Source organism: Streptomyces sp. NPDC087422 (assembly GCF_044744145.1).
GTDB lineage: Bacteria > Actinomycetota > Actinomycetes > Streptomycetales > Streptomycetaceae > Actinacidiphila.
On the sequence record NZ_JBIUXT010000012.1, the window covers coordinates 1 to 57,671 of the forward strand.

General features: G+C 70.4%; 40 protein-coding genes and 1 riboswitch (1 of these 41 running past the window's edge). Of the genes, 27 read left to right on the forward strand and 13 right to left on the reverse strand.

Annotated features, from left to right (window positions below; all coding sequences use genetic code 11):
* From ACIO6U_RS29760 to ACIO6U_RS29780, 5 genes are all read left to right on the forward strand, one after another.
* Window positions 1–398: DUF3631 domain-containing protein (locus tag ACIO6U_RS29760; protein WP_401723795.1), on the forward strand; the 398-nt coding region annotated here is incomplete at its 5' end.
* A gap of 396 nt (window positions 399–794) precedes the next feature.
* A complete protein-coding gene (locus ACIO6U_RS29765) occupies window positions 795–1,148 on the forward strand; it encodes a DUF2637 domain-containing protein (RefSeq protein ID WP_401723797.1) in 354 nt (117 codons plus the stop codon).
* Window positions 1,149–1,467: 319 nt separating this feature from the next.
* A complete protein-coding gene (gene mobC / locus ACIO6U_RS29770) occupies window positions 1,468–2,313 on the forward strand; it encodes a plasmid mobilization relaxosome protein MobC (RefSeq protein ID WP_401723800.1) in 846 nt (281 codons plus the stop codon).
* Window positions 2,310–4,040 carry a mobilization protein gene (locus ACIO6U_RS29775; RefSeq protein ID WP_401723803.1) on the forward strand — a complete coding sequence of 577 codons (1,731 nt, stop codon included), beginning with the start codon at window positions 2,310–2,312 and terminating at the stop codon, window positions 4,038–4,040. Before mobC ends, ACIO6U_RS29775 begins: the two co-directional genes overlap by 4 nt.
* A gap of 162 nt (window positions 4,041–4,202) precedes the next feature.
* A complete protein-coding gene (locus tag ACIO6U_RS29780) occupies window positions 4,203–5,123 on the forward strand; it encodes a phosphotransferase enzyme family protein (RefSeq protein WP_401723805.1) in 921 nt (306 codons plus the stop codon).
* Between the two features lie 8 nt (window positions 5,124–5,131).
* On the opposite strand, the gene ACIO6U_RS29785 is transcribed toward ACIO6U_RS29780, so the two are convergent.
* Both ACIO6U_RS29785 and ACIO6U_RS29790 read right to left on the reverse strand, forming a co-directional pair.
* On the reverse strand, window positions 5,132–6,322 hold the full coding sequence (locus tag ACIO6U_RS29785) for a sporulation protein (RefSeq protein ID WP_401723808.1): 1,191 nt from the start codon (window positions 6,320–6,322) through the stop codon (window positions 5,132–5,134).
* Between the two features lie 45 nt (window positions 6,323–6,367).
* Window positions 6,368–6,505, reverse strand: coding sequence for a hypothetical protein (locus tag ACIO6U_RS29790; RefSeq protein WP_401723810.1), 138 nt, complete (start codon window positions 6,503–6,505; stop codon window positions 6,368–6,370).
* Between the two features lie 233 nt (window positions 6,506–6,738).
* Here ACIO6U_RS29790 and ACIO6U_RS29795 point away from each other — a divergent pair, with 233 nt between their 5' ends.
* From ACIO6U_RS29795 to ACIO6U_RS29810, 4 genes are all read left to right on the forward strand, one after another.
* Window positions 6,739–7,266 (forward strand): ATP-binding protein, encoded by a 528-nt coding sequence (locus ACIO6U_RS29795; protein WP_355338322.1) that lies wholly within the window; start codon window positions 6,739–6,741, stop codon window positions 7,264–7,266.
* Between the two features lie 116 nt (window positions 7,267–7,382).
* Complete coding sequence (locus ACIO6U_RS29800) at window positions 7,383–7,763, forward strand: hypothetical protein (RefSeq protein WP_355338325.1); 381 nt, start codon at window positions 7,383–7,385, stop codon at window positions 7,761–7,763.
* A gap of 65 nt (window positions 7,764–7,828) precedes the next feature.
* Window positions 7,829–8,380 carry a DUF6907 domain-containing protein gene (locus ACIO6U_RS29805; RefSeq protein WP_401311952.1) on the forward strand — a complete coding sequence of 184 codons (552 nt, stop codon included), beginning with the start codon at window positions 7,829–7,831 and terminating at the stop codon, window positions 8,378–8,380.
* Window positions 8,381–8,399: 19 nt separating this feature from the next.
* On the forward strand, window positions 8,400–8,744 hold the full coding sequence (locus ACIO6U_RS29810) for a hypothetical protein (protein WP_401723815.1): 345 nt from the start codon (window positions 8,400–8,402) through the stop codon (window positions 8,742–8,744).
* Here ACIO6U_RS29810 and ACIO6U_RS29815 read toward each other — a convergent pair.
* Together ACIO6U_RS29815 and ACIO6U_RS29820 are read right to left on the reverse strand one after the other, a co-directional pair.
* Complete coding sequence (locus ACIO6U_RS29815) at window positions 8,728–9,549, reverse strand: hypothetical protein (RefSeq protein ID WP_401723818.1); 822 nt, start codon at window positions 9,547–9,549, stop codon at window positions 8,728–8,730. The two genes, ACIO6U_RS29810 and ACIO6U_RS29815, sit on opposite strands and share 17 nt — an antisense overlap.
* 190 nt (window positions 9,550–9,739) lie before the next feature.
* On the reverse strand, window positions 9,740–12,949 hold the full coding sequence (locus ACIO6U_RS29820; protein ID WP_401311961.1) for a hypothetical protein: 3,210 nt from the start codon (window positions 12,947–12,949) through the stop codon (window positions 9,740–9,742).
* 413 nt (window positions 12,950–13,362) lie between these two features.
* Between ACIO6U_RS29820 and ACIO6U_RS29825 the strand changes: the two genes are divergently transcribed.
* Both ACIO6U_RS29825 and ACIO6U_RS29830 read left to right on the forward strand, forming a co-directional pair.
* Window positions 13,363–20,373 (forward strand): polymorphic toxin-type HINT domain-containing protein, encoded by a 7,011-nt coding sequence (locus ACIO6U_RS29825; protein WP_401723821.1) that lies wholly within the window; start codon window positions 13,363–13,365, stop codon window positions 20,371–20,373.
* Window positions 20,363–20,734, forward strand: coding sequence for a hypothetical protein (locus ACIO6U_RS29830; RefSeq protein WP_401723824.1), 372 nt, complete (start codon window positions 20,363–20,365; stop codon window positions 20,732–20,734). Before ACIO6U_RS29825 ends, ACIO6U_RS29830 begins: the two co-directional genes overlap by 11 nt.
* Before the next feature lie 487 nt (window positions 20,735–21,221).
* Here the strand turns inward: ACIO6U_RS29830 and ACIO6U_RS29835 are convergent, their stop codons facing one another.
* Window positions 21,222–24,011, reverse strand: coding sequence for a hypothetical protein (locus tag ACIO6U_RS29835; protein ID WP_401723827.1), 2,790 nt, complete (start codon window positions 24,009–24,011; stop codon window positions 21,222–21,224).
* 358 nt (window positions 24,012–24,369) lie between these two features.
* Here ACIO6U_RS29835 and ACIO6U_RS29840 point away from each other — a divergent pair, with 358 nt between their 5' ends.
* The 5 genes from ACIO6U_RS29840 to ACIO6U_RS29860 all read left to right on the forward strand — a co-directional run bounded on the left by ACIO6U_RS29840 (window position 24,370) and on the right by ACIO6U_RS29860 (window position 29,009).
* Window positions 24,370–24,849 (forward strand): DUF1453 domain-containing protein, encoded by a 480-nt coding sequence (locus tag ACIO6U_RS29840; protein WP_391048978.1) that lies wholly within the window; start codon window positions 24,370–24,372, stop codon window positions 24,847–24,849.
* The gene (locus ACIO6U_RS29845) at window positions 24,846–26,000 is read left to right on the forward strand and encodes a sensor histidine kinase (RefSeq protein ID WP_401723830.1); all 1,155 of its coding nucleotides are present in this window, start codon (window positions 24,846–24,848) and stop codon (window positions 25,998–26,000) included. The genes ACIO6U_RS29840 and ACIO6U_RS29845 overlap by 4 nt, the downstream gene beginning before the upstream one ends.
* A gap of 50 nt (window positions 26,001–26,050) precedes the next feature.
* The gene (locus ACIO6U_RS29850; protein WP_401724033.1) at window positions 26,051–26,698 is read left to right on the forward strand and encodes a response regulator; all 648 of its coding nucleotides are present in this window, start codon (window positions 26,051–26,053) and stop codon (window positions 26,696–26,698) included.
* Window positions 26,699–26,793: 95 nt separating this feature from the next.
* Complete coding sequence (locus tag ACIO6U_RS29855) at window positions 26,794–27,291, forward strand: DUF485 domain-containing protein (RefSeq protein ID WP_355338358.1); 498 nt, start codon at window positions 26,794–26,796, stop codon at window positions 27,289–27,291.
* On the forward strand, window positions 27,288–29,009 hold the full coding sequence (locus ACIO6U_RS29860; protein ID WP_401723834.1) for a cation acetate symporter: 1,722 nt from the start codon (window positions 27,288–27,290) through the stop codon (window positions 29,007–29,009). Before ACIO6U_RS29855 ends, ACIO6U_RS29860 begins: the two co-directional genes overlap by 4 nt.
* Before the next feature lie 7 nt (window positions 29,010–29,016).
* On the opposite strand, the gene ACIO6U_RS29865 is transcribed toward ACIO6U_RS29860, so the two are convergent.
* Window positions 29,017–29,709, reverse strand: a complete 693-nt coding sequence (locus ACIO6U_RS29865) for a response regulator (RefSeq protein ID WP_355338364.1) — start codon at window positions 29,707–29,709, stop codon at window positions 29,017–29,019.
* Complete coding sequence (locus tag ACIO6U_RS29870; protein ID WP_355338367.1) at window positions 29,706–31,388, reverse strand: sensor histidine kinase; 1,683 nt, start codon at window positions 31,386–31,388, stop codon at window positions 29,706–29,708. Before ACIO6U_RS29870 ends, ACIO6U_RS29865 begins: the two co-directional genes overlap by 4 nt.
* A 252-nt stretch (window positions 31,389–31,640) precedes the next feature.
* Between ACIO6U_RS29870 and ACIO6U_RS29875 the strand changes: the two genes are divergently transcribed.
* The 3 genes from ACIO6U_RS29875 (at window position 31,641) to ACIO6U_RS29885 (ending at window position 34,505) form a co-directional block, all read left to right on the forward strand.
* Window positions 31,641–32,456 (forward strand): ABC transporter ATP-binding protein, encoded by an 816-nt coding sequence (locus tag ACIO6U_RS29875; protein WP_355338370.1) that lies wholly within the window; start codon window positions 31,641–31,643, stop codon window positions 32,454–32,456.
* Window positions 32,446–33,351 (forward strand): ABC transporter permease, encoded by a 906-nt coding sequence (locus tag ACIO6U_RS29880; RefSeq protein WP_401723839.1) that lies wholly within the window; start codon window positions 32,446–32,448, stop codon window positions 33,349–33,351. The genes ACIO6U_RS29875 and ACIO6U_RS29880 overlap by 11 nt, the downstream gene beginning before the upstream one ends.
* Before the next feature lie 71 nt (window positions 33,352–33,422).
* On the forward strand, window positions 33,423–34,505 hold the full coding sequence (locus tag ACIO6U_RS29885) for an ABC transporter substrate-binding protein (RefSeq protein WP_355338375.1): 1,083 nt from the start codon (window positions 33,423–33,425) through the stop codon (window positions 34,503–34,505).
* Between the two features lie 105 nt (window positions 34,506–34,610).
* Here the strand turns inward: ACIO6U_RS29885 and ACIO6U_RS29890 are convergent, their stop codons facing one another.
* Both ACIO6U_RS29890 and ACIO6U_RS29895 read right to left on the reverse strand, forming a co-directional pair.
* The gene (locus ACIO6U_RS29890; RefSeq protein ID WP_401723843.1) at window positions 34,611–35,555 is read right to left on the reverse strand and encodes a sucrase ferredoxin; all 945 of its coding nucleotides are present in this window, start codon (window positions 35,553–35,555) and stop codon (window positions 34,611–34,613) included.
* Between the two features lie 168 nt (window positions 35,556–35,723).
* Window positions 35,724–38,168 (reverse strand): DNA topoisomerase IV subunit A, encoded by a 2,445-nt coding sequence (locus tag ACIO6U_RS29895; protein WP_355338381.1) that lies wholly within the window; start codon window positions 38,166–38,168, stop codon window positions 35,724–35,726.
* A 383-nt stretch (window positions 38,169–38,551) separates the two neighbouring features.
* Here ACIO6U_RS29895 and ACIO6U_RS29900 point away from each other — a divergent pair, with 383 nt between their 5' ends.
* The 4 genes from ACIO6U_RS29900 to ACIO6U_RS29915 all read left to right on the forward strand — a co-directional run bounded on the left by ACIO6U_RS29900 (window position 38,552) and on the right by ACIO6U_RS29915 (window position 43,605).
* Entirely contained in the window at window positions 38,552–39,928 is a 1,377-nt protein-coding gene (locus ACIO6U_RS29900) for a M16 family metallopeptidase (RefSeq protein ID WP_401311989.1), read from the forward strand.
* A complete protein-coding gene (locus ACIO6U_RS29905) occupies window positions 39,925–41,310 on the forward strand; it encodes a pitrilysin family protein (protein WP_355338387.1) in 1,386 nt (461 codons plus the stop codon). Before ACIO6U_RS29900 ends, ACIO6U_RS29905 begins: the two co-directional genes overlap by 4 nt.
* Window positions 41,311–41,611: 301 nt before the next feature.
* Window positions 41,612–41,779: riboswitch (cyclic di-AMP (ydaO/yuaA leader) on the forward strand.
* A gap of 15 nt (window positions 41,780–41,794) precedes the next feature.
* Window positions 41,795–42,658: a M23 family metallopeptidase gene (locus ACIO6U_RS29910; RefSeq protein ID WP_355338389.1), complete on the forward strand. Its 864-nt coding sequence runs from the start codon at window positions 41,795–41,797 to the stop codon at window positions 42,656–42,658.
* A 245-nt stretch (window positions 42,659–42,903) separates the two neighbouring features.
* Complete coding sequence (locus ACIO6U_RS29915) at window positions 42,904–43,605, forward strand: GntR family transcriptional regulator (protein WP_355338392.1); 702 nt, start codon at window positions 42,904–42,906, stop codon at window positions 43,603–43,605.
* Between the two features lie 236 nt (window positions 43,606–43,841).
* Here ACIO6U_RS29915 and ACIO6U_RS29920 read toward each other — a convergent pair whose 3' ends face one another.
* On the reverse strand, window positions 43,842–44,123 hold the full coding sequence (locus ACIO6U_RS29920; protein WP_355338395.1) for an HPr family phosphocarrier protein: 282 nt from the start codon (window positions 44,121–44,123) through the stop codon (window positions 43,842–43,844).
* A 161-nt stretch (window positions 44,124–44,284) separates the two neighbouring features.
* Here ACIO6U_RS29920 and ACIO6U_RS29925 point away from each other — a divergent pair, with 161 nt between their 5' ends.
* From ACIO6U_RS29925 to ACIO6U_RS29940, 4 genes are all read left to right on the forward strand, one after another.
* Window positions 44,285–47,044 carry a GNAT family N-acetyltransferase gene (locus tag ACIO6U_RS29925; protein WP_401723850.1) on the forward strand — a complete coding sequence of 920 codons (2,760 nt, stop codon included), beginning with the start codon at window positions 44,285–44,287 and terminating at the stop codon, window positions 47,042–47,044.
* Window positions 47,045–47,120: 76 nt separating this feature from the next.
* Window positions 47,121–47,714 (forward strand): DUF5998 family protein, encoded by a 594-nt coding sequence (locus ACIO6U_RS29930; protein WP_188286046.1) that lies wholly within the window; start codon window positions 47,121–47,123, stop codon window positions 47,712–47,714.
* Entirely contained in the window at window positions 47,714–48,907 is a 1,194-nt protein-coding gene (locus ACIO6U_RS29935) for an alkaline phosphatase family protein (RefSeq protein ID WP_391048945.1), read from the forward strand. The genes ACIO6U_RS29930 and ACIO6U_RS29935 overlap by 1 nt, the downstream gene beginning before the upstream one ends.
* Before the next feature lie 102 nt (window positions 48,908–49,009).
* Window positions 49,010–49,657, forward strand: coding sequence for a thymidine kinase (locus ACIO6U_RS29940; RefSeq protein WP_355338403.1), 648 nt, complete (start codon window positions 49,010–49,012; stop codon window positions 49,655–49,657).
* A gap of 74 nt (window positions 49,658–49,731) precedes the next feature.
* Here the strand turns inward: ACIO6U_RS29940 and ACIO6U_RS29945 are convergent, their stop codons facing one another.
* The 3 genes from ACIO6U_RS29945 to ACIO6U_RS29955 all read right to left on the reverse strand — a co-directional run.
* Window positions 49,732–53,652, reverse strand: a complete 3,921-nt coding sequence (locus ACIO6U_RS29945; protein WP_401723855.1) for a discoidin domain-containing protein — start codon at window positions 53,650–53,652, stop codon at window positions 49,732–49,734.
* Between the two features lie 127 nt (window positions 53,653–53,779).
* Window positions 53,780–56,962: an alpha-mannosidase gene (locus ACIO6U_RS29950; protein WP_401723858.1), complete on the reverse strand. Its 3,183-nt coding sequence runs from the start codon at window positions 56,960–56,962 to the stop codon at window positions 53,780–53,782.
* Between the two features lie 102 nt (window positions 56,963–57,064).
* Window positions 57,065–57,671, reverse strand: the 3' portion of a protein-coding gene (locus ACIO6U_RS29955) for an NAD(P)-dependent oxidoreductase (protein ID WP_355338412.1). Its footprint extends 251 nt past the window's final position; the window shows 607 of its 858 coding nt (coding positions 252–858); its start codon lies beyond the right edge, outside the window; the stop codon is at window positions 57,065–57,067.

The window sequence follows — 57,671 nt, forward strand, 5'->3', positions numbered from 1 at the left end:
AACGGGCCTATCCAGGAGGGCTCCGACGCCGTGATCACACCAGCCACGACAAGATCATCTCACCCCTGACCAGCAGTTACGGGACAGCCTCTAGGGTCCTGTCGGACATCCGGCGGATCTTCGCCCGCCGCGAGCCGGACAGCCTGACCACCACCGACCTCCTCGCCGAACTCCGCGCGGATCCAGAGGCGCCGTGGGGGGAGTGGGGCCGAGCCGGGCTCTCTGCCCGCGACCTGGGCTCGCTTCTGCGGGAGTTCGGGATCATCTCGGGCAACGTCCGCATCGCCGACAGCACCCAGCGCAAGGGCTACACCCGCAGCAAGTTCCTGGACCCGTGGCGCCGCTACTGCCCCACTGTCCACCCCACCGCTGGCATCCCAGCACCCCGTGAGGGCTGACCCCAGCCGCCACCCCCGGTTGCCGCCCTTGCCGTCCCTGCCGTAACACCGCAGGCCAACAACGGTCTTTGCAAGACGGCAACCGGACCCAAGACGGCAACGCGATCATCACCCGGTCGCGTTGCCGCCCTGGGTCGGCGCCCGTACCCGTTCCGTGCCGTCTTGACCGTCCCCGCCGTACCGCCGCAGGTCACACATGGTGCGGCTGGGACGGCAGCCCTGCACCCCCCGTCCCAGCACGCCGTGCTCGCAGCTGGCAGCCCCGTGACGGCAGCACGGCTGCCCAAGACGGCACCCTCGGCCCACTGCCGTGACCGGCCTGACCTGCGACTGCAACGGCCAAGACGCCAAGACGGATCTTCCAGCAAACCCACGTCCGTAAGGATGTTCTCCCGCATGCCCACCACACCACCGAACGCCGACCCGGCCGCCACGGGAGCGTTCGCCCGCACGACGATCACCGTCGTGATGGCGGTCATCGCCTCACTCGCCTTCGTCTTCTCCTTCGGCAACGTCTGGACCCTCGCACTCCGGCTCGGCATACCGCGCCCGATCGCCCCGCTGATCGCGCCGATGGTCGACCTGTCCGTCGTCGGCCTGCTCGTCGCCTTGCACCACCTGGCTGCCCACGGCACCGACCCCGCCCACCTGCGCTCGGCCACGAGGCTGATGCACCTGTGCGGCCTCCTGACGCCCGTCCCGCTGTCGCCGAGCACGGCCTCAGTCTGGCCGTGGTCAATCATGCGATAAGCGACACCGGTCGCCAGCTCCCGGCTGACCCAGCTGATGAAGCACCTCAAGGACGAACACGCCCCCGCCGCCGAAGCGATGGAACCGGCGCGGACGCATCCTGCGAACGCCTGACCAAAGCTCCGCCGAGCAGCGCTCGCGCATGTCCGCGATCCGGACGTGCGGAACTCCCGCATGGGACTTCCGCACATCCGGGCGCCGCTCTTCTACACCCCGAATCCGGCTCGGCCAAACCGCCACCCGCCCGGACCGTGACCCGTGCAACGAGAGGACCCGCACCGTCATCCGTCATACCGAAAACGCCCCGCTGGAGATCACCGTGAAGCCCACCTCCGATACCGACACGGACGCCGAGGAAAGCCCCGGACCCGCCGCCAAGGGCCGTAAACTGGCTGGTCTGTGGCGGCGAGCCTTCGACAACCCGGCCCCGGGCGGAGCCAGTTGTACCCAGTCTCCGACTGTTGGCCGGAGTCTGGGATCCTCCGCCCCGGGGGTGGCGGAGGAGGCCCGGCGCGAGGGCGCGCCGGGCGGAGAAGCAGGCGCCGCCAGCGGCCCGGGTACGGACCAGCTCGCCGCCGTGCAGCGCGCCGTTCTTGCTGCCGTGCACGCCGACGAACGCGTCCGAACCGCGCCGACCAGCGCCTCCGACGAGGCGGGCGAGGAAGACGCAGCGTTCATCCACGCCGACGTTTCCGCGCTCGACGTGCCGCCCCTCGCTGTCCACGCAGGCACCCAGGTGATGCCGAAGGGGAAGATCCGCCGGTTCAACGGCAGGCGCCGCGGGCTTCGTGTCGGGCCGGTCGGGTTCACGGAGTCCGAGCACGCCGAGCTGCTGGACGCGGCCGGGCGGCATGGCTACGAGGGCACGCTGTCGGGGTACCTGGCGGACATCGCGCTGGCGTTCATCCGGGGCGCGTTCACCGTCGATCTTCCGCTGCACACCGACCGGCAGGCGGTGCAGGAGTTCCGCGCGCAGATCCGGTACGAGATCAACCGGATCGGGGTCAACATCAACCAGATGGTGCACGTGCTGCACCGCGACGACCGGATTGAGCCGGACATCCGCGAACGCCTGGAACGCCTCGACCGCCTCCTCACCCACATCGCCCGCGCCCTGCTCCTGCCCGCCGAGGCCGCCGGCCGCACGGACGGGGAGGACGCGTGATCCCGTCGGTGAAGAAGCCCGGCGGGAACACCCGCGGGCTGCTGGCCTACCTCTACGGGCCCGGCTGGCACGACGAACACCACGACCCGCACATCGTGGCCTCCTTCAGCCCCCGCGGCCTGCCCGACCCCGGCCGCGACCCCGACGCCACCCTCACCGCGCTCGGCCAGGTCCTCGATGCTCCAGTCCGCCTCCGCAACGAGGGCTTCGGAAAGCCCGTCACCGATCACGTGTGGCACTGCCCCGTCCGCGCCGCGCCCGACGACCGCTACCTGTCGGACGCCGAGTGGGGCGAGATCGCCCGCCGTATCGTCCACGCCGCAGGCATCGCCCCCGACGGTGACCCGCTGGCCTGCCGGTGGATCGCCGTGCGCCACGCGGATGACCACATCCACATCCTGGCCACCACCGTCCGCGAGGACGGCCGCCGCCCCAAGCTCCACAACTGCGGCATGCGCGCCCAGGCCGAAGCCCGCCTGATCGAGACCGAACTCGGCCTGCACCAGGTCGCGCCCGGCGACCGGACCGGGGAGCGCCGCCCGACCCAGGCCGAAATGCACAAGGCCGACCGGCTCGGCTGGCAGCAGACCAGCCGCCAGTGGCTCCAGGAGCGCATCCGGGCCGCCATCCCGCACGCCGCCAGCGTGGAGGAACTGTTCGCCTACCTTGAGGCCGACGGTGTCGAGGTCAAGGTCCGCCGGCTGCCCTCTGGCGACCTCCAGGGCTACAGCGTCGGCCGCCCCGGCGACCTGAAAGCCGACGGCACCCAGCTCTACATCCCCGGCGGGAAAATCGCCCCCGACCTGACCCTCCCCAAACTCCGTGACCGCCTCGCGGGAAGCGCACCGGAGGAACAGCCAACAGCCCGCCGCAACCGGCCCAGCACGAGCTGGCAGCGCACCACCAGCGCCCTCGACACCCTCCACGACCACCTCACCCAGCACCCGGACACCTGGGACAACGCGCGGGCGCAGGCACAGATCACCGCCCTCGGCGAGATCATCGACGCCACCGCCCAGACCGGACCCGCCGAACTGCGCAACCAACTGCGCTCCGCCAGCCGGGAGTTCGCCCGCGCTCAGCGCTCCCGCATCCGCGCCGACCACCACACCGCAGCGGGACTGCGCCAAGCCGCCCGTGACATCGCCCACGCCGGCGACGGCCCCGACGGCAGCACCTTCGCCGTCCTGCTCACCGCCCTGGTCTGGTCAGCGATCCTCGCGGCCCGCCGGCACCAGGCCCGAGGCCACCGGCAGCAGGCCGAAGCAGCCCGAACCGCGGTGATCCATCTGCAAGCCGCCTACGACCAGGCCGCCGCCCCCCACCTCGCAGCCCTCACCCACCGACAGCCCACCCCGGACATCACCCACACCCTCGCCGCACAAGTCCGCACCGCCGTCCCCGAACACGCCGACCGCATCCTCACCGACCCCCACTGGCCCGCCCTCGCAACCGTCCTCACCGACGCCCAAACAGGCGGCCACAGCCCTCACACCCTCCTGGCCGAAGCCGCCGCCCGCCGCGAACTTGACTCAGCCCACCACCCCGCCCAAGTCCTCCTCGGCCGCATCCAACACACCACCCGCAACCCCGCACCCAACCCCCGCGCCGAAGCAGCCCGCCTCCGCTCTCAAGCGGTGTCTCCAGGGTTCCCTTCGGTGACGGCCGCTCCACCGATCTCCTCACCTCCCGCCCCGTCTCCGGACCGCGCCCGGTCTCATCGGTAGTCGCACAGCCACGACCATGACCATCCGACGCCCGTCCAAGTACGAGCCTGGGCTCGCGCTTCTATACCGTCGGGATGGCAGGCGCAGTCCGCCGTGTATGGCATGGCGGCTTGGCTGCCGTCCGTGGTGTGCCTTTGATCGAAGCTGGGGAGTGGTCGCGTAATGCCGATGTCCGGTGCTGGGCGCGGTCACGAGGGCTTCACCTCGTCGCGCGCCCGCCAGGTCATGGTGGAGGCATGTGGAGCGGCGGGCTTGGACTCCGGGGGAGCGCGGCTGATCCGCCTCGGCGAGAACGCCTTGTTCCGGCTGGAACGCCAGCCCGTGATCGTACGGATCGCGCGCTCGGAGGAGTACCTGGATTCCGCGCGCCGGGAAGTAGGAGTGTCGCGGTGGCTGGCGGACGAGGGTTTCCCGGCGGCACAGGTCGTGGAGGACATTGAGCAGGCGGTCGTTGTGTCCGGTCACCCGGTGACATTCTGGCGTCGGATCGAGGAGAGTGGTCGGGCGGCGACGTACGGCGAGCTCGGTTCGATCCTGCGCGAACTGCACGCGCTGCGGATGCCGGAGACGCTGGTCCTTCCGAGGTTCGAGCCGATGGGCCGGTCGGTCCTGAGGATCGAGAAGGCGACCGGCATTTCCGAGTCCGACCGGGAATTCCTGCGGGAACGCCACCGGCAACTGGAACGTGAGATCGGGCAGTTGTCGTTCGCCTCCCCGGTCGGTCCCGTCCACGGCGACGCACACGTCCAGAACTTGATGGTGGACCGCTCCGACCGCGTGATCCTCATCGACTTCGAAGTCTTCTGCCGCGATCATCCCGAATGGGATCTGATGGTGACGGCCACGGAGTACGACAGCCTGGGTTGGCAAACGTCCGACCAGTACGCGGAGTTCGTCGGCGCGTACGGGCGCGATCTGCGCGACTGGCCAAGCTTTCCGACGCTGCGGGCAGTCCAGGAATTCAAGATGACCACCTGGCTCATGCAGAACGTCGGCGAGAGCGACGAGGTCGCCAGTGAGTACGCGCGCCGTATCGCCTCGCTCCGCGACGATCAGGCGCCCCGGGACTGGCATCCGGGCTGACGTCGCCGCTACTGGTCGTCCAGGCCGGAGAGCGCCGTCCGTACGTGGTCGTTGAACTGCTGCACTTCCGGGTTGTCGGCGTGCACCGAGACCTCGCGCTGGAAGTCCAGGACATAGCGCTGGAAGCGAGCCGACTGAAGTGCGTCTCCTGCGGTCACCGCGAGGCCGGCGGTCGTGACGGCCGCTTCCAACTGCCCGTCCAGGAGTTGGCTCTGTGCGAGCACCATCCGGCAGAAACCCAGCGACCGGGCGTACTTCGGATCGGTGAGCGCGACCGCCTGCTCGGCATAGTTGACGGACTGGGCCGATGCGCCGAGGTCACGGAAGCAGTGGCAGAACTCGCCCACGAGCTCGGCTTCGTCCATGTAGGCAAGCCAGGGCGGATCACCTGCGTCACCCACGTGAGCCAGATGGTTCTCGGCGTCGAGCATGGCGCGCTGCGCGCCTTTCACGTCCCGGGCCGTCGCAAGGGCGCGTGCCTCGTGAGCCGAATACATTGCCATCGCGCGCGGAGTTGCCCGCCCGTTGCCGCCGCCTTCGACCGCGGCCCTGGCCAGCCGAACCGCTCGCGGCACCTGCCCGAGGTAATTGGCCTGGTGGCTCATGTTGGCGAGGATGCGCGACCCCATCATCCGGTCGCCGGTCACCTGCGTGAGCCTGAGCGTCGACAGGAGGTACCGATCCGCGAGGTGGTGATGGCCGCTGTCGTAGGCGGTCCACGCGAGGAGTTGGGATATCTCGGCAGCGGCGTTGAAGAGGGCGAAGCCGACGCGCTCGCTGTAACCGGCGTCCAGCAATGGCAGGACCTCGTGCCGGAAGTAGTGACGCAGCGCCTTGTGACCGTGACCTCCCCCGTAGAGAAAGTCCAGGTGCATGAACATCTCCGCTGCGGTCCGGACGGCGGCGACATCTCGCATTCCGATGCGACGGGACGCGGCCCGGTCAGAGGGAATCCCGTCGGGTCGTGTGACGAGCCAGGACAGCACGGCGGAGTTGACCTCGTTGTCGTGCAGCAACTCGACTGCCGGTGGCTTGTCCTCGGGCCGCAGCTGCGTCAGTCCGTCGAGTACGCCCAGGGCCTCGGCGAGAGTCGCCGCGTAGGTCGTACCGTTCGGAGCGGGGCTGAGCGTCGGGCTGGAGAAGCCGCAGTCGGCGGTTGTGATCCTGCGGCCTAACTTGGCACCGAGCGCTTCTGCCACGAACGCCGCGTTCTCGGCCTGGATGCCGGCGCCGTCGAGCCACCGCTATACTGACACGTGGGTGGTGCCGACGCGGACGCCGTGCCGCAGCGCAACGTCGCGGACGCGGCGGGCTAGGCCCTTGTTGGACGCTCCCCCCTCGGCCATCAACGCGGCGAGGCGGCGGTTGGGTTCTCTGTCCATGGTCCCCCTGCCATCGGGTGGTGACGGCGAGTGGCAATCCTGTCACGCTCCGGTCGGCTGGGGCAGGGGGTTCATGAGTGAACCCCCTCGACGCGCGGTGAACCTCCCGTACTCGCGAACTCCCCGGTGAACGCTGCCGCTCTCCTTGCCGTCGCCGTTGACTGGCGAGCACACCCTGTGGAGCGGCTGACAGGCCGGCTCCGTGGTGCATGTCGCAGCAGGGAGGTGAAGCGATGATTTCCGCAACGGCGGTTCTTCACAGTCGACTCGATCTCGGGCACGAGCTGGTTGGCGTCAGCGACGCCCGGCGTCACGCGCGGGATGTCCTCGGCGAGTGGGGGATGCCCGAAGAGGTGTTGGACGACGCGCTGAGCATCGTGACGGAGTTGGTCGCCAACGCCATCCGGCACGCCGAGACCGGGGAGTCGCGTCCGCGTCACTCGCCGCTGTCTTCCGTTCTGGAACTGCGGGTCGTCGTTGGCCACCTCTACGTGGTGGTGCACGACGCAAGTCGGCGGGCACCGATCCTCCGGCCTCTGTCCGAGGACGCCGAGAACGGACGCGGGCTGTTGCTCGTCGCGGCTCTGACTGAAGGTGCCTGGGGCTTCGTCTACGCCACTCACGGCGCAGGGAAGCTCGTCTGGGCCCGACTCTCCCTGCCACGCGCGGCAACGGACGGGGTGGCGCCGGACAGCGTGCCTGCCGCCGATCAAGCTGACCAGTTGCCGCGGTCCGTCGTTGCTGTCGGAGCTGGGACATGACGCCGTTGACCCACCGCGCCGCACCCGACGCGTGCCGGTCGCCATGACCGCGAGTCCGCAGCCGCCCGCCCGTATGCCGCCGAAAGCGGCTCCACTCACCGAAGGAACACGAATTCATGCCCGGTGCCCAGGAGGAACGGCTCATTTGCGGCCGGCGGGTGGTCTCACCGCCGGCGCTGGTAAAGGCCGCGCTCACCATGGCCAACGCCCTCACGCCGGGGACGTATTCGGACGACGACGCCCAGCAGGAACTCGTATGCGCGATCGACCACGACAACTCGGAGCACCAGGCGCTTGTTCTGGGCCTCCGGGGTCCGCACGCAGGGTCTCTGTGGACGGTGTGGTGTGACGGCGCGGAGCCGAGCACCGTCGTCGAGTTGCCGGACTGCCCGGCCGTACGGCTCGGGGAAGCGTGCAGCGAGTTCGAGGGCCATCCGGGCGGCCACAGCTGGGAGTTGGCTGACTCGCGCCTCCTTGCGCCCGAGCGCTCCGCCTGATCGCTGGCAGAGCCCGGCGCTTGACTCGGCTCTCATGATTCCCATCTCACGAAGGACTCACTTCCATGCCCCCTGCCGCCACGGCTACGCGGACCCGTAACTCCGCACCCAAAGCGTTCGACGCTCCCATTTCACCGCCCGCATCGGAGACGATCACGGTCTCCAACCGTTGGATAATCACCGCGGACGACGGCTCCGTCGTCGCGGGCCACTTGCCCGACTGGGCTCAGGAGGACCCCACCGCCCACGGTGTCCCCGCCGGTCAACTTCCCGCCCGCATGGCCGACATCACGCACTGGGCGGACTTCGAGGGCGCCTCCCTCCGTGCGCACACCGCCGAAACGGGCGGAGCGACCGGCCTGCCGGAGGCGGTCATGATCTTCGCCAGCAGCATCATGTGCCACCCCTTCCCGGACTCCTCCGAGCCGCGCGTCCCCTTCGCCGAGGTCCAGATCACCCCCGACTGCTGGATGACCGGCCTCGACCCGGACGCGCTCATCGCCCTCGCAGCCACCTTGCGCACGCTCGCCGGGCGCATCGAGAACGACGTGCGGCCCCTGCTGCTCAGCGCCCGCACGGACTGGGCGGCCCACCACCCCTCGTCCGTCCGCAGTTGAAGGAGAGAGAGGTACAACCGTGTCCTTCCAGAAGCTCCACGGCGCTGGCAACGACTTCGTCCTGCTCGCGCGCCCTCTCCCCGACGTACACCGGGACTGGTCCGCGACGGCGCGGCAGTTGTGCGCCCGGCGCACCGGCATCGGAGCGGACGGCCTCGTACTCACCGCCGTGACGAGCACCGACCCCCTGGTCCTCGACGTGGCGTGCTTCAACGCCGACGGCTCCGCGTCCAGCATGTGCGGCAACGCCCCGCGCTGCGTCGCCTGGTCCGCGGCCGAGACGTACGACTGCCGGACGCCGACCCTGACGATGACCGGCGTGAAGCATGAAACGCCGGTCGGGGGCGTCAGGTCAATTTCTTGATCTGTGCAGCAAGGACTGGCAGAGGGATTTGGGTGTCTTTATCGTTTTCTTTCGAGACTCCGAACGAGGAGAAGGTGATCAGGGTCGCTCCGATGCGAACGACGATGTAGGAGTGTTGTGTCGGTGGCACCATAGTGGCTGCTTTTCCGCGGAGTGTCCGTGTCATTCGGTAAGAGATCGCCTCGTCGCCGAGGTGCGGGTCAGGTAGTTCCTTGAGGTTGTTATAGGTGTATTCGGTGTCTCCTGGTATTCCCTTGAAGGCTGTGCACTTGCGGAGCGCTTGGTGGAGGTCGGAGATCGCCAGGCTCGCGGTTGTCGGGGCGTAGGAGGCGAGGATGATGGAGGTCTGTTGACCGTTGTCCTGTGACGTGTCCTCGGCGGTTTGGACGACGCGGCCGGTAGCGGGGTAAGCCGTTCGATACCTGATCACGTCCCAGACAGGCTGGCAGGCGGCCGGTGCGATGGGGATGCGCTGGCTTGTGTCGAGCAGGCCGACAGGTTTTCCTTTGCCGCCGATAGTCAGGATCTCGTAGCCGATGAGATCCGAGGGATCCAAAGCAGCCGTGTCCAGGCCGTGTTGATCGAGGACGCCGCCGGGCGCTTTCGGCGGAAGTACCGACGAAGGGGCACGTGTCGCTCCGGAAGGCGCTGCTGCCGATGAATTCTCCTCGCCCTTCGTGGCGTTGTCGCCGCGAGGGGTGCCATTCGATCCGCAACTGGAGACCGCAGCCAATACGGCGAGCACTCCTATCGTTGCCAGGCTGGGCTTTGCTCTGCCTATGCTCACTGTGTTCTCTGTTCTCATGCTCAATGTCTCATTCTTGCTCTAAGACAGCTGTGCCCCGGCTGCCGTTGTAAACGGCCGTACGGATCTTAGGGCCGTTTGCGGCAGGTATCGACCTGGTGTCGCTGACTGCACGGGCTGAACAGAGGTTGAACAGGCTCTGCAGTCAGCTCTGTTCAGCCCGTGCACTGTGGTTCATGCTCCTGGCAGGTCAGAAGATGCCGGTGATGCGGGTGGCCCAGGCGGCGGTGCCCACGAGGTGGGGACTGCGGTGGGCGGTGGGTCCTCCTGGGTAGAACAGGAGACAGCCGGTGGGGCAGTTGGTACTCATGGCCGCGCCGGCGTCGTCGACGTAGTTGATGGTGGCGTTGGCATCGGCTGGCGTGGTGGCCCACAGGTCGCCGTAGGTTTCGCCGTCGGTGGGTTGGAACTGGCGATAGGCGATGTCGGCGCCGGCGTCAGGGTCGCTGTAGGTGGCGGTGGTGACGGTCCCCTGGACGTTTCCGGGGGAGGCCAGATACGGACGTAGCTGCCAGCTTGCGGTGCCGTAGACGGTGCGAGCGCCCAGTGAGTAACTCCCGTTGATGAGCTGGCCGGGATACAGGTAGAGCTGGCCGGTACTAGGGTCCCGGGCGATAATATCCTGGATGCCGTCGCCGTTTTGATCGCCGACAGCGAGGTTGGTGTAATCCTTCCAGCCGCCGTTTCCGATGGTCACGCGATTGCCCAGTTCGAAGGGCTCGACTTGGTTCTGCGATGCGGCGGTTCCACTGCCGACGGTGTTTCCGGTGTAGAGGTACAGATTGGCGTTACTGCAGGCGGCGCTTGTGCACTCGATGGTGATGAGGTCGTTTCCTCTTTCGTGGCCCTGCGTAGTGTTCAGGTCTATGTCGCCGGGCATGATGACCTGCCGGATACGGATCCAGTCCGCGGCGTCGTCGACATTCGTGTGGACGAGTTCGCGGCGGGTGTCGTAGTTGGGAGAGCCCAGGCCGTTACTGCCGTAGACGTAGAGTCTGTTGTTGCTCAGGCGCACGACGAAGTCTTCGTAGCCGTCTGGCGCTGCGGTCGAGCTGGCGAAGCCGCGCAGGTCGCCGCGGTGGGCGATGAGGGCGCCGCTCCAGCCGGAGAGTCCGACTGTCTTGGCTGCGGCGACCTTGCCGGTGCCATCTCCTGAGTACAGCAGTAGTTTGCCCTCGCTGTCTGTGGCGATCAGGTCGGGGTAGCCGTCCCCGTCGAGGTCCCCTGCGAGGTCACCGGTCGCCAGACCGGAACCGGGGTCCTTCCCGGGACCGTAGACGAACTCGGGCTGTGTAGTGCTGAGGACTGTCGCGTCGGTTATCTTGTCGAGAGGAGAATGGTTGCCAGCGAGGTCGTAGGCCAGAGCATGGAGAATGCTGACCGGCCAGCCGCTGGGGACCACGGAAATGGTGGCGGTGTGATGGTCGGTACCGACGTTCACCCAGGCGCCGTTCGAGCAGCGATCGCTGGCGGCCGACAGGTACTGGTCCATACTCCAGCAGAAACCGGCAACGTCGTTAGCGGAGTTGTAGAGCTTGAGCTGTACGGCCTTGCGGGCCGGGTATTTGTCGGTGGGCTCGTCGGCTGCGGTGCCGTCGGTGTTGGTGACGACAACGGTTGCTGCGGGGCCGATACGGTCGACCTGGAACCCACAGGAGGCCGTATAGGCGCTATAGGTGTTCTCCTGGTCCTTGGCACGGACTTTCCAGGTGTAGGACCCGTTGGTTAGTTTTGACGCGGGAACGGTGACGGAAGCTGTCTGGCCGCTGGAGACGGTGTCGGTGGAGGGGCTGAAGGACACTGCGGCGCCGCCCGATGTGGCCACGGAGAATTCGCCGGTGACCGTTCCGCGGTCCTTGTCGGTAAGTTTCGCGGTCAGCGTGATGCCGCTGTTTCCGATAAGGCTGCCACACGCGACTACCTTGTTGCCGTCGCCTCCCGGACTCCATGAGCCTTCCCACGCGGCGTGGCTGTCGACGGTCGGCTTGTAGTTGTAGGTGATTTCGAGCGCGGGGTTGTTCTTGAAACGCTTGAAGCTGTTCTGGTTGTCCTCGTAGCCGTCACCGGCACGCATACCGAAGGCCAACGCCTTCCAGCCGTTGTTGGCCGCCTGCTGAACGTAGTTGGTGAGCGCTGTGGAGTGGTAGTCATGCCCTAGGTTGCCTGGGCAGTATGTGGGGTTGCCGTGGGCGTAGGAGGCGGAGTCCAGTTTGGCCGCCCATCCAGGCTGGCTGTTCCAGGTCGGGGTGGTGTCAATACTGCCGGTTGACCACAGTTCGGTTGGTCCGGCGACGGACTTGTCGCACCCCCATGAGTGGGTTTCGACCACGGCGAAGGTCGCGTCGAGGATGTTCGCACCGGCCAGGCCATCGGTGTTCACGGCAAAGAACGACCGTGTGCGGCCAGTTCCGTTGAAACCGACCCGCGGCTCGTCACTCGGCGTGCCGGAGTGCCAGCCGGAACCGTTCGGGTAGGAGTCGCTCGGGGTGGCGGAGTACACAACTGCCCACTTTGTGCGTTGCCCACCGGTGAACACTGGGTCGACGACGAGTGGGAATTGGCCGGCCGTGGCCAACAATGTGGGATCCGGGGTCAAGACCAGAGTGCCGTCGCTGACCGTGGCGCCCACCGGAGCGGTTCGTGGCTGATCAACATCCGCGTCGGACGTGGTCGTGCGGGCAATGTCGTTGGTGTGCGGAGCTGTTCCGGCGGGCCGTTCGTCGGTACTGGCGGGCTGCTCCCACATTTTGGGGGGCGGAGCGCTGAAGACGGTGTTGCCGTCTGTGTCGGTGGCGGTCAGGTTGTTCTCGGCGTCGCTGGTCAGGGTGACCCCGTTCGTGGCGACGCCGAGTTTGATGCTCTGCACCTCGGGGTTCGCAGCGGCCTGGGGCGTGTTGATGATCAGGTGTTCGGTGAACCCGTCGACTTCGGCGATGACCTGCAGGTCCACGTCGGGAAGAACCGACCGGTACAAGGCGGTGTTGTCGCTGAGCTCGGGCTGCGGCAGCGCGGTGGGCCAGGACAAGGACAGGACCTTGTCGTCCTTGGTCATGGTTGCCAACGCTGTGGTGCCGCCGCCGGAGAAGGTGATACCGAAGGCTGGTGAGACGGGGCCCACGGTTCCGTCGGGGTGCTGGATCACGGTGGCGTCTGCCCTCTTCCACTCGCCCTCGTATCGCGACCACATCGGAGTGGAGTACTCGCGTCGGGTGACCGTGCCGTCTGGGTTGGCGAAGACCTCGGATGACGCTTCCCGTAGATCCTCGATCTCGACGCGCTGTCCGGTCTCCGCCGCGGTGTCGAACGCCATGGCCTCGGAGGCCGGCGGATTTGCCGGGGGTCCGTCGTCGGCGGCAGCGACGGTTGCGGCAGGCAGTGCCAGCGTGGCGACGGCAGTCACCGATAGTCCAAGGGCGAGAAGGAACGCTACCGGGCGCCCTCTTCTTTGGGCCTTCGGTCGGGGGTCTCTCATGAGGCGCCTTTCTGGAGCGCACGCAGAATACGTGGGACCCGCAGGTTATTCGGAACTCCCCACATTTTTAAAGTGCTCCAGGGTAGTGAATGCCGAGACAACGGAATGAAAAATTCCACTTTGCCCTTCCAGTGGAGGCGATATTTTGGGGTGACTTGTCCGATTGATTAGCGGGTGGGCATAAATGGCCGTCCAGGGTTATTTGTTCGGTCTACGGCAGTTGATCCTGCGGAAAAATCATCATGATTCGGGCATGGGCTCTCTGGGTCTTGCGTAGACACCATTGAATCCGCTTTGCTTTACAGGTTCTTTACGGGTGTGGCTCTAGGGGTGGGGATTCCATGATGTTCCGCCGTGGCTTTGGCATGCCGTTTTCGGCTCATTCGCCGGTCGGACGATTCAGCTTTCGCTCCGTTATGGTCGGTCCGCTTTCCGCCGCTCTCGGGCTGTCACTGCTCGCCGCCCCTGCGTGGGCCAAACCTGGCGACGGGTTCACGGTCCGGCCCGTACCGAAGACCGCATCGGTCTCGGGCAAAGACCTTGTCTCGCCTGCCCCCACCGTGCCGCCGCAGCACGAATCATGGAAGCCGCTGAAGAAGGCCGACTGGCCAGTCGGTGGCGTGGCAGATGTCACGGTGCCCGTGGTGGCGACTGGCACCGCTAAGGGAGTCGGCAGCCAGCGGGCTCGGGCCGGGACGCTACCTATCAGCGTCGGCCGCCCCACCCAACCTGCCGCGGGAGCCAAGGCCGATGCCCGGTCCGCACGCACCCTCGGCAGCGCCACCGCCGCACCGGACCGCGTCCACGTCACCCTCGCCGACCACGGGACCGCGGAACGGGCCGGTGTCCAGGGCTTGCTGCTCTCACTTCAGCCCGTGGGCAGTGTCCCGGCGACCGCCGCGGCCGATGTCCAAGTCGACTACTCCGATGTGGAGTCGGCGTTCGCCGCAGGATGGTCGTCTCGGCTGCGGCTGGTCCAGATGCCTGCCTGCGCGCTGACCACGCCAAGCAAGGTCGGATGCCTCACCAGCCTCCCCCTGCCGACCGACAACGACAGCGCGGCCCGGACCCTGACCTCGACAGTTTCGTTCCCACCGAACCAGTCAGGTGCTGAGCGCACCGCCGCCGACAGCGGCATGGTGGTGTTGGCCGCCACCGCCGGAACGAGCGGCGACGAGGGGTCGTTCAAGGCGACGTCGCTGGCTCAGGCCGGATCGTGGTCGGCAGGCGGTAACTCCGGCGCGTTCGGCTGGGACATGCCGCTGGCCGTTCCGCCCGTGCCCGGCTCCTTGGAGCCGAACGTGGCCTTGTCGTACAGCTCCTCCTCTGTGGACGGTCGCACCTCTTCGACCAACAATCAGACCTCGTGGATCGGTGAGGGCTGGGAGTACTCACCGGGGTTCATCGAGCGCACTTATGCCTCGTGCGAGAACGACAAACAGGGCGGCAACAACACGGCCAAGGTCGGCGACTTGTGCTGGAAATCGCCGAACGCGACACTCTCGCTGAATGGCAAGTCCAGCGCCCTCGTCTGGGACGCGGGCAAGAACACCTGGAAACTGGCCAACGACGACGGCTCCCGTGTCGAGCAGGTCTTCGGCAGTTCACCCGGAGACGTCAACGGGGATGCGGACAACGAGTACTGGAAGGTCACCGCGCTCGACGGCACGCAGTACTGGTTCGGGAAGAACCGCCTGCCGAACTGGACCAGCGGCAAGGAGGAGACGAACTCCGTCTTCACCGTTCCGGTCTACGGCAACCACACCGGGGAGCCTGGTCACGGCGCGGACTTCGCCTCGTCGGCCGAAACGCAGGGCTGGCGCTGGAACCTCGACTATGTGGTGGACCCGCACAACGACGCCATGGCCCTCTACTACGCCAAGGAGACCGGCTACTACGCACAGAACGGCAAGATCGCCACACCGGTCTCCTACATCCGCGGCGGGTATCTGAACCGCATCGACTACGGTCTGCGGGTCGGTGCCGTCTACTCCACCACCTACCCCGCTGGCCGGGTCACCTTCGGAACCACCGAACGTTGCCTGGCCAGTTGCGGAACCTTCGACGCCGCCCACTCCACAAACTGGCCGGACGTGCCGGTCGACCTGAATTGCACTGCGGGCACACAGTGTCTGCAAACCGGACCCTCGTTCTGGTCCCGTAAGCGACTGACGGACATCAACACCTTCGCGCTGCAAGGCAGCACTCTGCAACCGGTCGACACCTGGACGCTTGCTCAGTCCTTCCCGCCCACCGGGGATGTCTCGACTCCCACACTGTGGCTGGACTCGATCCAGCACACCGCCAAGGCCGGATCACTGCCCGACATCACGCTGCCGAAGACGACCTTCGGCTTCGGGAATGGGCCGATGCCCAACCGGGTGAACGCTGCCGAAGGCCGCCCTCCGCTGAACAAGTACCGCCTCGGGCAGGTCACCAATGAGACCGGCGGTCAGATCCTGATTACCTACAGCCCCACCGAGTGCACCCCGACCGACCTGCCCACGCCTGACCAGAACACCAAGCGCTGCTATCCGTCCTGGTGGACGCCGGACGGTGCGATTGACCCGGTCAAGGACTGGTTCCACAAGTACGTGGTCACCCAGATCGTCGAGGACGACACCACCGCCGGCAGTGGTTCGGCATCGACGACCACCACATACCAGTACGAGAGCGGCCCGAACTGGCGGCGTGACACCTCCGAGTTCACTGTCGACAAGCACCGCAGTTGGAGTGACTTCCGCGGCTACGGTCTGGTTCGCACCCTCACTGGCGCGACAAACCGCACAAAGACCGAGACCAGTTACTTCCTCGGTATGTCCGGCGACACCCTCGCCAACGGCAGCCCCAGAACGGTCCACACGGTCAACGGCATCGCCGACCGCAACGACTTCTCCGGCCGTATCGCCGAAGCCCGCACCTTCGACAAGGACGGAATCGGCGGCAAGGTCGTCGCCAAATCCACTTACCTGCCGTGGGAGTCCGACCCCACCGCCACTCAGCCGGTCACTGGCGTCACCGACCCCGACAAACCCAGTGTCCCCGGGCCCTCCCTGCCTGCCGCTCTCGCCCGCCACTCGGGAACCGTCACCGAGAAGGCCAGCACGTTGACGGACGACGGCACGAGCTGGCGCACCCTGACGACCAACCGTGTCTACGACACAGTCTACGGGCTCGTCACCGCAGAGGGAGACGGCGGCGACACCGCCCACGGGGTGGAGCCGAACTGCACCCGCACGTCCTACGTCACCCCCGACACCACCAACTGGCTCATCAGTTACCCGGCCCAGGTCACGAACGTCGACCAGGGCACCTGCGGTGCCGACTACCCCCCCACGGCGGTCACCGCCTCCACCCGCACCAGCTACGACAACAGCGCCCCAGGGGCTGCTCCTACTCCCGGTCAGGCGAACGCCACAAAGACTGAGGAGGCGTCGAAGCTCCAAACCGGTGGTCAACTGGTTTGGGATACCACCAGTCAGTCGGTGCACGATCAGTACGGGCGGGTAACCACTCTCAAGGGTCAGGATGCCCAGCCCGTCACCACCGTCTACACCCCGGCCACTGGTGCTCAGCCCACCATGCTGACGGTCACGAATGTCAAGGCGCAGTCCACCACGACCGTCCTCGACGGACTGCGCGGGCTCACCTTGAAAACTACCGATGCCAACCAGCGCACGGCAACGAGTGAGTATGACGCGCTAGGACGTCTCACCAAGGGGTGGAGCACCGGGCGACCTACCAGCGCCAACCCCAACGCGACGTTCACCTACAACGTCTCCGCGACCGTACCTTCCACGGTCACGTCGAAGAACCTGTACGAGGACGGCACCTGGGGTACCTCGATCGGGATCTACGACTCCTTGCTCCGGCAACGGCAGACGCAGACCGATGCGGTCGGGACTACGGGACGTGTCGTCACCGACACCTTTTATGACACCCTCGGCCGGCCCTTCCAGACCGACGCGCCGTTCTACAACGACAAGGCCGTCTCGACCACGCTGCTGACGGTCGTCCCCGACCAGATTCCCGTCTCCACCGTGACCGAGTTCGACGGCCGCAACCGGCCGACCGCGGTGATCACTCTATCGCTCAACGCGGAGAAGTGGCGCACCACGACCTCGTACGGAGACACCTGGACCTCGACTGCTCCCCCGACCGGCGGCACCGCGACCCTCACCGTCAGCAATATCCGGGGCCAAACCACCGAACTGCGCCAGTACAAGGACCGTAACCCGCTCATCGGGGCCGCAGCGAGCCAGTACGAGAAGATCACCTACGCCTACGACCGGGCCGGAAAGCTGTCCAAGGTCACCGACGCCTCCGGCCGCAACTCCTGGACCTACGGCTACGACCTGCGCGGTCGCCAGATCACCGCCAGCGACCCAGACAAGGGCGCAAGCGCTACCACATACGGAAGCGACGGTCAGGTCGCCACTGTCACCGACGCGCGCGGTATCACTCTGGCCAACACGTACGACGAACTCGGCCGCAAGACCAGCCTGCGGACCGGGTCGACTACCGGCACCAAGCTTGCCGAGTGGGCCTATGACACCGCTTCGGGTGGCAAGGGACTTCCCGCCTCCTCCATCCGCTACGACACCACCCAGACTCCGGTCGCCGCCTACACAACGGCGGTGACCGGTTATGACTCCGCAGGCCAGGCCACCGGCACCAAGGTCACAGTGCCCTCCGTGACTGGAGAGGAAATGCTTGCCGGCACCTACACCGTCGCCAGCACCTACACTCCAGTCAGTGGCCTTCCCACCACCACGGCCTACAGCACCGGCAATGCCAACGCCACGACGGCCCTGCCCGCAGAGACCGTCACCAACCACTACGGCGCTCAGGACCAACTCGGTATCGTCGACGGCACGCTGTCGCAGGTCTACCTGCGCGGTACCAGCTACACCCCGTACGGGGAACTCGCCCAGGCTCAGCTCGGCAATACCGGAGCCATGGTCGTCCAGACCCTCGGTTACGACGCCATCACTCACCGCCTGGCATCAACGCTCGTCGACCGCCAGGCGTCCGGACCGCAGACCCTGTCGAACATCAAGTACACCTACGACACGGCCGGGAACATCACGCGGGTCCGGGACGATCAGAACGACGGCACCATCGCCGACGACCAATGCTTCGCCTACGACTGGGCCCGGCGCCTGTCGGAAGCATGGACAACTGCTGACGCCTGCACGACACGACCGGACAACGGCACAGGTACCCCGGCGCTCGGCACCGTGGATCCCTACTGGACCAGTTGGACCTTCACCAACAGCGCCGACCGGGCCACGGAGACTCAGCACAAAGCTGGACCAATCACGGCCAACACAATCCGCAGCTACACCTACCCCACTACCACCGGTGTCGCACGGCCGCACGCGGTGCTCAACGTCACCGCCGTCGGCGGAGCCACGGGGACAGACACCTACCAGTACGACGAGGCCGGCAACCTCACCACGAAGACCCCCGCTACTGGAGCCGCGCAGGGCCTCACCTGGAACGACGAAGGCAGCCTCGCCACCTCGACAGTGTCCGGCGCCACCACGAAGTTCGTCTACGACACCCAGGGCACTCGCTTGCTCAAGCGGGAACCTGCAGAGACCACGCTGTATCTGCCCGGCGGACAAGAACTCGTCCTCACCAAGTCCACGAACGCCCTTGCCGGTAACCGCTATTACGCCGTCCCGGGCGGCTCCGCGATCCGCACCAGCAGCGACGCCAGGGTCCGCCTCCTCGTCGCGGACCCCCACGGCACCAACACCCTCTCCATCAGCGCCACGACACTCGCCGTCAACCGCCGCAAAACCCTCCCCTACGGTGCCCCCCGCGGCACCACTCCCACCTTCTGGCCCGGCCAAAAGGGCTTCGTCGGCGGCGACATTGACACCGCCACCGGTTACACCCACCTCGGTGCCCGCGACTACGACACCACCACCGGCCGTTTCATTAGCGTCGATCCACAACTGGACCTCGCCGACCCCCAGTCCCTCGGCGGCTACGGCTACAGCGACAATAGCCCCGTCACCCTCAGCGACCCCACCGGGCTCGGCGTCATGGAATGCATGAACGGCACCATGAGCAACTGCTCCAACGGAGTGCCGACATCCACCTCCAGGTACGACAAAACCAAGGACCCACGCGAGCCCACACCCGAACGGACATGGATAAACGACAACTCGCCGTCAACGACACAAGGTGGGGGCGACCTTTCCCGATCGCTCCACCCATTCATGCCCAATCAGCCTTACTCAGGAAACTACTGGTTCCCAACCACGAACGCCCCTGGTTCTGGGGAATCTGAGGTCGCCTGCTTCGGACGGCTGGCCTGCGCCAAGGCGTACACGTACATACTCGGTCACCCGAACGATGTGGCCGGGGCGCAAGAAATAGCTGCGACCTACTGCATCGGCCATTTCGAAGAGTGCGCCAAAGACGCGGCCGTTTCAGAGGTAAGCAAGAACCTCTACAGTGACACGGCCCTTATGCTAGCCGGAGGCGCCAAACTCCCTGATCTGGGCGAGCTCGACGACGTCGCCGCAGCGATCAGGGCCGGTCTCAAGAATGGGTGCAAAAACAGCTTCTCGCCGGACACCCCCGTGCTCCTCGCTGACGGTACCTCGAAGCCGATCGGTGAACTGAAGGTTGGCGACAGGGTCGCAGCCGCCGACCCCGGCACGGGCAAGTACGAAGGCGGTCGCACCGTAACCGCCACGATGGTCAACAGCGACGACAACCTGCTCGACCTGACCGTGCAAACCTCCCCCGGCCACACCTCGGTCCTCCACACCACCACCGAACACCCCTTCTGGGACGACACCACCCACGCCTGGGTCAACGCAGTGCAACTCACCCCAGGGCACGCACTCGAAACCGACAACAACGCTCACGTCGTCGTCACCGCCGTCCGCCCCGCCCCCGGCGCAGCAGACATGCACAACCTCACCGTCTCCCAACTTCACACGTACTACGTGCTGGCAGGGGTCACCCCGGTACTCGTCCATAATTCTCCTTGCCCAGTTGGACCGGGGTGGTTCCCGCATGGATCAGGAAAAATCCCCAACGAGTGGTCGGGCCCCAGTATGACCAGGAAGTTCAAGAAGAACGATAGTAAAGAAGGTTTTGTGTGGCGTGCTCCGAAAGGACAGGACAGTGTCCGTATAGACAAGGGGGACCCCGGTTCGCAGTGGGGTAGCCAGCAGGTTGATCACGTCATAATTAACTCAGGTGGCAGGATCGTTGGCAGAGGGGGGCAGCTGCTTCCCGCTGGGGCAAGAATTCAGGATTACCCAGTGGAGGCTCATGTCCCCCTTAGTGAGTGGCAGACGTGGAGGAATTGGAATGCCCCGTAAAACCGCCAATCTGCAGACTCCCTGGATTCGTGCTCAGTTGATCGACTGGTTGATCAGGTTGAGTGACAGGGATTGGCAGGAGAAAAACTGGATGTCGAGAGATCAAAATAATTCTGGTCTCGATGATGTGCTAGATTTTTTTGATGACTCTGGCGTTCTCGCGGAACCGCGCGGGAGGCTAGGATTTGTGCTCATCGACGAGGAGGAAGTTGCAGCTATGCAAGCGTTGAATTCTGTGCTGGACCGTGCAATTTCTGTACCGTCATCGCGCGATTCGGAAATCATCCAAACGCACTTCTGGGACGATGTCGTTACCGCTGCTCATGGCGCTCTCGTCGCGATGGGCGAGGGAACTTGTTAGTTGGGTGCATGTACATCATTCTTATTTGCTAAAAGGTGAACCTATGCTGGCGACAACGCCAGCGGACGACGGCTGCCGCGAGTGGACTATCGTTGCTCTCTTCCGTGGGGTGTAGACATTGCTGGAGGCGGAGCCGGACGTGGGCATTGATGCCGACTGTGACGCCGATAAATCAGCGGGCTCAAGCGGCGAGAGGTTGTCGGCTTCCTCGTGTCGGGAGATTTTGAGGTCGGCCGCAGTGGCCGTCAGGCTCAGCGGTAGGAGCGTGGCGTAGGTGCCGGTTTGCTTGAAGCGGTCCGCAAACGGTCCGCGGGACAGTCGAAAACGGCCGTCGGGCGCCAACGCCAACCATCGAGAAAACGCCTGCTCAGCGCTGAATCGGCGGCTTTGCCGCAGGTCAGGACGTTGCCCGATTGGTTCATCACCAACTCCGCCACGACCCTGGACCGGTCGCGGATCGACGTCTGATCTGTTGCCGGGCCGGGCGTCAGGGGGTTGTTGGGTTCTGGAGGGTGCGGCGGAGGCGGGCGGCGGGGGCGGGGCGGTCTGCGGCGGTGAGGAGTTCTATGAGGCGGGAGCCGACGCGGTGGTGGAGGGCCGGGCCGCCCTGGGGGGAGATCGCGTAGAGGTCCATGATCTCGGTGGCCTCGTCGAAGAGGGTGAGGGCTTCGTCGAGGCGGGGGTCGGCCGGGGTGACGCGGACTTCCGCGGCGATGAGCAAGGCGCCCGCGAGGCGGTGGAGGGCCAGGGGGTCCTTCTCGGTCATGCGGCGGCAGACCATGACGCACTCGTCGGCTGCGTCGGTGGCCTCGGCGAAGCGGCCCGTGACCATCAGCGCGCCGAGCAGGACGCCGAGAGCCTCGGCCAAGGTGTGCTGTTCGGCGATCGCCTCGCGGGCGCTGACGCGGCGAAGGATCGCGACGCTCTCGTAGGCCGCGGTCAGGCTCTCCTCCGGGCGTTGGGCGACGAGCAGGCGTACGGCGAGTCCGTTGAGCCCGTCGGCGAGTTCGCGCTCGTAGGCGGCGGGATTGACCCGGGCGAGGTCGCGGTAGAGCTCGACGGCCTCGTGGGCCAGCGGGACGCTGTCGGGATCGCCGACACGTTCGAGGGCGGCGGCCAGGTGATACAGAGCGTTGGCCAGGGACATGGCGTGGGCGGACGGGTCCTTCGCGTGGAGACGGCGGCGCAGGGCGACGCTCTCCCGGCCGTGTGAGACCGCCGACCGCGGACGGTCGATACGCAGGTGGCACACGCCGAGGGCGGCCAGGGCGGCGGAGAGGTTCGACTCGTGCTTGCCGGGCTCTTCCGCGGCCAGCGCGCGCAGGAGCGTCACGGACTCCTCCAGGGCAGCCGTCGCGTCGTCCCAGCGCTGCGCGTACGACAGATCCCGTCCGATACCGAGCAGGCCGCTCGCCAGGTCGGGACGGTACTGCTCGTCGTACGCGGCCAGCCTGCGCTGTACGGCGACGGCTTCCTCGGTGGCGGCCAGGGCCTCCGCCCGGCGTCCGACCTCGCCCAGGCGGTCCGCGTACGCCTTGAGGGCGAACGCCAGATTGCCTTCGACCACGGGGACGAGCGAGGGATTAGGGACGCCGTCACGGGCGATGGCCCGGAACTGGGCCAGGACGGCCTCGGATTCGGCCAGCGCCTCCTCCAGCCGACCGGCGTGGTGGAGGCGGACGCCGTGCTCGTGCCGCTCCGCGGCCTGGTCGTTGGGGTTTCTGGCGCGCTCCAGGCGGTGCGGGAGCAGCCGGGTGCTGACGGCGGCGATTCCGGGGTCCAGGTCGGGACTGCGCCGGTTGAACGGCGGGAAGAACATCGCGACGGCTTCGAGGAGTTCGGGGCTGATGTCGTCAAGGGCGGCGAGCGTGGCCAGCGCGGCGCTGCCCCCGATGACGGCGAGTTGAGGGGCCGTGCCGAGCAGCGGGAACAGGTGGAGGGGGCCGACGTGGGGCCAGCGCTGGGCGGCGGCGGTCAGAAAGACGACGGCGCGTGGCATCCAGCTTCCGGTGACCGCGTCGCTCACCACGTCGGTGCCGCTGAGCATGGCGCTGACGGTGCGCCCGGCCCAGTCCTGGGCCGGGTAGTCGGCCCGGTGGCCGGGAAGGGTCAGCGCCAGGAAGTCCTCGGCGAGCCGGTCCGGGTACAGCGGTTCCAGGACGGTGTCGCGGTCGGCCTCGGCCGGTGGGTAGCAGACCGCGTGATCCGCGAGGATGCGATCGGCCGGCAGCCGGACCGCGAGGTCGCTGATGGCCACCCGTCCCTCCTCCGGGCTGACCGGCCCGGTGAGCGCCGCGGTGAACACGGTGCGGTTCATGAGCGCGGGCGAGGTGCGGAACGCCGGTGCGGACGGGGCGATCTCGTGATCCGGGTCGCCGTACAGCCGCGCCCAGTGCAACTGCTCCCGGTCCAGCAGATAGCTGGACAGGCCCGCGAGGTCGGTGGGCGCGCGCAGCCCGTGGGCGTCGGCGTCCACGGCGACCAGGGCGGCCATGTGCACGGCCAGGGTCAGGCCGAAGGCCGCGTCACCGAGCGGGGCCGGTGCCGCGATGCCGCCGGGGGAGACGCCGTAACGCGCGGCGAAGCTGTCGCGGGCCACGGCGAACATCTCGGACCGCGGGGACGCGGCGGCGCCGTCACCGCCGACCTCGTCGGACAGCGGCGCGAGCCGTTGCAGCGAGGTCCTGGCCTGCTGGTTCGCGAGAGCGGCGCGCACGCTCGGCCAGACCTCGTCGCCGCGGGCGATCAGCAGCACCCGGGCGCCGCGCCCGCTGTCGCGGTGCACCAGCGCGTTGCCGAACAGCCACATGAGATGGGTCAGCGGCCAGCGGTCGGCGTAGTCGACGACCAGCAGCACACCCGCGTCGCCCCGGTCGCGGAGGTCCTGACTGCCAGGAGGCGGCAGCACGCTCCCCGGTCCGTGGGTGGCGGTGACGACCTGCCAGCCCTCGGCCAGCGACTCCTGCGCGAAGCGGTCCGCGAGACGGGTCTTGCCCTGTCCGCCCGGCGCGCACAGCCACTGCACGGCCAGCGGACCGCCGCCGTCGCGCCAGCGCCGCAACGAGGTCAACTCGGCGGTGCGTCCGGTGAACTCCACGACCCGGAAACGCGCGTTGAGCATCCGGCTCGGTACATTCAACAGAAAGCCGTCGTCCGGCAGGACCGGCGGCTGCCAGCGTTGCAGCAGGTAGACCGGGACGCCGTCGCCGAACACGTGGATGTCCGCGCCCACGACCCCGTAGGCGAAACCGCTCTCGGCGCGTACGGACTGGCTCACGCTCCCGCCTCCCCACCGTGCGGTGTCCGGCGCTCCACGTTCCGCTGGCCGAGATCCGACACGGTGCCCTCCCCGTTGTCCGACGATCCGATCGCCGGTCGCTGGAAAAGCGTACGCAGCGCCGCCCCCCGGACGCAGGGGATCCGCTCACCGGGCGGGCGCTCGGACCGGTGCCGGACCGGCGCCGGAACGGCGTGGTCGCCCACAGCACGGGGGCGTTGGTGGAGGGGGCTCCACCCGGGGGTGGAGAGGGAGATTCAACCCCCGGTTTGATCCGCTGAGCTGGGGGTTTCCGTAGATTCTGAGATGTCGGCGAACCCGCCGGCCTCGTGGGAGTCGCTTTACGGAGGCGTCCGTCATGTCCGGTCTGATCGATGCGCTGGTGATCGTGGCGGTCATCGGTGTGGTGGTCACCCGCCAGTTGCGGCCCAGGAAGGTCACGGGCGGCCGGCGGTGGTGGCTGATACCGGCGGTGCTGGTGTTCATGTCGCTGCGGCAGCACGGGCTGATCGACCCGGAGCACCGGCAGACGGCGGTCGCGCTGCTGGCCGTGGAGTTGGTGGTCGCTGTGGGGATGGGGTTGGCATGGGCGTGGACCACACGGTTGTGGACCGAGAGGGACGGGACGGTCTGGGCGCAGGGAGGGAAGGTCACCGTCGCGGTCTGGGCGGCGGGGGTCGCGGTGCGGATCGGGCTGTACGGGGTGGGTACGGCGATGGGGGTCCACCAGGACAGCGGCTCGTTCCTGATAGCGCTCGCGGCCACGCTGCTGATACGCGCCGGGGTGCTCGCCTGGCGGGCCCAGAGCGTGGCGCCGTCGTACCGTACGGCCTCATGAGCGGTTGGACGTCCTGGCCTTCGAAGGAGGCGCTGTCCCGCGAGAACCGGTCGTCCGCGCGGCGGGCGTTCGGCCGGGGAGTGCGGCTGCTCTTCGCCGCCGCGGCGCTCTGGGGGATTTTGGCCCGCACGGACCTCAACGGGTGGCTGACCGCGGCGTCCGTGCTGGGGCTGGCGGTGGCGGCCGTCGTGGTGTGGGCGTTCTTCCGGTTCACGCTCGCGCACCGGGCGGCGCCGTCCGTCGCACTGATCGCACTGATGTTGGGCGCCGCCTTCGGGCTGCACGCGGCGGGCGCCGATGTGCCCGCGACGTTGCTGTGGTGCGGCTGCGCGGTGCTCGGGATGGAGCGGCTGCCGCTGGCTGCGGCGGCGCCCCTCGCCGGTACGGCGCTGGCCGCCTACGCACTGGTCGGCGACTCCGGCGGCTGGCTGGTCACGTCGCTGACGGTGGCGGGGCTGGGGCTGATCGGGTACGTCGTGCGGCTGGACGCCGAGGCGCGGGGGAACACGCAGCGGTTGCTGGTCCAGGAGCGGGCGGCGCGGGCGGCGGAGGCCGAGTCGGCGGCGTTGGCGGAGCGGGCCCGGATCGCGCGGGAGATCCACGATGTGCTGGCGCACAGCCTGTCGGCGCAGACGGTGCACCTGGAGGCGACGCGGCTGCTGATCGAGCGGGGCGTCGAGCGGGACGTGGTGCTGGGGCGGGTGATCGCGGCCCGGCAGATGGCGCGGGAGGGGCTGGCCGAGACGCGGCAGGCGCTGTCGGCGCTGCGTGGGGAGATGGCATCGGTGGAGGATTTCCTGCGGGAGCTGGTCGCTTCGGAGGGGGCGGACCTGGAAGTGGAAGGGGAAGCGCGGTATCTGCCCGCGGAGGCGGGGTTGGCGGTGCGGCGGGTGGCACAGGAGGCGATGACGAATGTGCGCAAGCACGCGCCGGGAGCGAAGGTCGCGCTGCGGCTGGAGTACCGGAGTGAGGAGGTGGAGCTGGAGTTCCGGGACTTCGGGAGCAGGACGCCTGTGGATAACTCTTTGAGGGCATCCGGATCGGGCTACGGTCTTCTGGGGATGCGGGAGCGCGCGGAGCTGCTGGGCGGCGCGCTCGACGCCGGACCGGCCGAGGAGGGCTTCGTGGTGCGCTTGCGGGTGCCCGCGTGACGCGGGTGGTGGTCGCGGACGACCAGACAGTGGTGCGTGAGGGAATTGTGATGCTACTGGGGCTGCTGCCCGACATCGAGGTGGTGGGAGCGGCGGCCGACGGGGAGGAGGCGGTACGGCTGGTGGGGGAACACCGGCCGGAGGTGGTGCTGATGGACCTGCGGATGCCGCGCTGCGACGGGGTGGAGGCCACGCGGCGGATCAGGTCGCGGTATCCGGGGACGCAGGTGGTGGTGCTGACGACGTTCGCGGACGACGGCTCGCTCTTTCCCGCGCTGCGGGCGGGGGCGCGGGGATACCTGACCAAGGACGCGGGAGGGGAGGAGATCGCGCGGGCCATCGCGGAGGTGACGGCCGGGCGGGCGGGGCTGTCGCCCGCGGTGCAGGGCAGGATGCTGGACGCGCTGACCGGGGCGGGCCCCGAGCGGCGGCCGGAGGGACGGGGGAGCGGACCGGGCGGGGCGGGAGAGCCGGGCCAAGGGGCGGCGGGACGGGGGGAGTTGCCCGACGGGCTGACGGCCCGGGAGGCGGAAGTGCTGGCCTTGGTGGCCGAAGGGCTGTCCAACGCCGAGATCGCCGCGCGGCTGCACGTGAGCATGGCGACGGTGAAGACGCACATCAACAACCTGTTCGCCAAAACCGGGGCGCGGGACCGCGCACAGGCGGTCGGATATGCCTACCGGCACGGCATCACCTGATGGGGTGAAGGTTTCTACTTGTTCGTTCTGGATCTTCCCGCTCTGTCCATGATTGGGCACATCGGCCGATCGGCCGATGGAACGAGGAGTGTTCGGTGGACAAGCACGACGGGGGCGACCCCGGGGCGCTGCGGGTGAACGACCCGTGGCAGGACGCGGCGGACGCCGGTCTCTGGGTCCCGGATCAGACGGCCCCCGACCCCGCGCCGGGGCGGACCCGGCCCGAGGGCACACCGCAGGCGGGCCAGGACGGACGGCCGGTGGACCGGTCGGCGGTGTATCTGGAGGTGCAGGGCAGCGCGGCGTTCCAGGAGGTGCGCGACCGGTACCGGAGCTTCACCTTCCCGGTGGTGGCGGGCTTCCTGGCCTGGTACCTGCTGTACGTGGTGGCGGCCACCACGGCACCGGGCCTGATGGGACATCAGGTCGCGGGTGACGTGAATGTGGCGATGGTCGCGGGGCTGGCGCAGTTCGCCACGACGTTCCTGCTGACGTGGGCCTACGCCCGGCACGCGCGGCTGCGCAGGGACCGGGCGGCGCTCGATCTGCGCTGGACGCTGGCGACCAGGACCGGGCAGGAGCGGGTGCGTTGAACAGCGGTCGGTTCAATGGCGGGTATCTGGCGGATTCGGCCGGGGAGCATCAGGGCCTCGCGATCGTGCTGTTCACGATCTTCGTGTCGGTGACGCTGGCGATCACGGCGTGGGCGGGACGGCGGCGGAGCTCGTCGGTGGAGTTCTTCGCCGGGGGGCGGCTGTTCACCCCGATGGAGAACGGCCTGGCCATCGCGGGCGACTACATGTCGGCGGCGTCCTTCCTCGGCATCTCCGGGCTCATCGCGCTCTTCGGGTACGACGGCCTGCTGTACTCGGTCGGGTTCTTCGTCGCGTGGCTCGTGGTCCTCATGCTGGTCGCCGAGTTGGTGCGCAACTGCGGGCGCTACACACTCGCCGATGTGCTCTCCGCGCGGATGAGACAGCGGCCGGTGCGGATCGCGGCGGGCACGTCGTCCGTGGTGGTGTCGATCCTGTATCTGGTGGCGCAGATGGTCGGCGCCGGGAGCCTGGTCGGGCTGCTGCTCGGCGGGCACGGCGCGGCGCGCACCTGGACGGTGGTCGGGGTCGGCGCGCTGATGGTGTTCTACGTGTCCTTCGGCGGGATGCGGGCGACGACGTGGATCCAGATCGTCAAGACGGTGTTGCTGATCGGCGGCACGGTGACGCTCACCGTGATGGTCCTGGTCCGCTTCCACGGCAATCCGGGGAGTCTGCTGCACGCCGCCGCGGCGGGCAGCGGGCACGGCAACGCCTTCCTGGCTCCCGGGCTGAAGTACGGCGGGAGTTGGGCGTCGAAGCTGGACTTCATCAGCCTCGGCCTGGCGCTGGTGCTCGGGACGGCGGGTCTGCCGCACATCCTGTCCCGCTTCTACACGGTGCCCACGGCACGCTCCGCGCGGCGGTCGGTGGTCTGGGCGATCGGGCTGATCGGCGCCTTCTACCTGATGACGATCGTGCTCGGTTTCGGAGCGGCGGCGGTCGTCGGCACCGACACCGTCCGCTCGTCCAACGCCGCGGGTAACACCGCGGTGCCGCTGCTCGCCGAGATCCTGGGCGGCGGGGAGGGGACGACAGGGGGCACCGTGCTGTTCGCGGTGGTCGGCGCGGTGGCCTTCGCGACGATCCTGGCCGTGGTGGCGGGCATCACCCTGGCGTCGTCGGCCTCCGTGGCCCACGACCTCTACGCCACGCTGCGCCGCCGCCCCGTCGCGGAAACGCAGGCACGGCAGAACAGGCGCGCCAAGCGCGAGGCCGCGGCCCCCGGCACCGCGCGGGTCACCGCCGACGCGGTGGAGGAAGGGGCGATGGAGGAGGACGAGGTGCGGGTGGCCAGATTCGCGGCCGTCGGGATCGGCGCGGTCGCCATCGGGCTCAGCCTCTTCGCGCAGGACCAGAACATCGCCTTCCTGGTCGGCCTCGCCTTCGCCGTCGCCGCGTCCGCGAATCTGCCCGCCCTGCTCTACTCCCTGTTCTGGCACCGGTTCACCACCCGCGGCGCGGTCTGGTCGATCTACGGCGGCCTCGTACCGGCCCTGCTCCTGGTGGTGTTCTCGCCCGTCATCTCCGGCAGGCCCGACGCGCTCTTCCCCGGCGTCGACTTCCACCTCTTCCCGCTGGAGAACCCGGGCCTGATCTCCATCCCGCTCGGCTTCCTCGCGGGCTGGCTCGGCACCCTGCTCTCTCCGGAGGACGCGGACGCGGGGAAGTACGCGGAGACGGAGGTGCGTTCGCTCACCGGCGCCGGGGCCGCGTAACGGCGGTTCAGCCGGTGGCGGCCCAGGCGTAGCGGTGTTCGGGACGGCCCGTGTCGCCGTATTTGAGGGTGAGGCTCAACCGCCCCGCCTGCTCCAGGTACTTCAGGTAGCGCTGGGCGGTGGAGCGGCTGAGCCCGGCGCGTTCGGCGACCTCGTGGGCGGACAGCGGGCGACCCGCCTCGTGTAGGACGCGGCGGATCAGGTCGGCGGTCGGCGCGGAGTGCCCCTTGGGCAGTTCGGCCGAGGACGCGCCCGCCGTACGCAGGGCGCCGAAGATCCGGTCGACCTGCTCCTGCCCGGCCTCGCCGCGCCCGCCCACCCCCTCCAGGGTGCGGCGCAGCGCCGCGTAACCGTCCAGCTTGGCCCGCAGACCGGCGAAGCTGAACGGCTTCACCAGGTACTGCAACGCGCCGAGCCGCATCGCCGCCTGCACGGTGGCGACATCACGCGCCGCCGTCACCATGATCACGTCCGCGTGGTGCCCGTGCTGCCGCATCCGGCGGACCAGCGTCAGACCCGTCTCGTCCGGCAGATAGTGGTCGAGCAACACCAGGTCGATCCGGGTGCGCTCCAGCACCGACAGCGCGTGCGCCGCGGTGTGGGCCCGCCCGGCCACCCGGAAGCCCGGCACCTTGCCCACATAGGCCGAGTTGATCTCCGCCACCCTGAAGTCGTCGTCCACCACCAGTACGTCGATCATCGCGCCGCCTCCCCAGCCGCGGAAAGCACTCCTCCGGCCAGCGCCCCACCGGCCAGCACTCCTTCGGCCAGCGCCTCGGGCAGCACCACCGTGAACACCGCGCCACCGCCCGCCCGCGCCGTCACCCGCGCCAGACCCCCGTACCGCTCGGCGAGCCTGCGCACCAGCGCGAGGCCCAGACCGCGCCCCCGGTGCGGCGGACGTTCCTTCGTCGACCAGCCCTCGGTGAAGATCAGTTCGCGCGCCTCCGGCGGCACTCCCGGACCCGTGTCCGACACCCGCAGCAGCAGGGTCGTGTCGTCCTCGGCGCGCAGTTCGACCTCCACGAAAGGCGCGGCGGACATCGCCGGGGACACGCGGTGCCCGGCGGCGGCGTCCAGCGCGTTGTCGATGAGATTGCCCAGCACCGTCACCAGATCGCGCGGGTCCACCACCCGGTCGGGCAGCAGCGTGCTCTGCGCGACCCGCAGCGACACCCCGCGCTCCGCCGCGATGGCGGCCTTGCCGACCAGCAGCGCCGACACCAGCGGATCGTGCACCCGGTCCGCGATCACCTCGGCCGACGCCCGATGGGTGTCGGCGACCTCCGCGACATAGCCCACCGCCTCCTCGTGCAGGCCCAGTTCCAGCAGGCCCAGCACGGTGTGCAGCCGGTTGGCGTGCTCGTGGTCCTGGGCGCGCAGCGCGTCCAGCAGCCCGTGGGTGGAGTCCAGTTCGCGGCCGAGCAGCTCCAGCTCCGTACGGTCCCGCAGCGTCACCACGGCCCCGCCGTCACCGGTCGGCATGCGGTTGGCGACCAGTACCCGCCCGCCGCTGACCGTCAGCAGATCCGCGCCCTCGACCCGCCCCGCCAGCACGTCCGTCGTACGGCCAGGCGGCAGCAGCTCGTCCAGCGGCCGCCCGGTGGCCGCGCCGTCACCGGCGCCGTCGAGCCCGAGCAGCCGCTGCGCCTCGTCGTTGACCAGCCGCACCCGCCCCTGCCGGTCCAGTGCGACCACGCCCTCGCGGACGCCGTGCAGCATCGCCTCCCGCTCGTCGAGCAGCGCCGATATGTCGGCGAAGGCCAGCCCGTGCGTGGCCCGCTGCAACCGCCGCGAACCCCACACCGCCGCCAGCACGCCCACGCCGAGCGCCGCGCCCGCGTACATCAGCAGACCCGGCACCAGGCCGATCGCCCGGTTGAGGATGCCGTCGTACCTGATGCCCACCGACACCGCGCCCACGATCCGGTGGGAGGAGTCGTACAGCGGCACCTTGCCGCGGGTGCTGCGCCCCAGCGTGCCGCGGTCGATCTGCATGATCTCGTCACCGGCCAGCGCCACGCTGGGATCGGTCGAGACGGGTTCGCCGATCCGCTTGGGGTCGGTGTGCGACCACCGGATGCCGTGGGTGTCCATCACCACGATGTAGAGGGCCTTCGTGGCGATCCTGACCCGTTCCGCCTCCGCCTGCACCGGGCCGTCCGGCGTCGGCCGGGACGAGACCACGGCCCGCGCGACCTCGGGATCGACGGCCACGGTCTCCGCGATGGCCAGCGCCCTGTGCATCGCCTCTTCGTCGAGCTGGTGGCTGAGCGGCGCCAGGAAGAGCCCGGTGGCGAGCGCCGTGACGCCCGCCGTGATCGCCAGTTGCACCAACAGGACCTGCGCCGAGACACGGCGCGGCCATCCGATCCGCATCGTGGGGCTCCTCCGCATTCCAACCGGTCCGCCGACAGGCGCGGCGGCCGACCCGCGTCCCCACCCCACGCGTACGTCGACAGCCCTGTCGTCAACGCAAGGTAAACCCCGCGGAGCCGGATGGGCAGACTCCGTTTCGCTTTCGTTGTGCGCGGGCGAGCAAAACGAGCAGAAGACCGGCTTGCGCGCAGAAGGCTCCTTGCGCCCACAAGACTGCCGCCGCCGCGGTGGTCGCTCCTAGCCTCCACCGCCATGAGCAGCGAAACGAGCCCCGCCATCGAGCTGCGGGGGGCGAGCAAGGCGTTCAGGACCCCGTCCGGCGCCCTGCACACCGCCGTGAGAGACCTGGACCTAACCGTGGAACGCGGTGAGTTCGTCGCGGTCGTCGGACCGACCGGCTGCGGCAAATCGACGACGCTGACCCTGGTCAGCGGCCTGGAGGAGCCCACGGAAGGCGAGGTGCTGGTCTCGGGAGAGGCCGTGAACGGCATCAACCCCGGCGTCGGCTTCGTCTTCCAGCAGGACGCCGTCTTCCCCTGGCGGACCGTGCTGTCCAACGTCATGGCCGGGCCGCGCTTCCGCGGTGTCGGCAAGGCCGAGGCCAAGGAGCGGGCCCGCGACTGGCTGGCCCGCGTGGGCCTGACCGCCTTCGAGGACCGCTATCCGCACCAGCTCTCCGGCGGCCAGCGCAAGCGCGTCGCGCTCGCCGCGACCTTCGTCAACGACCCCGACATCCTGCTGATGGACGAGCCGTTCTCCGCGCTCGACGTGCAGACCAGGGCCCTGATGTCCGACGAACTCCTGGAGCTGTGGTCCGGTACCGGGTCCTCGGTGGTGTTCGTCACCCACGACCTGGAGGAGTCCATCGCACTGGCCGACAAGGTCGTCGTGATGACCGCGGGGCCCGCCACCGTCAAGGAGGTCTTCACGATCGACCTGCCGCGGCCCCGCAAGGTCGAGGAGGTCAGGCTCCAGCCGCGCTTCGTGGAGATCTACCGCGAGATCTGGTCGTCGCTGGGCGAAGAGGTCCGCATCACCCGCGAGAGGAGCGTCGGACATGCCGCCTGAGTCCGCAGCCCCGGCCGCCCCCCGGACCGGGGCCGCCCCCGAGGACGCCGTCCCGGCCGGGCCCGGCGCCGGCACCCAGCGCACCAAGGCCCGCGCCCGCGCCGTCCGCAACCGCACCCTCCTGGTGTACGCCAGCCGCCTCGCCGTCCTCGTCCTCGTGCTCGGCCTGTGGGAGTGGTCGGCCCGCACCGGGGTCATCGACCCGTTCAACTTCTCCATGCCGTCCAAGATCTGGGACCAGATCCGGCAGTGGACGATGCACGGCACACCGCAGGGCCCCCTGGGCGAGCAGATCTGGTACACGCTCTACGAGGCGCTGTACGGCTGGGTCATCGGCGTCGCCGGCGGTGTGGTGCTGGGCATCGCGCTCGGCCGGATCCCCTTCCTCTCGGACGTCTTCGGCCCGTACGTGAAGGTGCTCAACGCGATGCCGCGCATCGTGCTGGCGCCGATCTTCCTCATCTGGTTCGGCCTCGGCCCGGCCTCCAAGGTGGCCTCCGCCGTCGTCCTGGTCTTCTTCCCGGTGTTCTTCAACGCCTTCCAGGGCGCCCGCGAGGTCGACCGCAATCTGGTCGCCAACGCCCGCGTCCTCGGCGCGAGCAACCGCCGCGTCACCCTCCAGGTGGTGATCCCGGCCGCCACGTCGTGGATCTTCACCAGCCTGCACGTCAGCTTCGGCTTCGCGCTGATCGGCGCGATCGTCGGCGAGTACATCGGCGCGACCAAGGGCATCGGCCTGCTGGTCTCCGCCTCGCAGGGCACCTTCAACGCCGCCGGTGTCTACGCGGCCATGGTGATCCTCGCCGTCGTCGCCCTCATCGCCGAGGGCCTGCTGACCTACCTGGAGAAGCGGCTCTTCCGCTGGAAGCCCGCCCAGCCCGGCGCCGAACGCTGAGCCGCGGTCGCCCTCCCCGAAATCCCGCGCCCCCGCGCGCGCCCACCCTCCGCTCTCACAAGGACGTGACCATGCGCCAGTACGCCAAGCTCCCGGCATTCGCCCTCGCCGGAGCCCTCGCCCTCACCACACTCACCGCCTGTGCCAACGACGCCGCGTCCGGCTCCGGCTCCGGCTCGGATTCCACCGGGGACGCGGGCTCCACGGCCCCGGCGGCCAAGAACGCCGAGAAGGTCAAGATCATGGTCGGCGGCCTGGACAAGGTCATCTACATGCCCGCCATGCTCACTCAGAGACTCGGCTTCTTCCAGGCCGAGGGCCTCGACGTGACGCTGCTGAGCGAACCGGCCGGTGTGCAGGCCACCACGGCGCTGGTCTCCGGTGACGTGCAGGGCGCCGTCGGCTTCTACGACCACACCCTCGACCTCCAGACCAAGAACAAGATGATCGAGTCCGTCGTGCAGTTCGCACAGGCCCCCGGTGAGGTCGAGGTGGTCTCCACCAAGGCCGCGGGCGACATCACCTCCGCCAAGGACTTCAAGGGCAAGAAGCTCGGTGTGACCGGTCTCGGCTCGTCCACCGACTTCCTCACCAAGTACCTCGCGGTGCACAACGGCCTCAAGGTCAGCGACTTCACGCCCGTCACCGTCGGCGCTGGCCAGACCTTCATCGCCGCCCTCCAACAGGGCTCCATCCAGGCCGGTATGACCACCGACCCGACCGTCGCGCAGATCCTCGACAAGGGCATCGGCAAGGTGCTGTACGACATGCGCACGCCCGAGGGCTCGCGGGAGGCGCTCGGCGGCCTCTACCCGTCCTCCAGCCTCTACATGAACACCGACTGGGTGAACGGCCACAAGGAGACCGTGCAGAAGCTGGCCAACGCCTTCGTGAAGACCCTCAAGTGGATGTCCACGCACACCCCCGAGGAGATCGCCGCGAAGATGCCCTCCGACTACGCGCAGGGCGGCGCCAAGCTGTACGCCGACTCCATCAAGGCCACGCTGCCGATGTTCACCACCGACGGCGTGATGCCCCCCGACGGCCCGGCCACCGTGGAGGCGGTCCTGAAGTCCTTCAACCCGAACCTCAAGGGCAAGAAGGTCGACCTGGAGAAGACCTACACCACGGAGTTCGTCAAGAACGTCAAGTAACGCCCGGTCATGTAGCGCCTGCTCACATAACGCCTGCTCATGTACCGCCTGCTCACATAACGCCTGCTCACGCAGCGCCTCGCCATGAGCGCCCGGCGAAGAGCCCTACGACGCGCGGCCCCCGGCCACCCGCTCGATCCCCGTGACCTCCATCCGGGCGGGTGTGCCGAGGGCCGCGCCGCAGCTCTCCGGGCGCGGCGGCAGCGACGCGACCTGCGCCACCGTCACCTCCCAGACCCGCCCGTCGACGTGCGCCACCCGCACCGCCCAGGCGCCGTCGCCGTCGCCCGAAGGCGCCGGGTCCGTACGCTCCACGGCCTCCACGACCACGGCCGCCGTACGGTCCTCACCGGTCAGCTCCCGTACGGCCAGATCGGCCGCCTGTCCGGGACGGTCCCACGCCGAGCGGCCCCGGCAGCCGTCCAGGACCATTCGCCCGGAGCGCGCCGCCTCCAGTACGTCCTTCGCGTGGTGCGCGTCCACCCGGCCGTACGTGTAGCCGTAGGGCAGGACGAGCATGGTCGGCGCGAAACGGTGTCCGCCGAGGTGGGTGACCTCCCAGACCTCGCTGCCGCCCGAGGCGGTCAGCTCCGCGGCGAGCGGCCGGCCGCGCACAGCGCAGCAGCGGTCCCGCTTGCCGTTGGTGCACACCAGGGCGAGGGGCGCGCCGTCGTACGCGTCGCCGAATCCGTTGTGCGCGCCCGCGCCCAGCGCGGTGAAGTCCAGCGCGGTCAGCTCCGCCGGGTCGGCGACCTCGGCGGTACGGACCCAGGAGGCGCCCGGCGCGGTGTGCGCGAGGTAGACCCGGTGCCGACGCGGAAGGTGCAGGTCGGCGTGTCTGCCGGGGCGGCGGATCAGGGCGACGCGGGTGCCGGTGCCGTCGGCGAGCCGTTCCAGTTGGCGGCCGGTCGCCGGGTCCAGCCGGCTCGCCCCCAGCGCCTTCGCCCCCCACGGGCCCGGCTGCTCGATCAGCAGCCACGTCCGTGCGGTGGCCGCGGTGGCGGCCACCGGTTCGGCGAGGGACGCCGAGGCGCTGGTGCAGGTGCTCACCCGGCTGAGCCTATTGCCTCCCGGCGGCCCCCGATTCCCGGGGCGCGGCGGCCCCCGCCACCGCGCCCGTATCCAGCGACCCGTACGACAGCCTGTACGACCGGCCGTACGACACCCTGTGCGACGAGCCGCACGCGCCCGTACGACCGGCCCGCGTACGGCCCGGCGCTACACCGGTCCCGCCACCACCGCGACCGGCTTGACCAGCGGCACACCCGAGCCGTCGCGGCGCGGGTCCTTCGGCGGCAGCTCGGCGGGCGTGCCGGTGGGCGTGGCGGCGCGGGCGGGCGCGGGACCCGCCCAGGCCAGCGCGAGACCGACCTCACCGCGCAGGAACCGCTGGCAGCGCACACCGCCGGTGGCGCGCCCCTTGCGCGGATACTGCTCGAACGGCGTCAGCTTCGCGGTGCCCTCGGTCGTGTCGTCCAGCGTGCCCTCGGCGCGCGCGACGGTGAACACCACCGCGTCCACGGCGGGATCGACGGCGGTGAAGGAGATCACCTTGGCGCCGTCGGCGAGCTTGACGCCCGCCATGCCGCCCGCGGGCCGCCCCTGCGGGCGTACCTGCGCGGCCGGGTAGCGCAGCAGTTGCGCGTCGTCGGTGATGAAGACCAGGTCCTCCTCACCGGTGCGCAGCTCCATCGCGCCGACCACCCGGTCACCGTCCTTGAGGCCGATGACCTCCAAGTCGTCCTTGTTCGACGGGTAGTCGGGCACGACGCGCTTGACGACGCCCTGTTCGGTGCCGAGCGCGAGGCCGGGCGAGGACTCGTCGAGCGTGGTCAGGCACAGCACCCGCTCGCCGTCCTCCAGGGTGAGGAACTCCGACAGCGCGGCGCCGCCCGCCAGCGACGGCGCCCCGGCCGTGTCCGGCAGCATCGGCAGGTCGATCACGGTCAGCCGCAGCAGCCGCCCGGCGGACGTCACCGCGCCGATGTCGGCGCGCGCCGTGGTCGGCACCGCCGAGACGATCACATCGTGCTTGGCGCGCTTGGCACCGCCGTCGCTGAAGTCCTCGCCGTTGGTCGTACGGGCCAGCAGCCCGGTCGAGGAGAGCAGCACACGGCACGGGTCGTCGGCCACTTCGAGCGGCACCGAGGACAGCGGCGCGCCCGCCGACTCCAGCAGGACCGTACGGCGCTCGGTGCCGTACTGCTTGGCGACCGCGGCCAGTTCGGCCGAGACCAGCTTGCGCAGCTCCGCGTCCGAGTCGAGGATCCGGGTCAGCTCGGCGATCTCCGCGTTCAGCCGGTCGCGCTCGGACTCCAGCTCGATCCGGTCGAAGCGGGTGAGGCGGCGCAGCGGGGTGTCCAGGATGTACTGCGTCTGGATCTCGGAGAGCCCGAAGCGCTCCATCAGGCTTTCCTTGGCCGCCGACGAGTTGTCGCTGGCCCGGATGATCGCGATGACCTCGTCGATGTCGATGAGGGCCACCAGCAGACCGTCCACCAGGTGCAGCCGGTCGCGGCGCTTGGTGCGGCGGAATTCGCTGCGGCGGCGGACGACCTCGAAGCGGTGGTCGACGTACACCTGGAGCAGTTCGCGCAGGCCCAGGGTGAGCGGCTGCCCGTCCACCAGGCACACGTTGTTGATGCCGAAGGAGTCCTCCATCGGCGTCAGCTTGTAGAGCTGCTCCAGGACGGCCTCGGGGTTGAAGCCGTTCTTGATCTCGATGACCAGCCGCAGGCCGTGCTCGCGGTCGGTGAGGTCCTTGACGTCCGCGATGCCCTGGAGCTTCTTCGCGTTGACCATGTCCTTGATCTTCGCGATCACCTTCTCCGGGCCGACCGTGAAGGGCAGTTCGGTGACGACCAGGCCCTTGCGGCGCGGCGTCACGTCGTCCACCGCGACCGTCGCGCGGATCTTGAAGGTGCCCCGGCCCGACTCGTACGCGTCCCGGATGCCCGTCAGTCCGATGATCCGGCCGCCGGTCGGCAGGTCGGGGCCGGGCACGAAGCGCATCAGCGTGTCGAGGTCGGCGTTCGGGTGCCTGATGAGGTGGCGTGCGGCGGCGATGACCTCGCCCAGATTGTGCGGCGGCATGTTGGTGGCCATGCCGACGGCGATCCCGGAGGCGCCGTTGACCAGCAGGTTGGGATACGCCGACGGCAGGACCGCGGGCTCCTGCTCCTGGCCGTCGTAGTTGGGGGCGAAGTCGACGGTGTCCTCGTCGATCGACTCCACCATGAGCTGGGCCGGGCCGGACATCCGGGCCTCGGTGTAACGCATCGCCGCGGGCAGGTCGTCCAGCGAGCCGAAGTTGCCGTGTCCGTCGACCAGCGGGAGCCGCTGCGAGAACGGCTGGGCCATCCGCACCATGGCGTCGTAGATCGACGCGTCCCCGTGCGGGTGAAGCTTGCCCATCACCTCGCCGACCACGCGGGCACACTTGACGAAGCCGCGGTCGGGCCGCAGCCCCATCTCGTTCATCTGGTAGACGATGCGGCGGTGTACCGGCTTCATCCCGTCACGGGCGTCGGGAAGCGCCCGCGAGTAGATCACCGAGTAGGCGTACTCGAGGTAGGAGGCCTGCATCTCGTCCACGACGTCGATGTCGAGGATGCGCTCCTCGAAATCGTCGGGCGGCGGGGTCTTCGCGGTGCGGCGGGCCATCTCGGCGGCTGCTCCTTCATCTGGACGGGCGGACAGGCGATCGGTCGGGCGGTCGGGCGGTGGCCGGTCGGACGATCGGACGGGCGATCAGCCGAACGGTCGGACGATCAGTCGAGCGATCAGTCGAGCGATCAGTCGAGCGATCAGTCGAGCGGTCGGACGGGCACAAGGCTCGGGTGGGACGCCGACCATTGTGGACCGCACTACCGACATCGCGGACCACCACCCGGTACGAGCGTGCCGTGGACGGCACGTTCACCCACGACGCGGCGGACACGTTCACCCACGGCGTGACCGGGAACTTCGCGGACGGTCGGCTCCCTTGCCTAGAGTGGCAGCACTCTACGCAGTCACGCAGCAGCGACCGGAAGGACAGCTTGCCCATGGGTCACACGGCCACGCCGGAGGCACACTCCAGCGGCCTGACAGCCACCGAGCACCGCCTGGCGAACGGCCTGCGGGTGGTGCTCTCCGAGGACCACCTCACTCCGGTCGCGGCCGTCTGCCTCTGGTACGACGTCGGTTCCCGCCACGAGGTCAAGGGCCGTACCGGCCTCGCCCACCTCTTCGAGCACCTGATGTTCCAGGGCTCTGCCAGCGTCAAGGGCAACGGGCACTTCGAACTGGTGCAGGGCGCGGGCGGCTCGCTGAACGGCACCACCAGCTTCGAGCGCACCAATTACTTCGAGACCATGCCCGCCCACCAGGTCGAACTGGCCCTGTGGCTGGAGGCCGACCGGATGGGCAGCCTGCTCACCGCGCTCGACCTGGAGAGCCTGGACAACCAGCGCGACGTGGTGAAGAACGAGCGCCGCCAGCGGTACGACAACGTCCCCTACGGCACGGCCTTCGAGCGGCTGACCGCGCTGGCCTACCCCGAGGGACACCCGTACCACCACACGCCGATCGGCTCGATGGCCGACCTGGACGCGGCGTCGCTGGAGGACGCGCAGGCGTTCTTCCGTACGTACTACGCGCCCGGCAACGCGGTGCTGGCCGTGGTCGGCGACATCGACCCCGAGCAGACGCTGGCGTGGGTCGAGAAGTACTTCGGCAGTATCCCGGCCCACGACGGCAAGCCCGCACCGCGCGACGGCTCGCTGCCCGAGGTGATGGGCGGCCAGCTCCGCGAGGTGATCGAGGAGGACGTGCCCTCGCGCGCGCTGATGGCGGCCTACCGGCTGCCGGAGGACGGCACCGCCGACGGCGACGCGGCCGACCTGGCGCTGACCATGCTCGGCGGCGGCGAGTCGTCCCGGCTGCACAACCGGCTGGTACGGCGCGACCGCAGCGCCGTCGCCGCGGGCTTCGGCCTGCTGCGCCTCGCGGGCGCGCCGTCGCTCGGCTGGCTGGACATCAAGGCGTCCAGCGGGGTCGAACTGAGCACCATCGAGGCCGCGGTGGACGAGGAGCTGGCCCGCTTCGCCCAGGAGGGCCCCAGCCCCGAGGAGATGGAGCGCGCCCAGGCGCAGATCGAGCGGGAGTGGCTCGACCGGCTCGCCACCGTGGGCGGCCGGGCCGACGAACTGTGCCGTTACGCGGTGCTGTTCGGCGACCCGCAGCTCGCCCTCACCGCCGTCCAGCGGGTGCTGGCCGTCACCCCCGAGCAGGTGCGGGCCGTGGCCGCCGCGCGGCTGCGCCCCGACAACCGCGCGGTCCTCGTCTACGAGCCCACCGGCGGCGACGCGGCGGAGGACGCCACCGACGACGCCACTGACGAAGCGACCGACGAAGCCACCGAGCAGGAGGGCGAGCTGTGAGCGAGACCGCGGCCGTCATGACGTTCCACCCGCAGCCGCAGGCCGGGGAGCCCCGGCCGTGGGCGTTCCCCGCCCCCGACCGCGGCACCCTGGGCAACGGGCTGACGGTGCTGACCAGCCACCGCCCGGGACAGCAGGTCGTCGCCGTCGAGGTGCTGCTCGACGCGCCGCTGGACGCCGAGCCCGAGGGTCTGGACGGCGTCGGCACCATCATGGCCAGGGCGCTGTCGGAGGGCACGGAGCAGCACACCGCCGAGGAGTTCGCGGCCGAGCTGGAGCGCTGCGGCGCCACGCTGGACGCGCACGCCGACCACCCCGGTGTGCGGGTCTCCCTCGAAGTGCCCGCCTCCCGGCTCGACAAGGCGCTCGCCCTGCTCGCGGAGGCGCTGCTGACCCCGGCCTTCCCCGAGGACGAGATCAAGCGGCTGGTCGCCAACCGGCTCGACGAGATCCCGCACGAGCTGGCCAACCCCGCCCGCAGGGCCGCGATGGCGCTGTCCAAGGAGCTGTTCGCACCGGAGCTGCGCTGCTCCCGGCCGCGCCAGGGCACCGAGGAGACCGTCCGCAGGATCGACGCGGCGGCCGTACGCGCCTTCTACCGGGCCCACGTCCGCCCGTCCACCGCGACCGCCGTGGTGGTCGGCGACCTCACCGGCATCGACCTGCCGCGGCTGCTCGACGACACCCTGGGCGGCTGGAGCGGCTCGGCCGCCAAGCCCCGCCCGCGCCCGGCGATCACCTCGGACGACACCGCGCGCGTGGTCATCGTGGACCGGCCGGGCGCGGTGCAGACCCAGCTCCTCATCGGCCGTACCGGCGCCGACCGGCACGACCCGGTGTGGGCGGCCCGCGTGATCGGCACCTACTGCCTGGGCGGCACCCTGACCTCCCGCCTGGACCGCGTGCTGCGCGAGGAGAAGGGCTACACCTACGGCGTACGCGCCTTCGGACAGGTGCTGCTCGGCTCCGCCGACGGTACGGGCGCCGCGCTGCTGGGCATCAGCGGCTCGGTGGCCACCGAGGTCACCGGGCCCGCGCTCGCCGACACCTGGCAGGTCATCAGGACGCTCGGCGAGGGCGGCCTGACCGACGAGGAGCGGGACGTCGCCGTACAGAATCTGGTCGGTGTGGCGCCGCTGCGCTACGAGACGTCGGCGGCCGTCGCGGCCACGCTGACCGATCAGGTCGAGCAGCAGCTCCCGGACGACTACCAGGCCGAGCTCTACGCGCGGCTGGCGGCCACGGGCACGGTGGAGGCGACCGCCGCGGTCGTCAACGCCTTCCCGCTCGACCGGCTCGTGGTGGTCCTGGTCGGGGACGCGTCCGTCATCGCCGGGCCGGTGGGCGAGTTGGGCATCGGACCGGTGAACATCATCACGTAGTACCGGACGGTCGGACCCGCGTCACGCGGGTCACGCGCCACCCGGCGCGAGCGGTCGGCACCGCTCGCGCCACCCGTCCCCGGAACCCCGGCAGCCCCCTGCGGCGCCGGGGTTCCGGGCGTTTTCGACCGCCGCGCGGGCGTTTTGGAGCGCCGCGCGGGAGTTGGGGAGGGCTTGCGGGGGAGTGTCAGCGAAGTGTGGCGTACGCAACAAATCAGCTGATCTGTTTGGCGGATGGGCGAAACCGCGGTTAGCGTCTTCGCTCGTTGCCCGTCAGCAGCAGCCGCGTCCGGCGGCACGCGGGCACACATCGCCGAGTCCCCGTCAGGGGAGCCGGGGACCCAGCCCTCTCACGAGGGAGCAGTCCCTGGGGTGAATCGGGACCGACCGCCGAGCGGCGGCCGGACCCGTAGGAGACCTTCCTGCTCCGAACCCGTCAGCTAACCCGGTAGGCGAGAAGGAAGGAAAGGAGCGACGCCTCTTCATGGCGTTCACCGTTCTGCCCGCGCCCAGCGGGAAGCACCGCCGTCCCCGTCGCGGCGCCGCACGCACCGTCCGCGGTGGCGGCACGCTCGCCGGAGTCGCGGTGCTCACCGCGACCGGAGCGTTCGGGGCCACCTCGATGACCGCCACGGCCCACGCCGAGAGTGCGCACGACGCCGTCGCGAACACCGTCTTCGCCCGTACCGCCGATGTGACCGGCTCGCTCGCCGACTCCCTGGCCGCGCAGGCGGAGGCCCAGCGCAAGGCCGCCGAGGCCGCGAAGGCCACGGCGGAGGCCGACCGCAAGCAGGCCGAGGCCGCCGCCCGCGCCAAGGCGGCCAAGGCCAAGGCCGACGCGGCAGCCGCGAAGGCCAAGGCGGAGGCCGCGGCCAAGGTCCGGGCCGCCCGCGAGGCCAAGGCCCGCGCCGACCGCGCCGCCGCCGAGCGCAAGCGCCTCGGCTCCTTCGTCCTGCCGGTCGACAGCTCCTACGTCTCCACCGCCTACCACTCCTCCAGCGGCCTGTGGTCCTCCGGCTACCACACCGGCATCGACTTCCACGCGGCCAGCGGCACCACCGTGCACGCGGTCGGCTCCGGCACCGTGGTCGAGGCCGGCTGGGGCGGCTCGTACGGCAACAACATCGTGATCCGGATGTCCGACGGGATGTACACCCAGTACGGCCACCTGTCCTCGATCCAGGTCTCGGTCGGCCAGAGCGTCACGCCCGGCCAGCAGATCGCCCTGTCCGGCGCGACCGGCAACGTCACCGGGCCCCACCTGCACTTCGAGGCCCGTACCGGACCCGACTACGGCTCCGACGTCGACCCCATCGCCTACCTGCGCAAGCACGGCGTCTCGGTCTGACCCCAGGACCCCGCAGGGGTTCCGCCACCGCCCCCTGGAACCACCGCACCACCCCCCTCAGCACGAAGGCCCCGGCTCCCCCCGCCGGGGCCTTCGTCCGTCCCGTACCCGTCCCGTACCCGTCCCGCATCGGTCCCGTACCCGTCCCGCATCGGTCCCGCGCGCCAAAAGAAGTCCCATATTCGGGACTGTGATCGGAATCCCTGGTGTGCTGGAATAGGGTTACCGCAGAATGTGCGGAAAGAATGGGGTCCTGCGATGCGGAATCGGATGTGAACGGGACGGACGGCACGGGGCGGCGTATCTCCGCCCAGGTGGTGTGTACGGCCATCCGCGACGACATTGTCAGCGGTTTCTTCCCGCCGGGCGGCCGGCTGACGGAGGAACTGCTCGCGCAGCGGTACGGGGTGTCGCGCGTGCCGGTCCGCGAGGCGCTGCGCACCTTGGAGTCCGAGGGCTTCGTCCGCACCCGCAGGCACGCCGGCGCTTCGGTGGCCGAGCCCACCGAGCAGGAGGCGGCCGACCTTCTGGAACTGCGCGGCCTGTTGGAGCCGCTGGGCGCCGCGCGCGCCGCCCAGCGCCGTACCGACGCGCATCTGAAGGTGCTGCGCGGGCTCGTACGCCTAGGTCAGGAGCGCGCGGTCCAGGGCCAGTTGTCCGACCTGCCGTCGCTCGGCGGCTGGTTCCACGAGACGCTGGCGCAGGCGTCGGGCAGTCCCACGCTGGCCGCGCTGCTCACGCAGCTGCGCCACAAGATCGCCTGGGTGTACGGCGACGACGTGCCCACCCGCGCGGTGGAGTCGTGGGAGGAGCACGCGGCGCTCGTGGACGCGGTGGCGCGCGGTGACGCCGAGCGGGCCCGCAAACTGGCCGCGGGGCACGTGGAGCGGAGCGCCGCGGTGAGGATTCTGAAACATCCCGTAAACGCGGTGCGCCGCCGCCATTAACAATCGCACCGTATACAAGTGCGTAGAATTGCGGCACCCGTAAATGCAATAAAGCGGGGCCGGTGCAATCCGGGTGGATTGTCCGGCCCCGCTGAATTCCGCTGTCCGGTGGCGGGACAAAGATCCCCGGACGTGTTCCGGCCACGCGAAGGGCGCTTCGCGCGGCAGGGCGCACCGCCCGAAGGCCCGGTCGCGCGAAAGCGCGGCCGGGGAGGGCGGGCGCGCCCCGCCGCGTCTCAGACGGTCTCGGGAAGCTCTTCCAGGCCCTCGGCGACGAGCTTCGCCAGCCGGTCGAGCGCGGCGTCGGCGCCGTCGGCCTCCGAGGCGAGCACGATCTCCTCGCCGCCCTGCGCGCCGAGGCTGAGCACCGCCAGCATGGACGCGGCGTTGACCGGGCCGCCGTCGGCCTTCGCGATCGTCACGGGGACGCCCGCGGCCATGGCCGCGCGGACGAAGATGGACGCGGGACGGGCGTGCAGGCCCTCCGCCCAGCCGACGTTGACACGGCGCTCAACCATGGTGCTGCCCTTCGGGTCGTTCCAGTTGTCTAGACCAGTTTCGCACGGCCGGAGCGCTGCTCCGGCACGTCGGCACGATCGCGGCCCCCACCAGACTGCCCCCTGCGCGTCGGCTCCGCGAGTGTGACGCGCCCGCCGGGCCACCCGCTTACGCTGGGGCCATGAGCGAGCAGACGGCGCATCCGTACCCCGTCCACTGGGAGGCGGACGTCGTACTGCGGGACGGCGGGATCGCCCACATCCGGCCGATCGGGCCCGACGACGCGGGACGGCTCGTCGACTTCTACGAGCAGGTCTCCGACGAGTCGAAGTACTACCGCTTCTTCGCGCCCTACCCCCGGCTGTCCGACCGGGACGTGCACCGCTTCACGCACCACGACTACAACGACCGCGTCGGCCTGGCCGCCACCGTCGGCGGCGACTTCATCGCCACCGTCCGCTACGACCGCACCGACGACGCGGGCCGGGCCGTCTCCGCCGACAAGGGCACCACCGGCACCCGCGCCGAGGTCGCCTTCCTCGTCCAGGACGCGCACCAGGGCCGCGGCGTCGCCTCCGCGCTGCTCGAACACATCGCCGCCGTCGCCCGCGAGCGCGGCATCCTGCACTTCACCGCCGAAGTCCTGCCCACCAACCGCAAGATGGTCAAGGTCTTCACCGACGCGGGCTTCACCCAGCAGCGCAGCTTCACCGACGGCGTCGTCCACCTCGAACTCGACCTGGAACCCACCGAGCAGTCCGTCCAGGTGATGCGGGCCCGCGAACACCGCGCCGAGGCCCGCTCCGTCCAGCGGCTGCTGCGCCCCGGCTCGGTCGCCGTCGTCGGCACCGGCCGCAGGCCGGGCGGCGTCGGCCGTACGCTGCTGCGCAACATCGTCGCGGGCGGCTTCACCGGCCACGTCTACGCCGTCAACCGCTCCTTCCCCGACGGCGGAACCGACATCGACGGCGTGCCCGGCCACCGCTCCGTCCTCGGCATCGGCGCGCCCGTCGACCTCGCCGTGATCGCCGTGCCCGCCGACCGGGTCCCCGAGGCCGTCGCCGACTGCGGCGCCGCGGGCGTCCAGGGCCTGGTGGTGGTCGCCGCCGGATACTCCGAAACCGGCGAAGAAGGCAGGGCGCGCCAGCGCGAGCTGGTCCGGCAGGCCAGGAGCCACGGCATGCGGGTGATCGGCCCGAACGCCTTCGGCGTCCTCAACACCGCCGCCGGGGTCCGGCTCAACGCCTCCCTGTCGCCCGAGATGCCGCGCAGCGGACGCCTCGGCCTGTTCACCCAGTCCGGCTCGATCGGCATCGCCCTGCTCTCCGGACTGCACCGCCGCGGCGCGGGCCCCTCCTCCTTCGTCTCCGCGGGCAACCGCGCCGACGTCTCGGGCAACGACCTCCTCCAGTACTGGCAGGACGACCCCGACACCGACGCCGTCCTGATGTACCTCGAATCCTTCGGCAACCCGCGGAAGTTCACCCGGCTCGCCCGCCGCACCGCCGCCGCCAAACCGGTGGTCGTCGTCAAGGGCGCCCTGCACTCCGGCTCCGTCCCGGCAGGACACGCCGTGCCCGCCACCCGCATCCCCGACTCCACCGTCTCCGCGCTCTTCCGGCAGGCCGGGGTGATCCGCGTGGACACCGTCACCGAACTGCTGGACGCCGGACTCTTCCTGGCCCTCCAGCCGCTGCCCGCGGGCGACCGGATCGCCGTCCTCGGCAACTCCGAATCGCTCGGCCTGCTCACCTACGACGCCGCGCTCACCGCGGGACTGCGGCCCGCCGCGCCCCTCGACCTCACCACCGCGGCCACCCCCGACGACTTCGCCGCCGCCCTCGGCGCCGCGCTCGCCGACCCCGGCAGCGACGCCGTCGTCGTCACCGCGATCCCGCGCGTCGGCTCCGAGGACGCCCCCGACCCCGAGTCCGGCGACGACCCGGCGCTCGCCGAGGCGCTGCGCCGTACGACCGCCGCCGCGGGCGGCGGCAAGCCGGTGGTGGTCGCCCACCTCGCCCTGGAGACCCTGGCCGACCGGCTCGGCGCGCCCGGCGACGAGGCCGCCTCCCGTATCCCCGCCTACTCCGCGCCCGACCGGGCCGTGCGCGCGCTCGCCGAGGCCGCCGGCTACGCGGCCTGGCGCGCCGGATCGGCGGACCCGGGCCGCATCCCGCAGTTCGACGACATCCAGGAGGCCGCGGCGGCCGACGACGTACGCCGCCTGCTGCCGCCCGGCGAGGCGCCCGAGGGCGGGATCGCGCTCGGCGACGCGGACACCGCGACGCTGCTCGGCCGGTACGGCATCCAGGTGCGCGGCGCGCTGCCCGCTCCCGACGCCGACACCGCCGTGGCCGCCGCCGCCCGGCTCGGCTACCCGGTCGCCCTCAAGACCACCGCCCCCCACCTGCGGCACCGCGCCGACCTCGGCGGCGTACGCCTGGACCTGGCGGACGAGGGCGACCTGCGGCGCGCCTACGACGAGCTGACCGCGCGGCTGGGCACCCCGCGGGAGCTGCTGCCCGTCGTGCAGGCGATGGCGCCGCGCGGGGTGGACACGGTGGTACGGGCGGGCGTCGACCCCGCCGCGGGCGCCGTGCTGTCCTTCGGCCTGGCGGGCGCGCCCTCGGAGCTGCTCGGCGACACCGCCCACCGGCTCGTCCCCGCCACCGACCGGGATGCGGCCGAACTGGTCCGCTCCATCAAGGCCGCGCCGCTGCTGTTCGGCTGGCGCGGCGCCGAGCCGGTCGACACCGACGCGCTGGAGGAGCTGCTGCTGCGCGTGTCGCTGCTGACCGCCGACCTCCCGGAGGTCGTCGCGGTCGACCTGGAACCGGTGGTGGTCTCCTCGCGCGGCCTGACCGTCCTCGGCGCGTCCGTCCGCCTGGCCAGGCCGCCCGCCCGCACCGATCTCGGGCCGCGGGCGCTGTCCTCGTTCTGACCCGGCGCCCGCTCCCGCGCCCGCCCGCACGCCGGGTCGCGCTCCGAGCACGTCGCGGTCGTACCTGGCCCTTAGGATGGTCGGCATGGCGAAGACCGGTACTACGACTCAGGGCCTGCGCACGGCCATCGAGCGCAGCGGCTACTACCCCACCCTCGTGGCCGAGGCCGTCGAGGCGGCGGTGGGACGCGAGCCGGTCTCCTCCTACCTGGTCCACCAGGAGACCAGCTTCGACGCCAACGAGGTCCGTCGTCATGTGACCGTGCTGGTGCTCACCGACAGCCGCTTCATCGTCAGCCACACCGACGAGCAGGCCGCCGACGACACCTCGCCGACGCCGTACGCCACCACGTCCACCGAATCGGTGAAGATCGGCCGGATCTCCTCGGTCGTGGTCAGCCGGGTGGTCGCGAACCCGGAGTCGTACACGCCCGGCACGCTGCCCCGCGAAGTGGTGCTCACCATCGGCTGGGGCGCGGTCTCGCGGCTCGACCTGGAGCCCGCCGCCTGCGGCGACCCCAACTGCGAGGCCGACCACGGCTACACCGGCTCCTCGACCGCCGACGACCTGTCGCTGCGGGTCAGCGAGGCGGGCGACGGCCCGGACACCGTCCGCCAGACCCTGGCCTTCGCGCAGGCGCTCTCCGAGGCGACAGCGGCCACTGACTGATGGTCCAGCCGCTGCACGGCGGGTACGGTTCCGCGCCGCTCGATCCGCGTACCGCTCCCGTACCCGACTACGGCACCGGCGCGCTCTGTGACGTCATCCCGGCCGCCGTCGCCGGATTCGCCGTCCCCGGCATGCCGGCCACCGGCCTGGAACTGGCGCCCGCCGACCGGGTCTGCGTCTTCCTCGTGGACGGCCTCGGCTGGGAGCTGATCCTCGCCCACCCCGACGAGGCGCCGTACCTCACCTCGCTGCTGCCGACCTCGCGCGGCGGCACCGGCCGCCCGCTGACCGCCGGATTCCCGGCGACGACCGCGACCTCGCTCGGCTCGGTCGGCACCGGGCTGCCGCCGTCCGCGCACGGCCTGGCGGGCTACACCACGCTCAATCCGGCCACCGGCGAGCTGATGAACCAGCTGCGCTGGCAGCCCTGGACCGCCCCGCACGTCTGGCAGCCGCACCCCACCGTCTTCCAGCTCGCCGACGCCGCCGGGATCGCCACCTGCCAGGTCTCCTCGCCGACCTTCGTCAACACCCCGCTGACCAAGGTCGCGCTGTCCGGCGGCACCTTCCACGGGCGCCTCACCGGCGAGGAGCGGATGGACCTGGCCGCCGACCGGCTCGGCGCCGCCGACCGCACGCTGGTCTACACGTACTACAGCGAGCTGGACGGCATGGGGCACCGGCACGGCGTCGACTCCGACGCCTGGCGCGGCCAGCTCATGATGGTCGACCGGCTGGCGCAGCGGCTCGCCGAGCAACTGCCGCCGCGCAGCGCCCTGTACGTCACCGCCGACCACGGCATGATCGACATCCCCTTCGACGAGCGGTCCCGGATCGACTTCGACGAGGACTGGGAACTGCGCGCCGGGGTCGCGGTGCTCGGCGGCGAGGCCCGCGCCCGGCACGTCTACGCGGTGCCCGGCGCCGCCGCCGACGTGCACGCGGTGTGGAGCGAGGTCCTCGGCGAGCAGATGTGGGTGGCGACCAGGGCCGAGGCGATCGAGGCGGGCTGGTTCGGACCGCCGCCCGACGAGCGGGTGTTCGGCCGGATCGGCGACGTCGTGGCCGTCGCCCGCGACGACATCGCGGTCGTCGCCCACCGCACGGAATCGGGGGAGTCGAAGATGGTCGGCCTGCACGGCTCGATGGCCGCCGCCGAGCAGCTCGTACCGCTGCTCGAAGTACGCTCCTGAGGCCCGCCCGCCCCCGCGCTCTCCCGCCCCGCGCTTTCCCGCCCCCGCGCTTTCCCGCCCCCGCGCTTTCCCGCCCCCCATCGAAAGGCCGTCGTCCTTCCCATGCCCGAGCTGGTCTTCTTCTCCGGAACGATGGACTGCGGCAAAAGCACCCTCGCCCTCCAGATCGTCCACAACCGCACCGCTCGCGGCCTCCAGTCGGTGATCTTCACCAGGGACGACCGCGCGGGCGAGGGCAAGCTCTCCTCGCGGCTCGGCCTGGTCACCGACGCCGTCGAGGTCGCGGACGGCATGGACCTGTACGGCCACGTGGTCGGCGTGCTCAGCCGCGGCGGCCGGGTGGACTACGTGATCGTGGACGAGGCGCAGTTCCTCGCGCCCGAGCAGATCGACCAGTTGGCGCGGGTGGTCGACGAACTCGACCTGGACGTCCACGCGTTCGGCATCACCACCGACTTCCGCACCCGGCTCTTCCCCGGCTCGCAGCGGCTGATCGAACTCGCCGACCGGGTCGAGGCCCTTCAGGTCGAGGCGCTGTGCTGGTGCGGCGAGCGCGCCACCCACAACGCCCGTACGGTCGACGGCGTGATGGTCGTCGAGGGCGCGCAGGTGGTGATCGGCGACGTCGACCGGTCCGGCGAGGTCGGCTACGAGGTGCTGTGCCGCCGTCACCACCGCCGCCGGATGACCAGCGCGACCGCGGGCGCGGGCACGCTCTCGCCCGACGTGCTGCCGGTCACCCACTCCTGACCGCGGCGGTCACCCGCTCACGACGACGGGCCCGGCCGGCCGCACGACGGCGGTCGACCGGGCCCGCCCGCCGGTCAGTTGACGCCGACCGGACCGAAACGCGCCACGACCGTACGGTCCCCGGTCACCGGCACGGTGACCGTCGGCCCGCTGTCGGGCAGTTGGGCGCCGTCGAGCGTCCAGCCCAGCAGTTGGAAGCCGGCCGCCGGTACGGCCGTCACGGTCGCGGTGTCGCCGCGCTCGAAGCGGCCCGGCTCCGTCTGGTTCCCGCCGACGGTGACCTTCCCGCCGCTCGCGGGCTCGGCCGTGGCGGTCACCGACTGCTGCACCATGTTGATCGCCATGATGCCCAGCAGCTTCGCGGGACCGGTGGACGTCGCGCCGTTGTAGCGCAGCACGTTGACCGCCGTGACGTCGGCCGAGGCGCCCGCCTTCACGGTGTAACCGCCGTCGCCGAGGTTGTCCGTGCCCAGGTTGAAGGCGCGGACGTCACCGGAGGTGACCACCAGACCGTTGTGCATGCCGTAGCCGAAGACGTCCGAGACCGTCAGGCCGCGGGCGCCGTCGACACGCACCAGGTCGGTGTTCTTGCGGGTGAACCCGTCGATGGTCTGCGCGAACAGATCGCTGCCGAGGCCCCAGCCGGGAATGCCGAAGCCGGTGCGGTTCACCGCGTTGCCGTTGCTGAGCACACCGTCGACCAGACCGCCGCGGCCCGCGCGCGCCGTGACGCCCCGGTTGAGGAAGACCCCGGTCACCTTGTGCACCACGAAGCCGTCGTTGCCCTCGTCCACGGCGTTCCACGCGTTGGTCAGACCGACGTCGACCACATACGTGCCGCGGCCGGTGCCCCGGATGTCGTACGGGTAGGGGACGTAGCCGGTCGCGGGGTTGTTCTCCGGGTGGAAGACCCGCAGACCGCGCACGCCCGAGCCGTTTCCGGCGAGCGTGACGAAGGCGGCGTCGGTGTCGGCGTTCGCGGTGTTCCGGCCCGCGTAGGCGAACAGCACGGTGCCGCCGCTGGCGCCGTCCTCGTCGCGGTTCGGCGAGGACGAGGCGCCCCGCAGTTCGACCCCGGCCGGTACCCGCAGCCGGCCCTCGACCCGGTACCAGCCCGCGGGCAGGTACACGGTGCCGCCGCCCCGCGCGCCCGCCCGGTCCAGCAGCCGCTGGATGCCCGCGGTGGCGTCGGCGGCGGGCTGATAGCCCACCCCGTGCGGGACGGCGCCCGCCGCGTACAGGGCGTGCCCGCGAGGCGCGGGCAGGTCGGGTGCGGCGGCCCGGACCGGTACGGGACCGGGCATCGTCACGACCGTGCCGGAGGTCGCGCCGTCCAGCGCCGTACCGGTGACCTTCACAAATCCCTTGGTGGCGTTGCGGATCGACGCGACGCTGCCCTGGAGCGTGCCCCCGGCCACCGTCATTCCCCAACGGGTGTCGATGTCGTCCACCTGGAGGGCCACATCGGTGCGCACCACCCGGGTCTGCTGGAACGCGCCGACGAAAGCCGCCCGTTGGCCCTTCACGACCTGGATGCCGGTGCGGTAGTCGGACAGCGAGATCCGGGAGAACTGGTCCCACTCCAGGTCACCGAGGACGAGTCCCGTGCCGTTGGCCCGCGTCCACCGGTCGAGCGCCGACCGCGCGGGCGGGTCGTACGCCGAAGGCGCGTGCGCCCAGTAGGAGTTGGAGAAGGTGATGTCGCTCCAGGTGCCGACGTCCGAGCCGTTGTAACCGGTGGCCCCGGTGAACAGCACCGTCCCCTTGATGTCGGCGAGCGTCGCCGACTCGTGCACCTGGCCCTGCACCGCGGGCCTGCCGCGGTCGTCGGTCTTCGTGGAGACCCCGACACCCTTGTACGAGTTGAGCATCGTGACGTGCGCGACCGTGCTCATCATGAAATTCGCGTCGCTCTGCCAGGCCGAACCCGGAATCTCGAAGGTGTTGTTGTACGGCACCGGGTGGGCCGCGTTCTGCCGCGGGTAGTAGGTGGTCAGGCCCTGGACGGAGGCGCTGCCGCCGACCCGGAAGAGCACCGGCCCGTCGGCACCCGGCGGCAGGTCGGCGCGGATCACCGTGCCGTAGCCGCCGGACCCGCGGTCCGGGTCGCGCCGGTCGCCGATCAGCGAGCAGAAGGCCGGGACCTCCACGGTGGTGGTGAGGCGGTAGGTGCCCGCGCCCAGCCACACCGTGCCGCCGCCCGCGTCCTGGCAGTCGTAGAGCGCGGACTGCACGGCGGCGGTCGCGTCCCTCTTCCCCGAGGTGTCGGCGCCGTAGTCGCGGATGTCGAAGTCGGCGACGACCGGAGCGCCGGTCGAGTAGCGGGTGGTGACCAGCTTCGGGTGCGGTGTGACCACCCGCTGGTCGCGGACCTCGAGGACGGCGAGACCCACCTTGGTCTGGCCCGCGCTGTACCCGTGGATCGCCAGCCGGACGTACCGGGCGGTCGTCGGAGCGAAGGCGGTGGTGAACACCGAGCCGCCGACGGCCCCGGTGCGGCCCACGTCCGTGAAACGCGTCCCGTCCGCGGACACCTGGACGGTGTAGTCGGAGGAGAAGGCGCCGGTCCAGCCGGCCTTGACCTGGTTGAAGCGCTTGGCCGCGCCCAGGTCCACGGTGAAGGTCTCGCCCGTCCCGCCGTCCCCGCTGACCCAGGCGCTGCCGCCGTTCCCGTCGATCGCCGCGGCCGGGGCGGACCCGGCGGCGGTGGACGAGGCGGTGGCGGTGCCCAGGTGCGCCAGGTCGGTGTTCACGGCGGCGGCGTGGAAGACGTCGAGCGCGGCGGCCAGCGCGTGGAAGGCGGTACGCGCCTGCTCGTCGGTGACGCCGGTGCCGTTCGCGACCGCGCGGGCCGCGTCGGCGGCCTGCTGGAGCGCGGCCTTCGCGCCGACCGGGTACTGCCCGTCGCGGGTGCCCTCGCGGGCCGCGAGGTAGGCCAGATCGGCCTGCGCCACAAGCTGCTTGAGGCCGGTCGTCGGGTCGAGCACGCGCGGCAGCGCGGTCACCGAGACGCGGGCGACCTTCAGTTCGGCCGGGCTGCCGCCGGTGGTGATGCGGAAGTCCGAGCCGTTGGAGCGGTTGGTGAGGATCGCGTCGTCCAGCAGGAAGGTGTGGGTCTTCCAGGTCCCCGAGTCGCCGTAGGTGAAGACCGGCGAGTTCTTGAACATCTCCGGGATCGTGTCGCCGGGGGAGTCGTACTGGAGCTGGATCGCTCCGTTGCCCCGGTCGAGGTAGTCGACGGTGACCGCGACCGGGTCGCGGTTGTCGTACAGCGCGGTGTCGTCCACGTTCATGTAGAAGAAGCCGGTCTCGGCGCCCGGGTGGCTCTGGTCGGTGCCCCAGTAGCCGCGGCCCGCCTCCGTGCCGGTCACCAGGTGCGTGTCGTTGTCGCCCGCCCGCGGCGAGATGCCGTGCGCGTCGACCGCGGTGCCGAGGTCCACGGACTGGCCCGCGGCGACCCTCACCGACGCCACCGTCACGTCGGCGGGCGCCCCGTCCTTCGTCCCCGACAGCCGCAGCTCACGGCCTGCCTCCGTCCCGAAGTCCGCCGGTACGGTGAAGGCTTCCGTCGTCCATCCGGCCGCTCCGGTGAGCGGCACGCTGCCGACGAGGTCGCTCGCGCCGCGCGTCAGCCGAAGCGTCGTCCCGTCGGGCGCGTCGTCGTACGTCACCGCCACGGTGACCTGGCCGGCGCCGCCGACGGTGTCGGTCCACTCCCGGTCCAGCGCCAGCTTGATGTAGTCCGTGCCGGCCGCCACATCGGTCTGCCAGTACGGCTTTCCGTTCTTCTCACCGGTGCGCAGGCCGTCGGCGGAGTCGCCCGCGCTCGCGGTCAGGCCCAGCGTGACCGGTTTCGGGCCGAGGTCGGCGCCGACGCCCAGCGGATACAGCGCCGCCGCGGCGGCCCGCGACGACGGAGGGAGCAGCAGGGCCGCGAGCAGCAGCAGTGCTAACGCGGCGGGGGGCCGCAGCCATCGTGCGAGGGTGGGTCTCATGTGGCTTCTCCTACGGAGGGTTGGTTTCCAGGGGGAAGGGCGGTACGCCAGGTCTTGAGGGGCGCGGGGAACGGTGCGATCAGCCACGACGGGCCTGCGGGGGCAACCGGCCCGCGTCGGGCGGACACTAAGGACGCGCCAGGCGGAGCGTCAGGATCTGGAACGGGCGCAGGTCCAGCGGGAAGGAGCCGTCCCCGGCCCGGGGGAGGGGAGCGGTGGGGCTCTCCAGGAGGTCGGTGACGTGCGCCGCGGCGACGGGGAAGCCGGTGTGCAGCGCCCCGCGCGCGCCGCCGCCGCGCGACTCGTAGAGCCGGACGACCACGTCGCCGCCGCGGTCGTCGGCGAGTTTCACCGTCTCCACGACGATGTCGGGGTTGTCGACGGTGACGAACGACGGCCCGGCGGCGGCCCCGCCGGTCGACGCCGAACTGCCCGGCCGCAGCGGCAGGTTGAAGGAGTAGCCGGAGGCGACGGCGTCGCCGACCCCGGCGCCGACCACCAGGCCGTAGGCGAAGGAGTGCCGCCCCCGGTCGGCCTGCGGGTCGGGGCTGTGCGGCGCGCGCAGCAGCGACAGCCGCAGCGTGGTGGTCGTACCGCCGTCGTCGCGGGTCAGGCGCGAGACGTCGTGGCCGTAGGTGGAGTCGTTGACGACGGCGGCTCCCCAGCCGTGCTCGCCCACGTGCACCCAGCGGTGCGCCCAGAGTTCGAAGCGGGCGGCGTCCCAGCTCGTGTTCTCGTGGGTGGGGCGCTGGACGTGCCCGAACTGGATCTCGGCGCTCTCGCGCTCCGCGTGCACGTTCAGCGGCCACGCGGCCTTGAGGAGGGTGTCCCGCTCCTGCCAGTCGATGTCGGTCCGGACGGTCAACCGGGCGCTTCCGGCAGTGAGTTGCAGGTCCTGCACGAGGTGCGAGCCGCCGAAGGAGCGCGTGACGCGCACCGACGCGAGCAGCGGCCCGGCCTCGGTGACCTCGACGGCGTCGGCGGCGGTGAGGTCGCGGACGGTGTCCCGGTAGTAGCCGTCGATGTTCCAGGCGCTCCACCGGTTGGGGTCGTCCGGGTGGAGTTGCAGCAGATTGCCCGCCGCGCCGGGGGCGATCGCCTCGCGTCCGGCGCGCAGGTCGTACGCGGACCGCACGAGGCCGTCGGTGTCGATCCGTATCCGCAGCACCCCGTTGTCGAGGGTGATCCCGGTGGTGTCCTCGGTGACCGAGACCGGGGGCAGCGCGGAGCGCACGGCCTGGCCGGTGCCGAAGGCGGGGGCCTCGACGAGGACGGCGGTACGTCCGTCGGACAGCGGCTGGCCGTCGGCGGCGGGGGTGCCCGCGGGCAGGACGGCCACCTCGCGGCGCGCGTAGGGCCCGGCGTTGTAGAAGGCGGGTCCCGAGTCGACGGGTCCTGAGTCGGCGGGTCCCGAACCGGCGGGTCCTGAGTCGGCGGGTCCCGAACCGGCGGGTCCCGCGCCCGTCCCCGCACCCACCGCGGCCTCGATCACCTCGGCCAACTCGGCCTGCAACTCCCGGTGTACGGCCTCCGCCTCCCGGTGCACCCAGGCGATCGAGGAGCCCGGCAGGATGTCGTGGAACTGGTGCAGCAGCACCCGCCGCCAGATCGATTCCAGCCGCTCGTACGGGTAGGGGGCGCCGCCGCGGACCGTGGCCGCCGCCGACCACAGCTCGGCCTCGCGCAGCAGCGCCTCCGCGCGCCGGTTGCCGCGCTTGGTACGGGCCTGGCTGGTGTAGGTGCCGCGGTGATTCTCCAGGTACAGCTCGCCGCGCCAGACCGGCAACCGCTCGTACTCCTCGCGCGCCTCGTCGAAGAAGGCCGAGGGGTCGCCGACCTCCACGCGGGTGGAGCCCTCCAGGTCGCGCAGCCGCCGCGCCTTCTCCAGCATCTCGCGGGTCGGCCCGCCGCCGCCGTCGCCGAAGCCGAAGGGGGCGAGCGAGCGGGTGGCGGCGCCCTTGTCGGCGAAGTTGTGCTCGGCGTGGGCCAGTTCGGCGCCGGTCAGGGAGGCGTTGTAGGTGTCGACCGGCGGGAAGTGGGTGAAGATCCGGGTGCCGTCGATGCCCTCCCAGTGGAAGGTGTGGTGCGGCAGCCGGTTGGTCTCGTTCCACGAGAGCTTCTGGGTGAGGAACCAGCGGGCCCCGGCCAGCGCGGCGAGCTGCGGGTACGCGGCGGTGTAGCCGAAGGAGTCGGGCAGCCACACGCCGTCCTGCGGGATGCCGAACTCCTCGGCGAAGAACCGCCGCCCGTAGACGAGTTGGCGGGCCAGCGCCTCCCCGCCGGGCAGATTGCCGTCCGCCTCCACCCACATGCCGCCGACCGGCGCCCAATTGCCGTCGGACACCGCCTTCTTGATCCGCTCGAAGATCTCGGGGCGGCGCTCCTTCATCCACGCGTACTGCTGCGCGGAGGAGCAGGCGAAGACCAGCTCCGGGTACTCCTGGGCCAGCGTCGTCATATTGGTGAAGGTCCGGGCGCACTTGCGGACCGTCTCGCGGACCGGCCACAGCCACGCCGAGTCGATATGGGCGTGCCCGACCGCGGTGACGGTGTGCGCGGAGGCGTGTGCGGGCCGGGACAGCACGTCCGTCAGCCGGTCGCGGGCGGCCTGCGCGGTGGCCGCGACCGCGCGCACGTCGACCGCGTCGACCGCCCGCTGGAGCGCCCGCAGGATCTCGTGCCGCCGCGAGCCGTCTGTCGGCAGCTCGCGCATCAGCTCGTCCAGCACCTCCATGTCGTGCAGCAGGTGCCACACCGCGTCCTCGCGCACCGCGATCTCGGCGGCGCGCAGCCGGTACAGGTGTTCCTCGCCCGCGGTGTCCCGCGAGCCGTAGTGCGTGCCGACCGCGAGCGCGCCCTCGATCATCGGGTTCGCCGCCAACTCCACCAGCAGCTCGACCGGTTCGCCGCCCGCGGCGGGCTCCGCGAGCAGCACCGAGCGGTGGTGCGGGTGCAGGCCCTGCACGGGTGCGCCCGCCGCGTCGTGGACGAAGCCCTCGGCCTGGCCGCCGGGGCCCTTCGTCGGGTCGAAGCCCAGGTCGAAGACGGCCTCCACCCGGCGGCCCGCCCAGGCCGCCGGTATCCGGCCGGTCGCCCGCAGCCAGGTCGTCGACCACGGACCGCCCCAGGTGTCGCCGATCGCGGCGGGCGCGTACGTCGCGGCCAGCGCGTCGGCCACCGGTACGGGTTCGCCCGGCACCTGCCAGGCGGCGAGATCGAGGGTCAGCGCGTCACTGTAGAGGGCGGGACGGACCACCTGAGCGAGGAATTTGGTGATCCGCTCTTCGACGATGTGCCGGTCGTCATGCACAGTTGCGTTTCCTTCTGCCGTGGGCGGGCGGGTGCCGGAAGGGCGGGCGGATGCGGGAGGGCGAGTGCTCGCGGGAAAGCCGTGGGGGACGTGGGGGAGGGGTCAGGTACGGCGCTCCGCTCCGGCCGTACGCCAGGTGCGCCGGGGCGTGAAGCCCAGCAGCTCCGTGCAGGCGGCCGTGTCGAAGAGCGAGGCGTGGTCCGGGAGGCCGCTGCGCAGCGGCACCCCCGGATGGTGACGGGCCATCAGTTCCGCGGACGGCAGCGCGGATGTCGTGTCGGCGGCCGTGACGTTGACGACGTGACAGCCGGTCAGCTCGGTCTCCAGCGCGCGCCGTACCGCCTCGGCCGCGTCCAGGGTGTGCAGCCAGCCCCACAGGTCGTGCCGCTGACCGGCCGGGTCGGCGGCGCAGGCGTCCAGGAAGTGGCCGAGCCGGTCGCCGGTCCCGGTGAAGGGCAGCCGCAGACAGACCGCGTCCAGGCCCCAGCGCCGGTGTGCGGTGCGTGCCACCTCCTCCAGCGCGGCCTTCGACAGGCCGTACGGGTCGCGCAGCACGCTCGGATGGGCCTCGTCCAGCGGGACGTAGGACGGCGAGACCGGCACCGGTGACCAGGCCAGGCCCACCGCGGCCATGCTGGAGGCGGCCACCACCCGGCGCACCCCGGCCCGGCCCGCCTCCTCGAACACCCGGTGCGCCGTCAGGCAGTTG

Coding starts and splice junctions, on each gene's coding strand:
- ACIO6U_RS29765 (WP_401723797.1), top strand. CDS start 795: ATGCCCACCACACCACCGAACGCCGACCCGGCCGCCACGGGAGCGTTC.
- ACIO6U_RS29780 (WP_401723805.1), top strand. CDS start 4,203: ATGCCGATGTCCGGTGCTGGGCGCGGTCACGAGGGCTTCACCTCGTCG.
- ACIO6U_RS29790 (WP_401723810.1), bottom strand. CDS start 6,505: ATGGACAGAGAACCCAACCGCCGCCTCGCCGCGTTGATGGCCGAGGGG.
- ACIO6U_RS29795 (WP_355338322.1), top strand. CDS start 6,739: ATGATTTCCGCAACGGCGGTTCTTCACAGTCGACTCGATCTCGGGCAC.
- ACIO6U_RS29800 (WP_355338325.1), top strand. CDS start 7,383: ATGCCCGGTGCCCAGGAGGAACGGCTCATTTGCGGCCGGCGGGTGGTC.
- ACIO6U_RS29805 (WP_401311952.1), top strand. CDS start 7,829: ATGCCCCCTGCCGCCACGGCTACGCGGACCCGTAACTCCGCACCCAAA.
- ACIO6U_RS29815 (WP_401723818.1), bottom strand. CDS start 9,549: ATGAGAACAGAGAACACAGTGAGCATAGGCAGAGCAAAGCCCAGCCTG.
- ACIO6U_RS29825 (WP_401723821.1), top strand. CDS start 13,363: ATGATGTTCCGCCGTGGCTTTGGCATGCCGTTTTCGGCTCATTCGCCG.
- ACIO6U_RS29830 (WP_401723824.1), top strand. CDS start 20,363: ATGCCCCGTAAAACCGCCAATCTGCAGACTCCCTGGATTCGTGCTCAG.
- ACIO6U_RS29840 (WP_391048978.1), top strand. CDS start 24,370: ATGTCCGGTCTGATCGATGCGCTGGTGATCGTGGCGGTCATCGGTGTG.
- ACIO6U_RS29845 (WP_401723830.1), top strand. CDS start 24,846: ATGAGCGGTTGGACGTCCTGGCCTTCGAAGGAGGCGCTGTCCCGCGAG.
- ACIO6U_RS29850 (WP_401724033.1), top strand. CDS start 26,051: ATGCTACTGGGGCTGCTGCCCGACATCGAGGTGGTGGGAGCGGCGGCC.
- ACIO6U_RS29865 (WP_355338364.1), bottom strand. CDS start 29,709: ATGATCGACGTACTGGTGGTGGACGACGACTTCAGGGTGGCGGAGATC.
- ACIO6U_RS29870 (WP_355338367.1), bottom strand. CDS start 31,388: ATGCGGATCGGATGGCCGCGCCGTGTCTCGGCGCAGGTCCTGTTGGTG.
- ACIO6U_RS29875 (WP_355338370.1), top strand. CDS start 31,641: ATGAGCAGCGAAACGAGCCCCGCCATCGAGCTGCGGGGGGCGAGCAAG.
- ACIO6U_RS29880 (WP_401723839.1), top strand. CDS start 32,446: ATGCCGCCTGAGTCCGCAGCCCCGGCCGCCCCCCGGACCGGGGCCGCC.
- ACIO6U_RS29885 (WP_355338375.1), top strand. CDS start 33,423: ATGCGCCAGTACGCCAAGCTCCCGGCATTCGCCCTCGCCGGAGCCCTC.
- ACIO6U_RS29895 (WP_355338381.1), bottom strand. CDS start 38,168: ATGGCCCGCCGCACCGCGAAGACCCCGCCGCCCGACGATTTCGAGGAG.
- ACIO6U_RS29900 (WP_401311989.1), top strand. CDS start 38,552: ATGGGTCACACGGCCACGCCGGAGGCACACTCCAGCGGCCTGACAGCC.
- ACIO6U_RS29910 (WP_355338389.1), top strand. CDS start 41,795: ATGGCGTTCACCGTTCTGCCCGCGCCCAGCGGGAAGCACCGCCGTCCC.
- ACIO6U_RS29915 (WP_355338392.1), top strand. CDS start 42,904: ATGGGGTCCTGCGATGCGGAATCGGATGTGAACGGGACGGACGGCACG.
- ACIO6U_RS29920 (WP_355338395.1), bottom strand. CDS start 44,123: ATGGTTGAGCGCCGTGTCAACGTCGGCTGGGCGGAGGGCCTGCACGCC.
- ACIO6U_RS29925 (WP_401723850.1), top strand. CDS start 44,285: ATGAGCGAGCAGACGGCGCATCCGTACCCCGTCCACTGGGAGGCGGAC.
- ACIO6U_RS29930 (WP_188286046.1), top strand. CDS start 47,121: ATGGTCGGCATGGCGAAGACCGGTACTACGACTCAGGGCCTGCGCACG.
- ACIO6U_RS29935 (WP_391048945.1), top strand. CDS start 47,714: ATGGTCCAGCCGCTGCACGGCGGGTACGGTTCCGCGCCGCTCGATCCG.
- ACIO6U_RS29940 (WP_355338403.1), top strand. CDS start 49,010: ATGCCCGAGCTGGTCTTCTTCTCCGGAACGATGGACTGCGGCAAAAGC.
- ACIO6U_RS29945 (WP_401723855.1), bottom strand. CDS start 53,652: ATGAGACCCACCCTCGCACGATGGCTGCGGCCCCCCGCCGCGTTAGCA.